49 protein-coding genes (2 of these 49 running past the window's edge) are annotated in these 57,671 nt (G+C 33.6%); 33 read left to right on the top strand and 16 right to left on the bottom strand.

Annotated elements, in window-relative coordinates:
* The 3 genes from EV196_RS14465 to EV196_RS14475 all read right to left on the bottom strand — a co-directional run.
* Positions 1-2,015 carry the 5' portion of a 3-hydroxyacyl-CoA dehydrogenase/enoyl-CoA hydratase family protein gene (locus tag EV196_RS14465; RefSeq protein WP_132218487.1) on the bottom strand. 379 nt of this gene lie to the left of the window's left edge, so only the first 2,015 of its 2,394 coding nucleotides appear in the window; it begins with the start codon at positions 2,013-2,015; its stop codon lies beyond the left edge, outside the window.
* Positions 2,016-2,021: 6 nt separating this feature from the next.
* Positions 2,022-2,468 carry a MarR family winged helix-turn-helix transcriptional regulator gene (locus EV196_RS14470; protein ID WP_132218488.1) on the bottom strand — a complete coding sequence of 149 codons (447 nt, stop codon included), beginning with the start codon at positions 2,466-2,468 and terminating at the stop codon, positions 2,022-2,024.
* A 106-nt stretch (positions 2,469-2,574) separates the two neighbouring features.
* Positions 2,575-4,344, bottom strand: a complete 1,770-nt coding sequence (locus EV196_RS14475; RefSeq protein ID WP_132218640.1) for an AMP-dependent synthetase/ligase — start codon at positions 4,342-4,344, stop codon at positions 2,575-2,577.
* Positions 4,345-4,550: 206 nt separating this feature from the next.
* Here EV196_RS14475 and ppdK point away from each other — a divergent pair, with 206 nt between their 5' ends.
* Entirely contained in the window at positions 4,551-7,280 is a 2,730-nt protein-coding gene (ppdK, locus tag EV196_RS14480; RefSeq protein WP_132218489.1) for a pyruvate, phosphate dikinase, read from the top strand.
* Between the two features lie 184 nt (positions 7,281-7,464).
* Here ppdK and EV196_RS14485 read toward each other — a convergent pair whose 3' ends face one another.
* Complete coding sequence (locus EV196_RS14485) at positions 7,465-8,844, bottom strand: tetratricopeptide repeat protein (RefSeq protein WP_132218490.1); 1,380 nt, start codon at positions 8,842-8,844, stop codon at positions 7,465-7,467.
* 303 nt (positions 8,845-9,147) lie between these two features.
* Between EV196_RS14485 and pflB the strand changes: the two genes are divergently transcribed.
* The 8 genes from pflB to EV196_RS14525 all read left to right on the top strand — a co-directional run bounded on the left by pflB (position 9,148) and on the right by EV196_RS14525 (position 21,058).
* Positions 9,148-11,373: a formate C-acetyltransferase gene (pflB, locus tag EV196_RS14490; protein WP_132218491.1), complete on the top strand. Its 2,226-nt coding sequence runs from the start codon at positions 9,148-9,150 to the stop codon at positions 11,371-11,373.
* A gap of 101 nt (positions 11,374-11,474) precedes the next feature.
* Entirely contained in the window at positions 11,475-12,197 is a 723-nt protein-coding gene (gene pflA, locus EV196_RS14495; protein WP_243652248.1) for a pyruvate formate-lyase-activating protein, read from the top strand.
* Positions 12,198-12,231: 34 nt separating this feature from the next.
* Positions 12,232-13,014 carry a formate/nitrite transporter family protein gene (locus tag EV196_RS14500; RefSeq protein ID WP_132218493.1) on the top strand — a complete coding sequence of 261 codons (783 nt, stop codon included), beginning with the start codon at positions 12,232-12,234 and terminating at the stop codon, positions 13,012-13,014.
* A 521-nt stretch (positions 13,015-13,535) separates the two neighbouring features.
* On the top strand, positions 13,536-14,870 hold the full coding sequence (locus tag EV196_RS14505; protein WP_132218494.1) for an SWIM zinc finger family protein: 1,335 nt from the start codon (positions 13,536-13,538) through the stop codon (positions 14,868-14,870).
* Positions 14,871-14,872: 2 nt separating this feature from the next.
* Positions 14,873-16,462 carry a DUF5691 domain-containing protein gene (locus tag EV196_RS14510; protein ID WP_132218495.1) on the top strand — a complete coding sequence of 530 codons (1,590 nt, stop codon included), beginning with the start codon at positions 14,873-14,875 and terminating at the stop codon, positions 16,460-16,462.
* A 12-nt stretch (positions 16,463-16,474) separates the two neighbouring features.
* Positions 16,475-17,551: an ATP-binding protein gene (locus tag EV196_RS14515; RefSeq protein ID WP_132218496.1), complete on the top strand. Its 1,077-nt coding sequence runs from the start codon at positions 16,475-16,477 to the stop codon at positions 17,549-17,551.
* A 64-nt stretch (positions 17,552-17,615) separates the two neighbouring features.
* Complete coding sequence (locus EV196_RS14520; RefSeq protein WP_132218497.1) at positions 17,616-19,868, top strand: DUF5682 family protein; 2,253 nt, start codon at positions 17,616-17,618, stop codon at positions 19,866-19,868.
* Complete coding sequence (locus tag EV196_RS14525) at positions 19,865-21,058, top strand: vWA domain-containing protein (RefSeq protein WP_132218498.1); 1,194 nt, start codon at positions 19,865-19,867, stop codon at positions 21,056-21,058. The genes EV196_RS14520 and EV196_RS14525 overlap by 4 nt, the downstream gene beginning before the upstream one ends.
* A gap of 163 nt (positions 21,059-21,221) precedes the next feature.
* Here the strand turns inward: EV196_RS14525 and purL are convergent, their stop codons facing one another.
* Together purL and EV196_RS14535 are read right to left on the bottom strand one after the other, a co-directional pair.
* Complete coding sequence (purL, locus tag EV196_RS14530; RefSeq protein WP_132218499.1) at positions 21,222-24,926, bottom strand: phosphoribosylformylglycinamidine synthase; 3,705 nt, start codon at positions 24,924-24,926, stop codon at positions 21,222-21,224.
* 158 nt (positions 24,927-25,084) lie between these two features.
* Positions 25,085-26,299: an RsmB/NOP family class I SAM-dependent RNA methyltransferase gene (locus EV196_RS14535; RefSeq protein WP_132218500.1), complete on the bottom strand. Its 1,215-nt coding sequence runs from the start codon at positions 26,297-26,299 to the stop codon at positions 25,085-25,087.
* Between the two features lie 77 nt (positions 26,300-26,376).
* Here EV196_RS14535 and EV196_RS14540 point away from each other — a divergent pair, with 77 nt between their 5' ends.
* The 15 genes from EV196_RS14540 to EV196_RS14605 all read left to right on the top strand — a co-directional run bounded on the left by EV196_RS14540 (position 26,377) and on the right by EV196_RS14605 (position 39,035).
* Positions 26,377-26,955: an RNA polymerase sigma factor gene (locus EV196_RS14540; RefSeq protein WP_132218501.1), complete on the top strand. Its 579-nt coding sequence runs from the start codon at positions 26,377-26,379 to the stop codon at positions 26,953-26,955.
* Between the two features lie 50 nt (positions 26,956-27,005).
* The gene (locus EV196_RS14545) at positions 27,006-27,323 is read left to right on the top strand and encodes a hypothetical protein (RefSeq protein WP_132218502.1); all 318 of its coding nucleotides are present in this window, start codon (positions 27,006-27,008) and stop codon (positions 27,321-27,323) included.
* Positions 27,324-27,329: 6 nt separating this feature from the next.
* Entirely contained in the window at positions 27,330-27,947 is a 618-nt protein-coding gene (locus EV196_RS14550; RefSeq protein ID WP_132218503.1) for a Spy/CpxP family protein refolding chaperone, read from the top strand.
* A 150-nt stretch (positions 27,948-28,097) separates the two neighbouring features.
* Positions 28,098-28,604, top strand: a complete 507-nt coding sequence (locus tag EV196_RS14555; RefSeq protein WP_132218504.1) for an EF-hand domain-containing protein — start codon at positions 28,098-28,100, stop codon at positions 28,602-28,604.
* Positions 28,605-28,928: 324 nt separating this feature from the next.
* Positions 28,929-29,687 carry a polyphosphate polymerase domain-containing protein gene (locus EV196_RS14560; RefSeq protein ID WP_132218505.1) on the top strand — a complete coding sequence of 253 codons (759 nt, stop codon included), beginning with the start codon at positions 28,929-28,931 and terminating at the stop codon, positions 29,685-29,687.
* A 12-nt stretch (positions 29,688-29,699) separates the two neighbouring features.
* Positions 29,700-30,317, top strand: a complete 618-nt coding sequence (locus tag EV196_RS14565) for a DUF4956 domain-containing protein (protein WP_132218506.1) — start codon at positions 29,700-29,702, stop codon at positions 30,315-30,317.
* Positions 30,318-30,326: 9 nt separating this feature from the next.
* Positions 30,327-31,040 (top strand): DUF2490 domain-containing protein, encoded by a 714-nt coding sequence (locus tag EV196_RS14570; RefSeq protein ID WP_132218507.1) that lies wholly within the window; start codon positions 30,327-30,329, stop codon positions 31,038-31,040.
* 6 nt (positions 31,041-31,046) lie between these two features.
* Positions 31,047-32,456, top strand: a complete 1,410-nt coding sequence (locus tag EV196_RS14575) for a CotH kinase family protein (RefSeq protein ID WP_132218508.1) — start codon at positions 31,047-31,049, stop codon at positions 32,454-32,456.
* 230 nt (positions 32,457-32,686) lie between these two features.
* Positions 32,687-33,895, top strand: coding sequence for an Lcl C-terminal domain-containing protein (locus tag EV196_RS14580; protein ID WP_132218509.1), 1,209 nt, complete (start codon positions 32,687-32,689; stop codon positions 33,893-33,895).
* Between the two features lie 13 nt (positions 33,896-33,908).
* The gene (locus EV196_RS14585; RefSeq protein ID WP_132218510.1) at positions 33,909-35,513 is read left to right on the top strand and encodes a carbohydrate-binding domain-containing protein; all 1,605 of its coding nucleotides are present in this window, start codon (positions 33,909-33,911) and stop codon (positions 35,511-35,513) included.
* 36 nt (positions 35,514-35,549) lie between these two features.
* Complete coding sequence (locus tag EV196_RS20245; RefSeq protein WP_262711343.1) at positions 35,550-35,675, top strand: hypothetical protein; 126 nt, start codon at positions 35,550-35,552, stop codon at positions 35,673-35,675.
* Between the two features lie 158 nt (positions 35,676-35,833).
* Positions 35,834-36,577: a YHYH protein gene (locus tag EV196_RS14590; RefSeq protein WP_132218511.1), complete on the top strand. Its 744-nt coding sequence runs from the start codon at positions 35,834-35,836 to the stop codon at positions 36,575-36,577.
* 13 nt (positions 36,578-36,590) lie between these two features.
* Positions 36,591-37,208 (top strand): toxin-antitoxin system YwqK family antitoxin, encoded by a 618-nt coding sequence (locus EV196_RS14595; RefSeq protein ID WP_165876175.1) that lies wholly within the window; start codon positions 36,591-36,593, stop codon positions 37,206-37,208.
* 7 nt (positions 37,209-37,215) lie between these two features.
* Positions 37,216-37,884 (top strand): SCO family protein, encoded by a 669-nt coding sequence (locus EV196_RS14600; RefSeq protein ID WP_132218512.1) that lies wholly within the window; start codon positions 37,216-37,218, stop codon positions 37,882-37,884.
* A 179-nt stretch (positions 37,885-38,063) separates the two neighbouring features.
* Positions 38,064-39,035, top strand: a complete 972-nt coding sequence (locus EV196_RS14605; RefSeq protein WP_317128022.1) for a WD40/YVTN/BNR-like repeat-containing protein — start codon at positions 38,064-38,066, stop codon at positions 39,033-39,035.
* A 162-nt stretch (positions 39,036-39,197) separates the two neighbouring features.
* On the opposite strand, the gene EV196_RS14610 is transcribed toward EV196_RS14605, so the two are convergent.
* The 7 genes from EV196_RS14610 to EV196_RS14640 all read right to left on the bottom strand — a co-directional run bounded on the left by EV196_RS14610 (position 39,198) and on the right by EV196_RS14640 (position 46,434).
* Complete coding sequence (locus tag EV196_RS14610; protein ID WP_132218514.1) at positions 39,198-39,623, bottom strand: hypothetical protein; 426 nt, start codon at positions 39,621-39,623, stop codon at positions 39,198-39,200.
* A 10-nt stretch (positions 39,624-39,633) separates the two neighbouring features.
* Positions 39,634-40,134: a hypothetical protein gene (locus EV196_RS14615; RefSeq protein WP_132218515.1), complete on the bottom strand. Its 501-nt coding sequence runs from the start codon at positions 40,132-40,134 to the stop codon at positions 39,634-39,636.
* A 33-nt stretch (positions 40,135-40,167) separates the two neighbouring features.
* The gene (locus EV196_RS14620; protein ID WP_132218516.1) at positions 40,168-40,710 is read right to left on the bottom strand and encodes an RNA polymerase sigma factor; all 543 of its coding nucleotides are present in this window, start codon (positions 40,708-40,710) and stop codon (positions 40,168-40,170) included.
* A gap of 282 nt (positions 40,711-40,992) precedes the next feature.
* Positions 40,993-42,819, bottom strand: a complete 1,827-nt coding sequence (locus tag EV196_RS14625) for an ABC transporter ATP-binding protein (RefSeq protein ID WP_132218517.1) — start codon at positions 42,817-42,819, stop codon at positions 40,993-40,995.
* A gap of 80 nt (positions 42,820-42,899) precedes the next feature.
* Positions 42,900-44,630: a phospho-sugar mutase gene (locus EV196_RS14630; RefSeq protein ID WP_207902866.1), complete on the bottom strand. Its 1,731-nt coding sequence runs from the start codon at positions 44,628-44,630 to the stop codon at positions 42,900-42,902.
* Positions 44,631-44,911: 281 nt separating this feature from the next.
* Entirely contained in the window at positions 44,912-45,862 is a 951-nt protein-coding gene (locus EV196_RS14635; RefSeq protein WP_132218518.1) for a glycosyltransferase family 2 protein, read from the bottom strand.
* 41 nt (positions 45,863-45,903) lie between these two features.
* The gene (locus tag EV196_RS14640; RefSeq protein ID WP_132218519.1) at positions 45,904-46,434 is read right to left on the bottom strand and encodes a DUF4199 domain-containing protein; all 531 of its coding nucleotides are present in this window, start codon (positions 46,432-46,434) and stop codon (positions 45,904-45,906) included.
* A 214-nt stretch (positions 46,435-46,648) separates the two neighbouring features.
* On the opposite strand from EV196_RS14640, the gene EV196_RS14645 reads away from it, so the two are divergent.
* A complete protein-coding gene (locus EV196_RS14645) occupies positions 46,649-46,900 on the top strand; it encodes a type B 50S ribosomal protein L31 (RefSeq protein WP_117172368.1) in 252 nt (83 codons plus the stop codon).
* 150 nt (positions 46,901-47,050) lie between these two features.
* Positions 47,051-48,226, top strand: a complete 1,176-nt coding sequence (locus EV196_RS14650) for a GlmU family protein (protein ID WP_132218520.1) — start codon at positions 47,051-47,053, stop codon at positions 48,224-48,226.
* Positions 48,227-48,297: 71 nt separating this feature from the next.
* Here EV196_RS14650 and EV196_RS14655 read toward each other — a convergent pair whose 3' ends face one another.
* Positions 48,298-49,875, bottom strand: a complete 1,578-nt coding sequence (locus tag EV196_RS14655; protein WP_132218643.1) for an ABC transporter substrate-binding protein — start codon at positions 49,873-49,875, stop codon at positions 48,298-48,300.
* A 290-nt stretch (positions 49,876-50,165) separates the two neighbouring features.
* Here EV196_RS14655 and mtaB point away from each other — a divergent pair, with 290 nt between their 5' ends.
* Both mtaB and EV196_RS14665 read left to right on the top strand, forming a co-directional pair.
* A complete protein-coding gene (gene mtaB, locus EV196_RS14660; protein WP_132218521.1) occupies positions 50,166-51,497 on the top strand; it encodes a tRNA (N(6)-L-threonylcarbamoyladenosine(37)-C(2))-methylthiotransferase MtaB in 1,332 nt (443 codons plus the stop codon).
* 111 nt (positions 51,498-51,608) lie between these two features.
* On the top strand, positions 51,609-52,097 hold the full coding sequence (locus tag EV196_RS14665; RefSeq protein WP_132218522.1) for a hypothetical protein: 489 nt from the start codon (positions 51,609-51,611) through the stop codon (positions 52,095-52,097).
* A gap of 77 nt (positions 52,098-52,174) precedes the next feature.
* Here EV196_RS14665 and EV196_RS14670 read toward each other — a convergent pair whose 3' ends face one another.
* Positions 52,175-52,471 carry an N-acetyltransferase gene (locus EV196_RS14670; protein ID WP_207902867.1) on the bottom strand — a complete coding sequence of 99 codons (297 nt, stop codon included), beginning with the start codon at positions 52,469-52,471 and terminating at the stop codon, positions 52,175-52,177.
* A 168-nt stretch (positions 52,472-52,639) separates the two neighbouring features.
* Between EV196_RS14670 and EV196_RS14675 the strand changes: the two genes are divergently transcribed.
* The 3 genes from EV196_RS14675 to EV196_RS14685 are packed head-to-tail and all read left to right on the top strand — an operon-like array spanning position 52,640 to position 55,061.
* Positions 52,640-53,305, top strand: a complete 666-nt coding sequence (locus EV196_RS14675) for an alpha/beta hydrolase family protein (protein WP_132218523.1) — start codon at positions 52,640-52,642, stop codon at positions 53,303-53,305.
* A gap of 36 nt (positions 53,306-53,341) precedes the next feature.
* Entirely contained in the window at positions 53,342-54,262 is a 921-nt protein-coding gene (locus EV196_RS14680; protein ID WP_132218524.1) for a lytic transglycosylase domain-containing protein, read from the top strand.
* Positions 54,263-54,296: 34 nt separating this feature from the next.
* Positions 54,297-55,061 (top strand): DJ-1/PfpI family protein, encoded by a 765-nt coding sequence (locus EV196_RS14685; protein WP_132218525.1) that lies wholly within the window; start codon positions 54,297-54,299, stop codon positions 55,059-55,061.
* On the opposite strand, the gene EV196_RS14690 is transcribed toward EV196_RS14685, so the two are convergent.
* Positions 55,058-55,633, bottom strand: a complete 576-nt coding sequence (locus EV196_RS14690) for a tetratricopeptide repeat protein (protein WP_132218526.1) — start codon at positions 55,631-55,633, stop codon at positions 55,058-55,060. The two genes, EV196_RS14685 and EV196_RS14690, sit on opposite strands and share 4 nt — an antisense overlap.
* Before the next feature lie 293 nt (positions 55,634-55,926).
* Here EV196_RS14690 and rpmH point away from each other — a divergent pair, with 293 nt between their 5' ends.
* Positions 55,927-56,088: a 50S ribosomal protein L34 gene (gene rpmH / locus EV196_RS14695; RefSeq protein ID WP_076700048.1), complete on the top strand. Its 162-nt coding sequence runs from the start codon at positions 55,927-55,929 to the stop codon at positions 56,086-56,088.
* A 113-nt stretch (positions 56,089-56,201) separates the two neighbouring features.
* Positions 56,202-57,671, top strand: partial view of a carbamoyl-phosphate synthase large subunit gene (gene carB, locus EV196_RS14700; protein ID WP_132218527.1) — the 5' portion only. It continues 1,383 nt past the right edge of the window; only the first 1,470 of its 2,853 coding nucleotides appear in the window; its start codon is at positions 56,202-56,204; its stop codon lies off the right edge, out of view.

A 57,671-nucleotide genomic window follows, 5' to 3' on the forward strand; every position in this document is an offset into this window, starting at 1 on the left:
TTTTGAAGTAGTCCTAAATCAAAAGCTTCATACGCTGAGGTTGCTACTTTTGCCATTCCGATAGTTAGGAAGTATTCTTGAAGCGTATTTAATTCTACATCGCCTTTTTTAAAAGAATCGGATGCTCTTAAAGCCATTTCTTTAGAACCTCCTCCGCCAGGAATCACGCCAACTCCAAATTCAACCAAACCAATATAAGTTTCGGCAGCTGCCACTACTTTATCGGCGTGCATGGATAATTCGCAACCACCACCCAGAGCCATACCATGAGGTGCGGAAATAGTTGGAATTGCAGAATAACGCATACGCATCATCGTATCTTGAAAATATTTGATGGCGGCATTCAATTCGTCATATTCTTGCTCGACAGCCATCATGAAGATCATACCAATATTAGCACCCACTGAGAAATTGGCGGCTTGATTACCAATAACCAAACCTGCAAAATCTTTTTCGGCAATATCAATAGCTTTGTTTAAACCCGCTAAAACATCACCTCCAATGGTGTTCATTTTAGATTGGAATTCGCAGTTTATAATGCCATCTCCTAAATCTTCAATAACAACACCTGAGTTTTTAAATACTTCTTTCGATTTTCGAATATTATCTAAAATAATGAAGGCATCTTGACCAGGAATTTTTTCTTGTGATTTCTTCGGAATATCATAAAAATATGTTGCTCCGTTTTTTACAGTGTAGAACGACGTGTTTCCTGAAGCGATCATTTCGTTCACCCAAGCAGCAGGCTCCAAACCTTCCGCTTTCATAATTTCGATGCCTTTTTCTACACCAACAGCATCCCAAATTTGGAAAGGACCATGTTCCCAACCAAATCCAGCTTTCATAGCATCATCTATTTTATATAAATCGTCTGTAATTTCAGGAATTCTATTAGACACATAGGCGAACATAGAAGCGAAGTTCTTCCTATAGAAATCACCTGCTTTGTCTTTTCCTGAAACTAAAATTTTAAATCTATCGATGACTTTGTCAACCGTTTTTGTTAATTCTAAAGTTGCAAAACTTGCTTTTTTTGATGGGTGGTATTCTAAAGTATTCAAGTCTAATGCTAAAATATCTTTACCTTCTTTTTTGTAAAAACCTTGCCCTGTTTTGCTTCCTAGCCATTTATTTTCCATCATTTTATTGATGAAATCTGGAAGTTTGAAAAGTTCATGAGCTTCATCTTTCGGGCAATTTTCATAGATGCCGTTAGCCACATGCACCAAAGTATCTAATCCAACCACATCAACCGTTCTAAAGGTTGCCGATTTTGGACGACCAATCACTGGACCCGTAAGTTTATCAATTTCTTCAACCGTTAACCCTAAAGTTTTTACTTGATGAAATAAACTTTGAATACCAAAAATGCCAATACGGTTTCCAATAAATGCCGGTGTATCTTTAGCTACTACAGAAGTTTTTCCTAGGAATTGTTCACCATAACCATTTAAAAAGTCTAAAACTTCTTGTGATGTTTTAGGGCCAGGAATGATTTCGAATAATTTTAAGTAACGTGCTGGATTGAAAAAGTGTGTTCCGCAGAAATGCTTTTGGAAATCTTCGCTGCGGCCTTCACTCATAAAATGAATAGGAATTCCTGATGTGTTTGAAGTTATTAAAGTGCCGGGAGTTCTATATTTTTCAAGTTTTTCAAAAACACTTTTTTTGATATCGAGTCGTTCCACAACAACCTCCATAATCCAATCTACATCCTTTACTTTGGCAATATCGTCTTCTAAATTACCCGTAGTAATGCGTTTTGCAAAGTCTATATGATAAATAGGTGAAGGTTTCGATTTTAACGAGGCTGCCAAGGCATCATTTACCAATCTATTTCTAACCACTTTATCTTCAAGTGTTAAACCTTTTGCTTTTTCGGCATCGTTTAATTCTCTAGGTACAATATCCAATAATAACACATCAACGCCAATATTTGCGAAATGACATGCAATACCACTACCCATAATTCCAGAGCCAATAATGGCTACTTTTTTTATTCTTCGTTTGCTCATTTTTTATTACTTGTCGTTTTGATTGTATATTTTTTTGTTACATATCATGTCGCCAATTACATCGGAAACTTCATAAAAATGTTTTAATTTTTCCTCAGAAACATTTTTTTTGATGGCTTCATTAAAGATGACAACACGCTCTTTTGAATACGCTCGTTTTTCATGGCCAAATTCGGTTAAATGAATAATAACACCTCTGCCATCATCTGGGTTTGGTTTGCGTTCTATTAAACCTTTTTGCTCCATGGTTTTTAATATTCTTGATAAACTGGTGGCTTCCATGCCCATTTTTGGGCCTAATGCTGTAGATGGTGTCCCTTTTTCTGGGTCTATACTTAATAATGTAAAGCCAGTTGCCATGGTGGTTTCAAATTTAGCAGCTTCTTCATTATACATTTTTTGAACAGCAAGCCATGTGGTTCTTAATATATAATCAATCGTTCTTTCCTTCATATTTTTTTGGTCGGTAATTCCAAATATATGAAAATATATTATGCATGCATAATATGCTTAAAAAATTTATGATGTTTTTTTGTTTTGCTCTTATTTAAAAACCTTATTAAGGTCTGTAAATTTTCTCTATAAGGCTTGCATATATTTCTTTAATAACCTTGCGTTTTAATTTCATGGTAGGCGTTAGGTGTCCTGCTTCTACAGTCCAAGTATCGGGCGTGATTTCAAACTTTTTTATTTGTTCCCAATTGCCGAAATTGGTGTTAGCTTTGTCTATTTCGCTTTGAATACGTTCTAACAATTGTGGGTTAGTTATAAGATCTTTACTGTTATTAAAAGGCACATGGTGTATTTTTGCCCAATTTTTAACGAATTCAAAGTTTAACTGAATTAAAGCTGCGGGCATTTTTTCACCTTCACCAATAACCATGATTTGTTCTATAAACCGTGATTGTTTAAACTGGTTTTCAATAAGGGCGGGAGCCACATATTTTCCGCCAGAGGTTTTAAAGATTTCCTTCTTACGGTCTGTAATTTTCAAAAAGCCATCCACATCAAATTCACCAATATCACCTGTATGGAAGTATTCACCTGTCATGACTTCTTTTGTTTTTTCAGCATCTTTAAAATAACCTAGCATAACGTTGGGGCCTTTTACAAGAATTTCTCCGTCTTCAGCAATTTTAACTTCCACGTTGTCAATTATTTTCCCAACGGTTCCTACTCTAAAACCACCATTTCGCATATCGTTTACCGAAATTACAGGCGATGTTTCTGTAAGTCCATAACCTTCCATAATAGGTAAGCCAGCTGCTGCAAATACGCGTGATAATCGGGCTTGTAGCGCCGCACTACCAGAAACCATAATTTCTAAATTACCGCCCAAACCATCGCGCCATTTACTAAAAATAAGTTTTCTGGCTATTTTTAGTTGAAATTCATACCACCAGCCATTTTTGCCGTAGGGTTCAAATTGAAGTCCTATATTTAATGCCCAAAAGAAAAGCATTTTTTTAACGCCTTTTAATTCGGAGCCTTTTGCAACTATTTTATCATAAACTTTTTCATATAAACGAGGTACAGCGGTCATTACGTTAGGGCCGACTTCTTTTAAGTTGTCGCTCATTTTTTCAATAGATTCTGCAAAATAAACTTCTACGCCGCAGTATATATATAGGTACAGGATCATGCGTTCAAAAACGTGGCAAACGGGAAGAAAACTTAATCCTTTTGATTTTCCATAATGAAAAGGCACGCGTTTTTCGCTGTCTAAAACGTTTGAAACTAGATTGTTGTGCGAAAGCATAACGCCTTTTGGTTTTCCTGTGGTACCAGAGGTGTATATTAATGTTGCCAGATCTGAAGGTTTAACAGCTTCTTTTCGTGTCTCAACTTCTGCTTGGTTACTTGAGTTTTCGCCTAGTTTTAATACATCGGTCCAATGGTTTTCGCCTTCAATAACATCAAAAGTATAAACGTTTATTAAGTTGGTTTTACCCTTAATGGCGTTTAATTTTTTAAGAACTTCAACATCGGAAACAAAACAATAAATAGATTCAGAATGATTTAGAATATACTCATACTCATCAGAAGCTATCGTTGGATAAATAGGCACGTTTTGTGCACCGGTTTGTAATACACCAATATCCAAAATATTCCATTCGGTTCTATTGGTTGAAGAAATAACGGCAATTTTATCGTTTGGTTTTATGCCCAATCGTAATAAACCTCTGCTTATAGCATTGGCTTGGTCTATAAATTCTTGTATAGATGTTGATTTCCAAACACCATTATATTTGGTTGAGAAAGCCTTCTTTAAATTGTAAGCTTCTAACTGGTGATAAGGAAAATCAAAAATTCTAGTAATATTTGCCATTTGTTCTTTTGAAAGTTTCTGGTTATGCAAATTATGAAAATAAATGAGATTTTCAAATATGCCTATAAAAAAGTAGTTTTTTATTATTTGTAACATTTATTTTTTACGAATATGCTAAAAATAAAATCGTTATATGATATAAATCATTGAAAAACCAGATTTAAGTATCTAAATTCATGCATTTGATGTCTATTAAATTTAATATTATGGAAGTCTTACAAGAAGTAAAAACAAGAGTTTATAAGTTCGGTAATAATTTTGCAGACGGAAACAGCAAAATGAAAAACCTTTTAGGTGGCAAAGGTGCGAATTTAGCTGAAATGAGTGCCATTGGTATTCCCGTTCCGCCGGGATTTACCATAACGACCGAAGTTTGTACCGAATATAATTTATTAGGAAAAGACAAAGTCGTCGATTTGATAAAAACCGAAATTGAAGAAGCTATTTTCAATATTGAATCGTTAATGGGAAGTAAATTTGGAGATAAAGACAACCCATTGTTAATTTCTGTGCGTTCGGGTGCCAGAGTGTCTATGCCTGGAATGATGGATACCGTTTTAAATCTTGGTTTAAATGATGATGTTATTATAGGTTTGGCAACTAAAACAGGTAATGAGCGTTTCGCATGGGATTCGTATCGGCGTTTTATTCAAATGTATGGTGATGTTGTTTTAGGAATGAAATCCGAATCGAAAGAAGATATCGATCCTTTTGAAGAAATTATGGAGCACCTTAAAGATAAACGCGGCATCAAACTAGATACTGAGTTTTCTGTTCAGGATTTAAAAGATCTGGTTTACGATTTTAAAGACGCTGTAAAAAAACGTACAGGACATGATTTTCCAACCGATCCATGGGAACAACTTTGGGGCGCTGTTATTGCTGTTTTTAATAGTTGGAATGGCGATAGAGCTGTATATTATAGAAACATGCATGGGTATCCTGCAGATTGGGGAACAGCTGTAAACGTACAGGCCATGGTTTATGGAAATATGGGGGACAACTCGGGAACAGGCGTTTGTTTTACTAGGGATGCTGGTACAGGCGAAGATGTTTTTAACGGTGAATATTTAATTAACGCACAAGGTGAAGATGTAGTTGCAGGAACACGAACACCGCAGCAAATTACAAAATTAGGGTCTTTACGTTGGGCGGAATTAGCAAAAGTTGAAGAAGCGGAAAGAGCTGAAAATTACCCTTCTTTAGAAGAATTAATGCCAGAAATTTTTAAGGAGTTAAATGGGTATCAAGAAAAATTAGAAAAGCATTATAAAGATATGCAAGATATGGAGTTTACTATGCAAGATGGTAAACTTTGGATTTTACAAACCAGAAACGGAAAACGCACAGGTGCAGCCATGGTTAAAATTGCCATGGATATGTTTAAACAAAGTTTAATTTCTGAAAAAGAAGCGCTTTTACGTATCGAACCGAGTAAATTAGATGAGTTATTACACCCTGTTTTCGACCCAAAAGCTTTAAAAAAAGCAAATGTAATTGCACAAGGGTTACCTGCATCACCAGGTGCGGCAACGGGGCAACTCGTGTTTTTTGCAGATGAAGCCAATAAATATAAATATACCATTTTAACACGTATTGAAACTTCTCCTGAAGATTTGGAAGGTATGAACATCGCTAGAGGTATTTTAACCGCTCGAGGTGGCATGACCTCACATGCGGCTGTGGTAGCTCGTGGTATGGGGAAATGTTGTATTTCTGGTGCAGGAGCATTAACAATTAACTATAAGACAAGAACTTTAAAAGTTGATGGCAAAGAATATCATGAAGGTGATTGGATTTCCTTAAACGGTTCTACAGGGAATATTATTGAAGGAAAAGTGGCGACTAGCGAGCCTGAATTGAGTGGTGAATTTGCTGAAATCATGAAATTATCAGACAAATATGCGACCATGCAAGTTCGAACAAATGCCGATACTCCTAAAGATGCTAAAATAGCACGAAGTTTTGGTGCTCAAGGTATTGGATTAACCCGTACAGAACATATGTTTTTTGAAGTGGACCGTATTAAAGCCATGCGAGAAATGATTTTGGCAGATACTGTTAAAGGAAGAAAACATGCTTTAGAAGATTTATTACCCATGCAACGTAGTGATTTTGAGGGTATTTTTGAAGCCATGCAAGGGCTTCCAGTTACGGTGCGTTTATTAGATCCGCCATTGCATGAATTTGTGCCGCATCAATTGGAAACGCAACGTAGTTTGGCAGAAGATATGCACATAACTTTAGAGGCCGTAAAAATAAAAGTCGCCGAATTGGAAGAATTCAACCCTATGTTGGGACATAGAGGGTGCAGATTAGGAATTACCTATCCTGAAATTACCGAAATGCAAACAAGAGCTGTTATTGAAGCTGCTTTAAATCTAAAAGAAAAAGGTATTGTTGCAAAACCAGAAATCATGGTGCCTTTAGTTGGTACACTTGCTGAATTTGAAAGTCAAGAAGCCGTTATTAGAGAAACCGCTAATAAAGTTTTTGAAGAACGAAATGACAGGATTGAGTTTTTGATTGGCACGATGATAGAAATTCCTAGAGCTGCTTTAATTGCCAATAAAATTGCTAAATATGCAGATTTCTTTTCCTTTGGAACAAACGATTTAACACAAATGGCATTTGGTTATTCCAGAGACGATGCTGGTAAATTCTTGCCAATTTATATAGAAAAAGGCATTTTAAAAGTCGATCCTTTTGAAGTGTTAGATCAGGAAGGGGTGGGGCAATTAGTTGAAATGGCTACCCAACTCGGAAGAAGTGAAAAACCTAATTTAAAAGTTGGAATTTGCGGCGAACATGGTGGCGATCCAAGTTCGGTTGAATTCTGTTATAGAACAGGATTGAATTATGTGAGTTGTTCACCTTATAGAGTCCCAATTGCTCGATTAGCATCGGCACAAGCTGCTATAAAAGCAACTTTGTAACTATTGAGTTTTTTTTACAGTAATATTTGGTTTGCTAAATTGATTATCCAGTTTAGCAAACCAAATTGTTTTAATAGTAATATCAGAACTAAAATCCATGATATAAAACACTAATTATATATTGATTCCTTAATTCTTTCAGGAAGTTTACTCAAGCTTTTTGTTAAGTGGATGTTATTTATTTCTATTCTTTTACTACTTTAAAAGAATGTACAACTCCATCCGATTCGATATTTAAAATATAGAGACCAGATTGGAAATTAGAAATTTTAATTGTTTTGTAATCAGCAATTCCTTCTTGAACTAATTTCGATTCAAAATTGTATATGTAATACTTAAAATTGCTGAAATCTATATTATTAACAGTTACATAATCTTTTATTGGATTTGGGTGTATAAATGGTAAATCAGATAATTTTTGAGATTGCATTTCTTTTGGTTCATTATTACAAGCTGCATGAATATAATCTTCTAAATCGTATTTGTCATATATTTTTTCATACCCTAATTCCTTGGCTTTTTGTAAATATTCGCAAGCTTTTTTATAATTGCCCAGTTCAAGATAAATGATGCCTAAATTTCTATGTGCATAAGTATTATCTTTTTTTATGTTTATAGCTTCTTCTAAATCGGCTATTCCGTCTTCAGATTTACCTAATTTATGATAAATGAAACCTCTAAGTGTTCTAACGTCGAAATCGCCATATCCACTCCCCAATTTTACTAAGTTATCTTCTTTCTTAAAAGCTACATCAATGGAATATTTTGCATTTTCATAATCTTCAAAATCAGTATATAATGCAGCTAGTAGTCTATGTGCAAAATCATGATTTGGAATTTTTTCAAGAACTTTATTTAAGTATGTTTTTGCTAACGTATATGACTTTATCGAATATAAATAACCTCCTAAATTATATTGCAGTCTTAGGTCTTCAGGCTCCGTTTTTATTGCTAAATATCTATAATGGATAGCTTCATTTTCCATTTCATAACTGCTGTAAATTCCACCCATGCAATCGTATACTTTTGATAGTGAATTTGTTAGTCTAGGGTTGTCTTTTGCGTTTCTTAATAAAATATGTTCTAATTTTTTAAAATCATCTAACGCTAATGTATAATTGCCTAAAACATATCGCAAGTTTGCGCGCCTATATAAATAGGCATTACTACTTTTAGAGCTATCTTTAATATGCTTGTTTACAACAATTAATTGATCGTGGAAATTTTTTATTTTTTCTTCTGTTTTTATATTATAATCGAGTATGTGGTCTATTCTTTCAATTAAATCACCTTCTTTAAAAATCCAAGTCGTAAGTTTTTCACCCGCTTTATTAAATCTATAACTAGCACCCTCATAATATCCATTTACATAATAAAAACATTCATTGAGTTCACCCGAATTATAATACGTTCTTAAGCTGTCTAGCTTTTTGTCTTCCCCATACCATTTTTCAATAGCAAGAACATTATCTCTATAAAAAAAACGTTCAACCTTGTTTTTGTCATTTTGTGAAAAAATGAAAATTGGAATTAAATAAAATACAGTTAAAAAATAGTTTTTCATCAAAATGAATTTTTATAAATTCTCTTACTAAAATACGTTTTTTTTTATCAATAATATATGCGTTTTTTAGTAATAATTTTCTTTAAAAGTAACATAAGAATGTCTTATTAGAATATTTTCTTCATTAAAATTTTTAATAAAAAATACACTTTAATTTTTTTTATAAAAAAGTTATTATTCAAACGTTTTCGTTAATTTAATCACATTAAAAACGGGTTTTTTATGACAATTGTCAGTTTTGAAGTTAAGTTTAGGATTTATTTTTGCACGCTTAAAATATAAAAGGATAATAAATTTAAGCATATGAAAATTAAAACTTTTAACACAGGTATTTGGGAAAAGACTATTAATTTGAGAGACTTCGTTACAAAAAATATTACTCCATATCATGGGACTTATGACTTTTTGGAAGGACCAAGTGAAAAAACCCTAAAATTATGGGACATTTGTAAACAAGGCACTAAAGAAGAAAGACAAAGAAATGGAGTACACTCTGTAGATACAGATATTGTTTCTGGTATTAATGCGTTTCAAGCTGGTTATATAGATAGAGAAAATGAAGTGATTGTTGGTTTGCAAACCGATGCATTATTGAAAAGATCTATGAAGCCTTTTGGAGGTTTTAAAGTAGTTGAAAAAGCATTATCTGAACATGGTTTAAAGCCAAACAACCAATTATCAGAATTATTTACCAAATATGTAAAATCACATAACGATGGTGTTTTTGATGCTTATACAGATGAAATTAGAAAATTCCGTTCGTTAGGGTTTTTAACAGGTTTGCCAGATAATTATGCCCGTGGAAGAATTATAGGAGATTATCGTAGAATTGCTTTATATGGTGTTACCCGTTTAATCGAAGCAAAAAAACAAGATTTAGCAAATATAGCTGGACCTATGAGCGATAACGTTATCCGTTTACGCGAAGAAGTTTCAGAACAAATTAAAGCTTTAAAAGAAATTGTAGGAATGGGTAAATCTTATGGTTTAGATTTATCTCGTCCTGCTGAAAATGCTCAAGAGGCAGTGCAATGGACTTACATGTCGTATTTAGCAGCTGTAAAAGAACAAGATGGTGCAGCCATGTCTTTAGGAAATGTATCTTCATTTTTAGATATTTTTATTCAAAGAGATTTAGAAGACGGAATAATTACCGAAGTTGAAGCACAAGAATACATCGACCAATTCGTAATGAAGTTACGTATGGTGCGCCATTTAAGAATGGAAGCTTATGATGAAATTTTTGCAGGAGATCCTACTTGGGTAACGGAAGCTATTGGTGGTATGTTGGAAGATGGAAGAACGAAGGTTACTAAAACATCGTTCCGTTTCTTAAACACACTTTATAATTTAGGGGCATCACCAGAACCAAATATTACTATTTTATGGTCTGAAAACTTACCTCAAAATTTCAAAAATTATTGTGCAAAAGTTTCTATTGATACGTCTTCGATTCAATTTGAAAATGATGATTTAATGCGTAGCAAAAGAGGATCTGATGATTACGGAATTGCTTGTTGTGTGTCATTCCAAGAATTAGGAAAATCAATTCAGTTCTTTGGTGCTCGTACTAATTTAGCTAAAACTTTATTGTTAGCATTGAATGGTGGTAGATGTGAATTTACGGGAACACAAATGATTGATGGCATTCCCGTGTACACAGATGAGTATTTAGATTTCGATAAAGTCATGGACAATTTTAGAATTGCAATGAAAGAAGTTGCTAGAGTATATAATGACTCAATGAATATCATTCACTACATGCACGATAAATATTATTATGAAAAAGCACAAATGGCTTTAATTGATACCAATCCAAGTATTAATATTGCTTACGGAATTGCAGGTTTATCTATTGTAGCCGATTCATTATCAGCTATTAAACACGCCAAAGTAAAACCAATTAGAAATGAGGAAGGTTTAACTGTAGATTTTCAAATTGAAGGCGAATTTCCAAAATATGGTAATGATGACGATCGTGTAGACTTTTTAGCAAGTAATGCGGTGGCAGAATTCAATAACGAATTAAAAAAATTACCAGTTTATAAAGATGCCGAACCAACCATGTCTGTTTTAACCATTACATCAAACGTGTCTTACGGTAAAAAAACAGGAGCAACACCAGATGGTAGAGCACAAGGAGTTCCTTTTGCACCAGGTGCAAACCCTATGCACGGTCGCGATTGTAATGGCGCTATTGCTTCGTTAAATTCAGTTTCTAAAATTAATTACGACGATTCTAAAGATGGTATTTCTAATACCTTCTCAATCGTACCTAAATCATTAGGTTCCGATGAAGAAGAGCAAATTGAAAACCTAGCAACTACGCTAGATGGTTATTTTTCAAGAAATGCGCAACATTTAAATGTGAATGTATTAAATAAGGAGATGTTGTTGGACGCTATGGAAAATCCAGATGAATATCCACAATTAACGATTCGTGTTTCAGGTTACGCTGTAAATTTTGTTCGCTTAACAAAAGAGCAACAATTAGAGGTTATTACGCGTTCGTTCCACGAATCGATGTAATATTCATATAAAAAGCATTGAAAGCGTATGAGTGCGCTTTCAATGCTCATTAAAAAACACTAAATAAGAAAATTATCAAAACAGAAGCAAACACATTAAGAGTGCATTCCATAGAATCGTTTGGTACACATGACGGTCCAGGAATTCGTTGGGTAGTTTTTTTACAAGGTTGTAAACTTAAATGCCTGTATTGCCATAATCCTGATACCATTGAAACGTCTGGAGGAACAGAATATGATATTGAAGAATTGGTTCAAATGGCATTAAAAATGAAACCTTATTTTGGTAAAAAGGGAGGGGTTACGGTATCTGGTGGCGAACCATTGTTGCAAGCAAAAGAAATCATTCCTTTTTTTAAAAGATTGAAAGAAGAAGGTATTCATACTAATATCGATACTAACGGAAGAATTTTAAATAGTTTTTCAAAAGAACTTTTAGATGATTATGCCGATTTAGTAATGCTTGATATTAAGCACATGACAGAAGAAGGCTATTTAGCTCTAACGGGTGTAAGTTGTAAAGAAACCACTTTTAATTTCGCCGCATATAGAGAAGCGTCTGGTAAAGCCATGTGGCTGCGCTATGTTCTAATTCCGGGGATAACTAATCAGCCTGAATTATTACACGCCATGGGAAAATATTTCAAGGATTATCAAACTATTGAAAAAATTGAAATTCAGCCATATCATAAATTAGGCGTTCATAAATGGGAAGCTTTAGGTTGGGATTACCAATTAAAAGAGGCTCGTGAAAACACGCCCGAAGAATTAATAGCCGCATCAGATATTTTAAAAAATTACTTTAAAAAAGTAAAAATAAATTGAATAATGATGTTGAAATCATCAAAAATAGTATGGAATGAATAACCCTAAGGAAGTTATTGAAATAGTAAGTGTGCTAGCACAAAACAAAGGGTCTTACAAAATAAGTAAAACACTAATTCTTGCCTTTTTAGCGGGTGCTTATATAGCCTTTGGTGGTTTGCTAGCTATAGTTGTTGGAGGTGGTTCGCCCGTGTTGGCTGCCAATAATCCCGGAATAACTAAGTTTCTTTTTGGCGCCATGTTTCCTGTGGGGCTTGTTTTGGTTGTTATTGTGGGAGCTGAACTTTTTACAGGGAATAATGCTTATTTTATTCCTAACGTTTTAAGTAAAAAACAAAGAATAAGTGCTGTGCTTAAAAACTGGGGATTGGTCTATATCGGCAATTTTATAGGAGCGCTTTTTATTGCTTTTTTTATTACGCATTTAACGCATATTGTTAGTGATACACCTTTTTCTGAATCGGTACGAAATATAGCGATGAGCAAAACGAGCCATACGTTTTTAGTAACGTTCCTTAAAGGTATTGGTGCTAATTGGTTGGTGTGTTTAGCTGTTTGGCAAGGAATGGCGGCAAAAGATACCGTTGGTAAAATTTTTGCCATTTGGTTACCGGTTATGGCTTTTGTTACTTTAGGTTTTGAACACAGTATTGCGAATATGTATTTTATTCCATTGGCCATTTTTGAAGGAGCTCCAATTACATGGATGCATTTTTTTGAAAGCAACCTGGTACCTGCCACATTAGGTAACATTGTTGGTGGTGTTGTATTTGTTGGGATGCCGTATGGCTATTTGTTTGGCGATAAAAAGAAATAATAAATATACTGTAATACACAGTTGAAAATGAAAAACGGGATTGTAATTTAGAGCATTTTCGAATTTTCAGAAAAGTATTTAAGTGCGTTAATAGTTTTTAAATTGATAAAACTATTTAGTGAAACGCATAAAGAAAGTGAAGTTGTTGAGAGGTAATAGCGACAGCTTCATGAGTTAGATTATATTTGTATCCTTAAAAAATCCCGAAATCATGTATTTGAGATCGGGATTTTTGCATTTTATGTTTAAAAGAGGGTGTTTGTTTAGAAAAGAGTATTTTAAAAAATCGATTCTTTGAAGGCTACTACCGAACAAAATTAAATTATCTGGGTTTCTCGTCTTATCGAGTTCCAATGGCCCAATTAGCTTCTGCGTAAGCAGTGATAAAAGCAACTTTATAATTACTTGTGTTTTTTTCTAAAAAGTTTTTCTATTTAAAAAATAACTCTACTTTTAGTAAATTAATTTGTTGTTTTCAAAGCTCCCTTTAAATAAACAAATAGTAACCAAAAATATGAATTTTGCCATTTACTGAAGAACAAATAAAAACCATAGCACCTAATGATAACGCCTTTTCAGCAGGTAAAAAATTGTCGAGAGGCCATTGGGAAAATACAGGAAAAAGCAATCGTGGTATGTGGGGCAGCATAAAAGGTAGTGGTAAAAAACCATACATGACCCAAATAGATTTAGGGTCTATCGCCTATAAATGTTCTTGCCCATCGCGACAATTTCCTTGCAAGCATGCATTGGGTTTGCTTTTAGCGGAAAGTGCTAATTTGGTAGATTTTTCAAATGCTACTGAGCCAGATTGGGTATTAGAATGGTTAGATAAACGTACGGAAAAAGTAACACCCAAAGCTCCTAAAAAAGAACTTACCGAAGACGAAAAAGAAAAAGCAGAGAAAAGTAAGAGTCGAACAGCTGCCAATCGCTTAGAAGGTGTTTTAGCTGGTGTGGCAGAATTAGAACTTTGGCTAAAGGATTTACTGCGTATGGGCTTATTAGAATTACCTAACAAACCCTTTCGCGAATTCGCTCAAGTTGCAAAACGTATGGTTGATGCCAAAGCAAACGGGCTAGCAAATTCGGTAAATGCACTAGGGAATTTAAACTACCTAAATCCAAGTTGGCAAGATGAAGCCATGGCAATTATCGCAAAATTAAATCTCTTAATTCAAGCTTTAAAAGCTATAGATAAACAGACTGAAGATTGGCAAATAACCCTAAAAAATTTAGCAGGTTACAGTCAGTCTAGTAAAGAATTACTTGCCAATGAAGATGCCATAACAGTTACTGATAATTGGCTAGTGGTTGGGCAACAAGTTAAAGAAAACGATGATATTACCATACAGCGCAATTGGTTGGTAGGTATTAAAACGAACAAAAGAGCTTTAATCTTAAACTTTGCGACAAAGTTTAGCCCTTTAGAAATTTCCGTTGTTCCAGGGTCGATTATAGCTGCAGAACTGGCGTTTTTTCCTGCTGTTTTACCTAATAGAGCTATTATTAAATCGAATAGTGAATTACAAAAAGGATTAGAATATACTCCTGAATTTGTAGAAACATTACAGCAAGCGCATCAATTAAAAGTCAGTAGTTTAAAATTAGACCCTTGGGCAAATGACCATCTTGTACTTTTAAAAAACAGCCGATTAATTTGCATGGACGAAGCTTGGTATGTTTTAGATAATACCAATGCAGTTGCACCCGTAATTTCAGAATTCTCGTTGGATAAATGTTTAAAATGGCTAGCAATAACTGGTAATGATAAGGTGGATATGGCTTGCGTTATTCGAGATAAAGAAATCCTTCCGTTAGGCGTGTTTAATAATTTAAACTACACCATTATTTAGTTATGCAAAATCAGCTTAAAGAAATAGCGCTTTTAGGTACTACAAAAAAAGGTTTAGATGTGGAGCTACTAAAGCCAAGCGTAAAAGAAATTATCAGCAAAGCAACCTTCGAAGATGTTGAACATAAACTGTTGAACACCTTATCTGCGGTACATTATTATATGGATGCAGGTACCATTTATCCCGTTTTAGATGAGGTGCCAGAAATGCCTATAATTACCGATAGTGGTACTTACGCCCCTGTAAAAGCACAAGAAATATTTAGTTTGCTCAACACAATGGCGGCTTTTATTAGGCCACTTTTGTTGGATGATTTACTGAATGTCTTATTAGAAAAAAAATGGCTTGTTGCACCAGAAAACTGCTTGGGCTTATTGCAATTTGCAAATCAATATTCGGTTAAAGTAAAAGATAAAGTTTTACAAGTAATAGGCAATAAAGGCAGGTATATTGTTCTTTTCGATTCAAGTTTAAAATATACGGTAAGCACCAACATAAATACTGATGTTTGGGAATATGGTACAACAAAAGAGCGAACAGAGTTTATTGAAAAATTAAGAAAAACAGATACCGAAAAAAGTATTGAATTCCTCCAAAATTCATGGAAATCGGAAACTGTAGTTGTTAAAAGAAATTGGCTTCAAATAATTAGTAATACCTACAATTCTAAAAGCGATTTAGAATTTATTTCCGAGGTATATACTACAGGATTTAAGTTTAAAGAAAAAGAGCTAAAAACCAATGTAGAGTGTCGTAAAATTTTGGCGCAAATGTTATTGGGAGATCGATACAGCCAGTTGTTTAAAGAAACCACAACGGTAATAGAAACTTTGTTTGTTACCGATAAAAAGAAAGGTTTTTTAGGGATGGGTTCTACCTTAAAAACAAGTTTAATGTTGCCTGCTGAAGATGCCGAAAATCCTTTTTGGAATGCAACACACTTAAGTAATGTTTATGGTTTTGATGCAGCTTATGATATCGCTATTTTTAAAAATAGTACGTTATATTATTTCAGCCTGTTTTTAACCTACATGCCAAGGACTTTTTGGACGCCCTTTTTTCAAGATTCTGTAGACGATTTTACAACTTATTTTTTAACTAATGATGCTTTTAAGGTGAAAAGAGCCAATACAAATTTGCCTATTTTCACTTTGCCTTTGGTAGAAAATACGATTCAGAATAAAGATGAAGTTTTAGCAAATAGTCTAGCAGGAAAATTAAAAGTTACAGAAGCATTGCGCATTTTGCCGCTTTTTAATCAAGCAGATTACGAAAAATTTATTCTAAAAAACAAACTTTTGGGTGATACTGAAGTTTTGGAATATCATCCTGAAAACAATACGGAATGGAATTTGAAATTTTGTGAAAGCCTAATCATTGAATTCAGTGACAATTGTGCAAAATATTATTACAATCAATTTAATACTTGCGCCATGGTGTTGGCTAAAAAAGCACCTGTAGAAATTCTTAAAATATTGGAAAGTCAGTGTGAAAAAGTGAGTCATTCCAATAATTATAATCAATGGAATACCCATTTTTACGAGCCCTTATCAACTTATTTAAAAATAAAAATCACCTTAAAAAACTTATAACTGCAAAATAACATGGAAACATTAAGACAAAGCGCCGCAGAACAATTTAGTGAAGAATTAGAAAACTTAAAAAAACAAGATTCTGGTAAGGTTCCAGCGGGTTGGCAAATGTCGCCACAGTCTGTTGTTACCTATTTAATGGGTGGAAAACTAAAAAATAATTTTGAGATTTCTCCCAAATATATTGGAGACCGCAGACTTATGGAAGTTGCTGTGGCTACATTAACTACAGACCGTGCATTGTTGTTGTACGGCATACCTGGAACCGGAAAATCGTGGGTGTCCGAACATATTACAACGGCAGTAACAGGTGATGCATCTTTGTTAATTCAGGGTACTGCAGGTTTAGGAGAAGAAGCAATTCGCTACGGATGGAATTATGCCAAATTATTAGCTGAAGGTCCCACTGAAAGTGCGTTGGTTATCACACCACTAATGCGTGCCATGAAAACAGGTGCTATTGCTCGTATTGAAGAATTAACCCGTATTTCTGCCGATGTACAAGATACTTTAATTACGGTTTTAAGTGAAAAAATAATGCCTATTCCAGAACTAAGTATGGAAGTGAGAGCTAATAAAGGTTTTAATGTCGTTGCTACAGCCAATAACAGAGATAAAGGTGTGAACGAATTGTCATCAGCTTTAAAAAGAAGATTTAATACCGTTATTTTACCAACTCCAAATACTGCGGCAGAAGAAATAAATATTGTAAAAACTAGAGTTGCCAGTAGTATAAAATCATTAGAGTTACCAGCTGAAGTACCTTCATTGAAAGAAATTGAACGTATCGTGCAAATTTTTAGAGAATTAAGACATGGTGTCACCACAGATGGTAGAACCAAATTAAAATCACCTACAAGTACTGTAAGTACCGCAGAGGCAATTTCTGTTGTAAACAATGGCTTGTCGTTAGCAGCACATTTTGGTAATGGTGAATTAACGGCATACGATGTAGCCTCTAGTTTGGTAGGTGCCATTGTAAAAGACCCTGTACAAGATGCGGTGGTTTGGAAAGAATACCTAGAAACCGTGGTTAAAACACGAGAAGATTGGAAAGATATTTATAGAGCATGTAAGGAAATAGGATAGATTTAGGAGACAGAAGAAAAACTTCTTAACTGAAACCAAAAATCAACAGAAAAAAGTAAAATTTATGAGTATACATATTTTGGGTATACGGCATCATGGTGTAGGTTCTGCAAAGCAGCTCAAAAACGAGTTAGAGCGTTTGCAACCCGATATTATTTTAGTTGAAGGTCCGCCAGAAATTACGGAAGTATTTACCTATGTTGGCGAAAAAGCATTGCAACCCCCAGTTGCCATCATGGTGTACAATAGTGTAGACCCAAAAGAATCTACATTTTATCCTTTTGCAAGCTATTCACCAGAATGGGTTGCTATTTCGCATGCCAACAAAAACAAAATACCTGTTCGCGCCCTAGATTTACCAGCGGCTATCAGTTTTGAAAAAGCACGTATTCAATCAGAAAATAAAAAAGAGGAAGCCGAAGATGCGAATAGTGAAATCGATAAACCACTTCCTATAATTCCGCAAGATCCCATAAGTATTTTAGCCGAAACCGATGGTTTTAGTAGTGGTGAAGCTTGGTGGGAACATCATTTTGAATATAATACCATAGAAAGTGAAGCGCATTTTAAAAGTGTTTATCATGTAATGAATGCTTTGCGAGAAGAAGGTTTGAAATCTTCTTTAGATGATGAAAATGTTGCTCGTGAAGCTTATATGCGCCAAATTATTACCGAGGCTCGAAATGAAATGTATGAAAATATTGTTGTGGTTTGTGGCGCATGGCACGCACCTGCTTTAACAGATGTTGATAGCTATGTTAAGGAGGATAGAAAAACACTAAAGCAACTGCCAAAAACAAAAATTAAAACGATAGCAACGTGGATACCTTGGACGAATAAACGTTTGAGTATGGCATCGGGTTATGGAGCGGGAATTTATTCACCAGGGTGGTATAATCATTTATGGGTTACCGAAGAGGATACCGAAATTAATTGGTTAACTAAAGTAGCCGAAACCTTTAGGGCTAACAAAATAGACACTTCTACGGCGCACGTAATCGAGAGTTTTAAATTAGCAAGAAGTTTGGCCGCAATTCGCAATAAACATTTTGTTTCTTTAAGTGAAATGAATGATGCCATACGTTCTGTAATGTGCATGGGTGATGAAATTTTACTAGACTATGTAAATAAAGAACTCATTATAGGTAATGCGTTAGGAACTGTTCCTAATGATATTCCTAAAATGCCTTTACAAGAAGATTTTGAAATCAACCTAAAACAATTACGTTTAAAACTCACCGCAGACCCCAAAATATATCAGTTAGATTTACGAAAGGAATTAGATCAAAACAGAAGTACTTTTTTCCACAGGTTAGAGCTTTTAAACTTGAATTGGTTGGTACGTAGAAGTTCGCGTACTAAAGGAACCTTTAAAGAAACTTGGGAAGCGCAGTGGTCGCCAGACATGATGATTGCGTTGATAGATAATGGTTTTTTGGGCAATACCGTTGAAGCCGCGGCGCAAGCTGTGGTGGTTAACGAATGTATAAATGCGAAAAAAATAGAAACCATTGCAACGCTTTTACAAAAGAGTATTCCTGCCGAACTTTTTGAAGATTTACATATTTTAATAAGTCGAATTAATGAAATTGCAAGTATTTCTGTTGATATTTTAGATTTACTAAAAGCACTGCCAAACCTTATCAATATAAGTAGGTATGGCGATGTTCGTAATTCCGATTTATCAGTATTAAATCATATTGTACAGCAACTTTTAATTAAAGTAAACACGAGTTTGGCTAATGCGTGTTATGGTTTAGACGAGGAAAATTCGAGCGCCATGTTCGAAGAAATATCAAAGTTAAATCACGCTATTGGTATTTATGACGATGCTGAAATAGAAGCCGAATGGTTTGCAACACTTCATAAAATTTTACATAAAGATGGTGTGCACCCCATTATTATTGGTTGTGTTTGTCGTTTGCTTTTAGACGGACAACAATTTACAGATGAGGTTGCAGATCAGCATATTTCGTATGCTTTATCAATCAATAATTTACCAGAAACAGTTGCTGCTTGGTTGCAAGGCTTTTTAAAAGGCAGCGGTATGATATTAATTTACGATAACCGCTTATGGAACTTAATTTATACCTGGGTAAGCACCTTAAATAAGGAAACCTTTATAGAATTATTGCCCATGCTCCGTCGGTCTTTTTCTAATTTTGAATTTAGCGAAAGACGTCAAATAGGAGAAAAAGCAAAAGAAGGTATCATCACAGAAAAAACAACTAAAACCACTTTAGATTCTAATTTTGATGAAGATTTAGCGAATTCTATTTTGCCTACAATAGCCCATTTTTTAACACCACAATCATGAGTCATTCAACAGAAGAAATACAAGAATTAGAAAAATGGCGTCTTATTTTAGGAGGTGATGAAGCCGATGGTACAGGAGTTTCATTGTCAAATGATTTAGTAAATATTGATGAAGCTTTATCGGCATTGTATGAGTTTGACCGTTCCAAAGGTTTTAGTTACGGAAAACCCGAAAAAGGAAAAGGTGGCGGAGAAAAAGGAAGTGGAAATGTGGCACGTTGGTTGGGTGATATTAGAAAATATTTTCCATCCTCAGTAGTCCAAGTCATTCAAAATGATGCTTTAAAACATCCGCAGTTAAAACAGCAATTAATATTTGAACCCGAAATTCTAGCCCAAGCTGAAGCCGATGTGCATTTGGTTGCAACATTAATGGCATTGGGTAAACTTATTCCTTCTAAAACAAAAGATACCGCTAGGCAGGTGGTAGCGAAAGTAGTGGTAGAATTAATGGCAAAGCTGGAGCAAAAAACCATATCGGCAATGTCTGGCGCTATTGATAAATCTACCCGTAGTTTTAAACCAAAGCATAACGAGATTAACTGGCCCGCCACTATTAAAAAGAATTTAAAACATTACCAGCCAGAGTACAAAACTATAATTCCCGAGACTAAAATTGGTTATGGAAGGAAATCGAAGCGTTCTTTAAAAGATATTATTCTTTGTTTAGATCAAAGTGGTTCTATGGGAACATCTGTCGTTTATTCTGGTATTTTTGGAGCTGTTATGGCTTCTATACCCAATGTAAAAACTAAAATGGTGGTTTTTGATACGCAAGTTGCCGATTTGACAGAAGATTTAAAAGACCCTGTAGATTTGTTATTTGGTGTGCAACTTGGTGGTGGTACCGATATTAATTTGGCACTTAAATATTGCCAAGGTTTGGTAAGTAAACCAGACGATACTATTTTGGTTTTAATTACCGATTTGTATGAAGGTGGTAATGAAAAGGAAATGCTGCAACGTGCTAAAGAATTGGTAGATAGCGGTGTTCAAGTAATTTGCTTATTAGCTTTAAGTGATGATGGTAGCCCATATTACGACCAAGGAAATGCTACAAAATTTTCAGCATACGGAATTCCGGTTTTTGCATGCACCCCAGACCAATTTCCAGATTTAATGGCGGCAGCAATTAAAAAACAAGATTTAAAAAATTGGGCAGGAGATCAGGATATTGTTTTGCAAGGGTAAAGTATTTATAATAGTTTTATAGAAGAGTAGACCTTGTTTTTAAGTGTCTATTCATAAGTGATAGATTTTTAGTCAACCTGTTTAAGTGAAGTTTAATAATAAGAAAAGCGACTTAAGAATTTTACCTAAGTCGCTTTTTTATAATTTGGAATTGTATAAATATCTATTTATTCTCAATCCACAGTCTAGCATTCACGAATGCCTCTAACCAAGGTGAAACTTCGTCTTTACGTCCTTGTGGATAATTGGCCCAATTCCATTGGAATGTAGAACGTTCAATATGTGGCATCGTTACTAAATGACGCCCCGTTTTATCACACATCATGGCGGTATTAAAATCGGAACCGTTTGGGTTATGTGGATATTCAGCATAACCATATTTTGCTACAATTTGATATTTATCTTCCGTATAAGGTAAATTAAATTTTCCTTCGCCATGTGAAATCCAAACGCCTAAAGTTGACCCTTCTAGTGTTGAAAGCATCACGGAATTATTCTTTTGAATTTTTACTGAAGTGAACGAGCTTTCATGCTTATGAGAATCATTATGAAGCATTTTCCCATGAACTTCATGTTCTGGGTTTATTTCTTCCAATTCCATAAATAATTGGCAACCATTGCAAATACCAACAGATAAAGTATCTTCTCTTTTAAAGAAATCCTGAATCACCTTGTTGGCTTTTTCGTTGTATTTAATAGCACCTGCCCAACCTTTTGCAGAACCCAAAACATCAGAATTGGAGAAACCTCCAACAGCACCTAAAAACTGAATGTCTTCCAAAGTTTCACGACCCGAAATTAAATCGGTCATGTGTACATCTTTCACATCAAAACCTGCTAAATACATAGCGTTTGCCATTTCGCGTTCAGAATTACTTCCTTTTTCACGAAGAATGGCTGCTTTAGGTCGCTTTCCATTAGAAGCAGATTGCTTCGTTCCACTCGTAATGACGTCCTCTAACTTTCCTGTGAAATGACTCGGGAATGTATATTGTAAAGGCTGATTTTTATAGTTGTTAAATCTAGCTTCAGCTAAATTGTTTTTTGTTTGTTTTTGATCTAATAAGAAAGACGTTTTGTACCAAACATCTCTGGTTTCAGTAACGTTAAAAGTGAAAATGTCCTCATTATTTTTTATAGTAATGGTACCAGAATTATTCACTGAACCAATATTGAAAAATTCAATGTTATTATCAGATAAAATGCTTTCTACTGAAGCATCCGCTTGAAAAACAATGCCTGAATTTTCAGCAAATAAAACTTTTATGGAATCTTCTTCATTCAATGAAGAAATATCAAAATCTGCCCCTAAATTAACATCTGCAAAGCATAGTTCTAAAAGTGTCGTGATTAATCCGCCAGAAGCCACATCGTGTCCTGCGTGTACTTTGTCTGCTTTAATAAGATCTTGAATCGTATTAAAAACAGTTTTTACATAGTCTGAATTTTTAACATCAGGCGCATCGTTTCCAATGGTATTTAATACTTGATTGAAAGAGCTTCCACCTAATTTAAAATCATCTTGAGAAATATTAATATAGTAAATAGCACCACCTTCTTTCTTCAAAAGAGGTTCTACTACTCTAGTAATATCATTACAATTAGCTCCAGCTGAGATAATAACCGTTCCTGGAGAAATGACTTCTTCATTCGGGTATTTTTGTTTCATAGAAAGGGAATCTTTCCCGGTTGGTACATTAATACCTAAATCGATGGCGAATTCTGAAACGGCTTGAACTGCTTCATATAAACGAGCGTCTTCACCTTCATTTTTACAAGGCCACATCCAGTTCGCTGATAATGAAACTGCTTGTAAACCATCTTTTAAAGGTGCCCAAATAATATTGGTTAAAGATTCGGTAATGGCATTTCTACTACCTGCAGCGGGATTAATTAATCCAGAAATAGGCGCGTGACCAATAGAGGTAGCAACACCTTCTTTACCTTTATAATCGAGTGCCATAACACCTACATTATTAAGTGGTATTTGTAATGGACCCACACATTGTTGTTTAGCGACTTTGCCACCAACACAACGGTCTACTTTATTTGTTAACCAATCTTTACAGGCTACAGCCTCAAGTTGCAATACTTGATTTAAATAGATTTGTAAATTTTTGGTTTTATATCTCGGGTTTTTATAATTTCTAGCAACTGTTTTATCTGTAAGAACTGTTTTTGGCGAACTACCAAACATGTCTTCCATAGCCAAATCCATCGGTTTATGCCCGTTAGTTTTAGACTCGAAAGTAAATCGGTTATCGCCAGTCACATCACCTACTGTATACATAGGCGAACGTTCTCTGTCTGCAATACGTTGAAGCATATCAATATGGTCTTTGTCAATAACCAATCCCATACGTTCTTGTGATTCGTTGCCGATTATTTCTTTATCAGAAAGCGTAGGGTCTCCCACAGGCAAAGCATCTAAATCGATGTTTCCACCAGTTTCTTCAACCAATTCAGATAAACAATTTAAATGACCGCCAGCACCATGATCGTGAATGGAAACAATAAAGTTTGTATCACTTTCTACCATACCACGAATGGCATTAGCAGCACGTTTTTGCATTTCTGGGTTTGATCGTTGTACCGCATTTAATTCAATACCTGAAGCAAATTCTCCAGTATCAGCAGAAGAAACCGCAGCACCTCCCATACCAATGCGGTAGTTTTCTCCACCTAGAATAACAATTTTATCACCTACTTGAGGCTTATCTTTTAGAGCTTGGTCTATTTTTCCATAGCCAATACCTCCAGCTTGCATAATCACTTTATCATAGCCTAACTTTCTAGGGTTAGAATCGCTTGAAGAGCCATTCTCGTTATGTTCAAAAGTAAGAACAGAACCGGTAATTAAAGGTTGACCAAATTTATTTCCAAAATCGGATGCGCCATTGGATGCTTTTATTAAAATATCCATAGGTGTTTGATACAACCATTTTCTGGCTTCAAACTTTTGTTCCCATGGTCTGTTTTCTTCCAAACGAGAATACGATGTCATGTAAACAGCGGTTCCTGCTAAAGGTAAAGAGCCTTTTCCACCAGCCAATCGATCTCTAATTTCTCCACCAGCTCCAGTTGCAGCTCCATTAAAAGGTTCTACTGTTGTGGGGAAGTTATGTGTTTCCGCTTTAAGCGAAATAACAGACTCGAATTCTTTTGTTTCGTAAAAGTCTGGTTTATCAGCTGTTTTAGGTGCAAATTGTTCAACCATTGGTCCTTTTACAAAAGCGACGTTATCTTTATATGCTGAAACAATATCGTTTGGATGTGTTTCAGATGTTTTTCTAATTAATTTGAAAAGTGAGGTTGGTTTTTCTTCCCCATCAATTACAAATGTTCCGTTGAAAATTTTATGGCGACAGTGTTCTGAATTTACTTGTGAAAATCCAAATACTTCAGAATCTGTTAACGGACGACCAATTTTTTTAGCAACTCCATCTAAATAAGCCACTTCTTCATCACTTAAAGACAAGCCTTCTTTTTGGTTATAAGCACCAATATCTTCAATGTTTAAAATAGGTTCAGGCTTGATGTTTATGGTAAACGATTCTTGATTTAAACCTTTGAATTTTTCTGAAATCATAGGGTCGAAATCTTTGAAATCTTCCGTAACTGCTTGGAATTCTTCTATGCGAATGATGTCTGAAATCCCCATATTTTGAGTAATTTCAACCGCATTGGTACTCCAAGGTGTTATCATGGCAGCACGTGGGCCAACAAAAAAAGCATCTAGTGATGCTTGTTTTATTTTAGGCTGGTTGCCAAATAACCACGTTAATTTAGCAGTGGTTTCCGTTGATAATTCTTTTGTTGTTTGAACAGCAAATACATTACTGGTTACGTTTCCAAAGAAATGAATCATTATATATGGGTTTGTATGTGTTTAAAGAAAGTGCAAATTTACTTTTTTTCAGCGTAAATTCATCTATATATTTTCGTGAAAATTTAGAGTTATTCACGAGGTTTTGAACATGAAAAAAGCGACTCTAAAAAGTCGCTCTTCTATTAAAATGTTGTAATTTATTGTTTTCTTTCTAAAAGTGCCATATAAAATCCGTCATAGCCAGATTTATGAGCTAATACTTTGTTGTCTTTTAACAATGTGAAATTTGCGCCAGCTTCAGATTTTAAAAAAGCAGCAACTTGTTCTTGGTTTTCCGAAGGTAAAACGGAACAGGTGGCATAAACCAATTGTCCGCCCACTTTTACCATTCTGGAGTATTGTTGTAAAATATCTTGTTGTGTTTCTTTTATTTTATCAATAAATTCTGGTTGCAATTTCCATTTAGCATCTGGGTTTCTTCGTAAAACACCTAGACCAGAGCAAGGTGCATCAATTAAAACGCGATCTGCTTTGTCATATAATTTTTTAATCACTTTGGTAGAATCGATAGCTCGCGGTTCTATGTTGTGCGCTCCATTTCGTTTAGCACGACGTTTTAATTCATGAAGTTTGTTCTCATAAATATCTAAAGCTATAATTTGCCCTTTGTTTTCCATTAAGGAAGCAATATGCAAAGTTTTTCCGCCAGCACCAGCACAGGTATCAACAACGCGCATACCAGGTTGTACATTTAAATATTCAGCAACCAATTGTGATGAAGCATCTTGTACTTCAAAAAAACCATTTTTAAACGCTTCGGTAGAAAATACATTGGCACGTTCTTTTAGCTTTAAAGCGTTGGGATAATCTGGTAGAAAATCGGTTTCTATATCTAAATCGAATAACTCGGTTTGTAGTTTTTCTTTTGTGGTTTTTAAAGTGTTTACTCTTAAAATAACATCGGCTTGTTCGTTTAAAGCTGCTATTTCTTTGCTCCAAAGGGCATCACCTAATTCTTTTCTTCCTATTTCATCCATCCAATCTGGTATGGATTCTTTAAATTTTCTAATTTTTGAAAGTTCATCAAAACGTCCTTTTATTTTTCGTAGAGGAGTACCTTCAAAATATTTCCAATCAGGTAATTTAATACCTCTTAATGTAGCCCAAACAGCAAACATGCGCCATAAATTATCGCGGTCAAAAGGTTCTTTTACTTCGGCAATTTCGGCATATAAGCGTTTCCATCTTACAATGTCGTACGTTGTTTCGGCAACAAAAGCACGATCGCGAGCGCCCCAACGTTTATCACGTTTTAATAGTTGTTGTATTACTTTATCGGCATAATTTCCTTCATTAAAAATTAAGGTTAATCCATCAATAACCGAAAAGCATAAATTTCTGTGTAATCGCATTTTATTTAAATAAGGTTGCAAAGTTACGTTTAATTCATCAATAAATTTCCTTATTTTGCGCGTATTAACTAGTGCATTTGGAACAAGAGGACTTTATAAAAGATTTAAAAAACGGTAAACAATCTGCTTACAGCAAATTGATTGACGATTTTCAGCAAAAAGTATTTGCTACATGCATCTCGTTTGTGCCAAATAGAGAAGATGCCGAAGATATTGCGCAAGATGTTTTTGTTGAAGTTTTTAATTCTATTAATAAATTTAAGGGGAATTCAAAGCTTTCTACTTGGATTTATCGAATAACGACGAACAAATGTTTAGAGTTTATTAGAAAGAAAAACACTAAAAAACGCTTTGGTTTTTTACAATCTATAATGGGAAATGAGGTGCCTTTTGATAAAACTAGTTATTTTACCGAAATGAATCATCCAGGTATTTTATTAGAAAATAAAGAAAAGAGCGAAACTTTGTTTAAAGCAATTAATGAATTGCCAGAAGCCCAAAAAGTAGTTTTTACACTTTGTAAAGTAGATGGTAAAAGTTACGAAGAGGTGAGCGAGATTACAGACAAAAGTGTTTCATCGATAGAGTCGTTAATGTTTCGCGCTAAGAAAAACTTACAGGATTTGTTAGGGGATTTTTATAAAAATGATGTGTAACGCAAGTTTTTAAAAGTTATTGCATCTAAAATAGTATAACACAAAAAAAAATGGACACAAATAACAATATTCAAAACAAAATAGATGATGCTTTCTCAGCTATTGACGCTATTGAAAACGTGAATGTATCTCCCTTTTTTAAGGATAAAACCATGCAACGTTTGTTTGCGGAAAAGGAAGAAGTTGTAACGATCTGGAATTGGTTTACACCCAAATTGCAATTGGCAACATTGGCTTGTTTTATTGTATTAAATGTTTTGGCTTTTAAGCAATACAATTCGAATAAATATATTGCGAATGTTAACGAGTTTGCAGAAACTTACGGGCTTGCTTCAAGTGCTAACGAATCGTTATTGAATTTAAAATAGATGAGCATGAAAAAAAATTTAATCCTATATATATTACTGGTGTTTTTGGTGGTGGTGAATGGTTTTTTTCTATATAATTATTTATTTCCTACCGTTTCGAAAATTAATAACATTGGAAAAGTAAATGGAAGTCCAGAGACATTTATAGTAAAAGCTTTAGGGTTTGATGATGAACAGATGAAGCAATTTGAAGAAATAAACAATGGACATCATGAAAGTATGGTTAAATCTTCGGAAGAAACAAAAGTTCTTAAAGATCAATTAGGTAGGTTGATAATTAAAGAAAATGTTTCGGATACTGAAATTGATTCTATTTTGAATTTATTAGGAAAAAAGGAAGTGGCGCACGAAAAGTTGATGTTTAACCATTTAAGAGCGATTCGCAATATATGTACAGAAAATCAAAAAGAACGTTTTGAGCAAATAATACGTGATGCATTACGCGGAGGTCCTAAAGGTATGGGACAAGGAGAGGGCGGACCGCCTCCGCCAGAGGGTATGCCAGAAGGCGGACTTCCACCAGATAACATGCGAGAAGGCGGGCCTCCACAAGGTGGTATGCGAGAAGGAAGACCGCGACCAGATGGTATGCCAGAAGGTGAACCTGCTCCAAGGCCAGAATAAATTATAAAACACATATAAATCCTATTAAGCACCTTGTTTAATAGGATTTTTTAATTTCTGAAAAAGTTGTGTAAAGTTAAAATAAAGTTAACAGCACAAGTTTTTTTAATGGTTAACATCTAAAAAATATAATAATATCAAATATAAATTATGAAACATAATAGATTAAAAGCAGGAATGTTATTCGTATTCATGGCAGGTTTATTTTCAATGGGTGCAAATGCGCAATCCGCTAATGAAAATCAAAATAAACAACAGCCTCCAAGTACCGAGGAATTAATAAAAATGATGGATTCCAATAAAGATGGAAAATTATCATCAAAAGAAGTAAAGGGTCCTTTAAAAGATGATTTCGCTAAAATTGACACCAATAAAGATGGTTTTTTAACGAAGGCAGAATTGGAAAAAGCCCCAAAACCTAATGGTAAAAGCGGAAAACAACAAGAGGAGCAACAAGTCACGTCGCAGAAAAAAGAGCCAAGTATTGATGAACTGATTAAAATGATGGATTCAAATGAAGACGGGAAATTAAGCAAAGAAGAAGTAAAAGGACCTTTGGAAAAAGACTTTGCAAAAATTGACACCAATAAAGATGGGTTTTTAACGAAAGCAGAACTAGAAAAAGCGCCAAAACAAAATAAAGGCGAGAAGAAATAAACACGTTTAGTTATAAATAATTTGATTAGTCGCTTATTTTAAAAGGTTTCACAAGAATTTTGTGAAGCTTTTTTTTTGAAATAATGTTAGATACAAACAAGCTTAAACTAATGCCTTCTAAAAATAGATTTAGTTAAATTGATGTATAATTCAAAAAAAGTTTTCTGTGCAAATACTTGAAAAATAACGATTTAAAATTAACAAATACATAATGTTAAATTAACACACAAGTTTTTAAAACTAATAGCATCTAATATATTAAACAGGAAAGCTGCGCAGTTTAAAATGTTTGATAAATAGGATTTAATTAATACGGATAAACTTATGTTGGAAATATCAAGTAATCTAAAAAGGGAAATACAACATCTGGCACCCATTTCTTTGGAAGAGATGGATGATGTGAAATTGATGAAACGTACAGACACCAAATTTGTAATACATGAAAAAGATTTGGCTCCCATTTTAAAGCGCATTCAAGATCAATATAGAGTTGTTGAAATAAAAGGTAATAGAATTACAACTTACTCCTCGTTGTATTTTGATACGCCTGAGCAAAAATTTTATAAAGATCATCACAACGGGAAAAATAATAGAACAAAAATTAGAATTCGCAAGTATGTTGAATCTGATATCTGTTTTCTTGAAATTAAACAAAAGGATGGCAAAGGGAATACAACTAAAACGAGAACCTCTATTCCTGATTTTGAATCAGATTTATTAAAAAAATCCATAGAGTTTATTCAAAAAACCACCCAAGAAACTTATGACTTAGAACCTGTAATTTGGAATCAATTTAACAGAATTACATTGGTTAATAAAGCTGCCAAAGAACGATTAACGATAGACTTAAATCTCACTTTTAAAAAAAATGGAAGCTTTAAAACTTATGAAAATTTAGTTATAATCGAATTAAAACAAGAACGCTATAATAGAAGTTCGCCCATAGTACAAGAGTTAAAATCCAAACAAATAAATCCTTATAGTATTAGTAAATATTGCATAGGCATGTTAAGTATTTATGATAACTTAAAATACAATTGCTTTAAAGAAAAAATAATAAAAATTAATAAAATAACCGCTTAAAAAACATAACCTATGGAATTTTTAGATATCCCAATCTTCAGTGACGATTTTTTTAAAATGATGTTCAGACTGTTCATCAATCTTACATTTTTAACCATAATAATCCGTTTTATTTATTATCCGTTTTCAAAACGAAAAGACTTCGTTTTCACCTATTACCTTATTAGTCTTATCGTGTTTTTTCTGTGTTTTGCGCTTAAAAAATTTGAAATGGATCTTGGAATGGCACTTGGTTTATTTGCCATTTTTGGTATTCTTCGTTATAGAACCGATGCCATTTCTCAAAAAGAAGTTACCTATTTATTTGTTGTAATTGGTATTTCTGTAATAAACTCGTTGGCCAATAAAAAAATGAGCTACGCCGAAATTTTAGGATTTAACACAATCATCGTACTTGTTCTTGTTCTTATCGAAAGATATTGGTCTTTAAAACAAGAGGAATCCAAATCTATTATTTACGAAAATATTGAAAACATTAAGCCAGAAAACTATGCCATATTAAAAAGTGATTTGGAAAGCAGAACCGGTTTAATTATAAACCGAATAACCATTGGTGAAGTTAATTTTTTAAGAGATACAGCAAAGGTTACCATTTTTTATTTTAACGGCAATCAAGAAATTTCAAATTAATAAGTGATTATGAAGAAGGGTAGAAACTATAAAAATTTGTGTTTATTCATGTTGTTGTTAAGTATTTTATTTTCAAATACCATGTATGCGCAAACAGAAGATTCTAAAAATTTAAATTTATGGAGTTCTGTTGAAATTGAATATAAACTTAACGATAAATGGAGTTTTGAATTATCACAGCAACTTAGGTTAAAAGAAGATATCTCGTTAGTTGATGAGTATTTTACAGAACTGCAAACAGAGTATTCCGTTAATAAAAATTTCAGTCTTGCGGGTGGTCTAAGGTTCATAAGGCAAAACGACACGGATGGTAATATTCAAGGTTATGAAAACCATTTAAGGTTTCAGTTTGACGCTAAATACAAGCACAAAATCAACGATTTTAAATTGGATTACCGCTTAAGATATCAAAATAAAAACGATTTATCAGTGTCAAGCGACGAAGGCGATTATGCAAATCAGCACATCCGTTTAAAAGCAGGTATAGAATACAATATTAAAAACTGGAAACTCGATCCTCAATTTTCTGCCGAAATTTATAATCATTTCGAAAAAGGAGAAGCTGGCGGTTTCGATAAATATCGATTAACATTTGGAACCGATTACGATATGAAAGAATATGGCAAAATAGGCTTATACTATCGCATTGAAAGAGATTTAAATGTTGATTTACCAGAAACTACAAACATAATCGGATTAACCTACAAATACACTTTTAAATAAATAATTATGAAAAAAACAATTTTAAAACTATCAATACTATTAAGCATCGTGTTTTTAAATGCTTATGTAATTATAGGATGCTCAACGAAAGAGTCCATAAACGAAGAAAATGTAGAGGAAGAAGTCGTAATAGAAGATACCGATTTTGTAGCAACCGATTGGACTACCGAAACGCATAGTAAAGATGCAGACCCAAATTTTGATGAGGTATTTGATGATACGGCCGTAAAACGCTTTGATTTTGTTATTTCTAGCGAAAATTGGGCAGCTATGTTGGCAAATATGACCTCTCTATATGGTACTTTTGGTAGATCAAGCGGTAACAGCTTTTCAGATGATGATCCTATTTTTGTGCCTGCCGAGGTTTATTATAACGGAATGCAATGGTACAAAGTTGGAGTTCGTTTTAAAGGAAATTCCAGTTTAGCAAGCGCTTGGGGAAGTGGCATTTTAAAATTGGCATTCAAAATAGATTTTGATGAGTATGAAGATGAATATCCGCAAATTGAAAATCAACGTTTCTATGGTTTCAAAAAATTCAGTCTTAAAAACAATTATCTTGATAGTTCGATGTTAAGAGAAAAAGTAGCCGCAGAAGTATTTAAAAATGCTGGTTTAGCCATGTCACATACTGCTTTTTATACTCTGTATGTCGATCATGGTAATGGCCCACAATATTTTGGTTTATACACATTGGTAGAAGAAGTTGATGATACGGTGATTGATACACAATTTTCGAGTGGAGACGGAAATCTGTATAAACCAGAAGACTATGGAGCAAGTTTTGCTTCAGGAACATTTAATGAAGACGGGTTTGAGAAAAAAACAAATGAAGATGAAGCCGATTGGACCGATATTCAAGCCTTATTTAGTGCTCTACATGCTTCCACAAGAACTTCAGATCCTGCTACTTGGAGAGCAGGCGTAGATGCTGTTTTAGATACCGATGTGTTTCTTAAATATTTAGCAGTTAATACGGTTATTCAAAATTGGGATACCTATGGTAGAATGGAGCATAATTATTATTTATATAATAACCCAGCTACAAATAAATTAACTTGGATTCCTTGGGATAATAATGAATCTTTACAAACAGGTAAAATGGGAGGGTCTTTACCCTTAAATTTTTCAGGCTTAAGTTCATCAAGTTGGCCATTAATAGGGTATTTGTATAGCGATTCAGTTTATAAAGCAAAATACGATGCCTATGTAAAAGAAACCATAGAAGGTCCTTTTGCAACATCATACATTCAAGGCGTTTATGATACTTATGCCACTTTAGTATCACCTTATGCAACCACAGAAGTTTCAGGATATACATTTTTAAGCAGTAGCAGCTCATTTTCATCTGCCGTTTCAACCTTAAAAACACATGCCACTAGCAGAGCAACTGCTGTAAGTAGTTATTTAAAATAAATTGATTGATTTAGTTGATAGCTATTAGTATAAAAACTAATAGTACTATTAAGACTCTAGGTTTCCTAGGGTCTTTTTTTATGTTTTATTTAACAATAAATCGCACAATAAATTAAAAATAGTCACATCTAAACATTCGTATCATAACTAATATAAAAGGTTAAAAACTAATAGAACAAAAAGCCAAAGATGGCTAAACTAAAGCCTAAATAAATTCAAAACAATTAAATATGAAACGATTTTCAAATTCAAAAAAAATAGCAATTTTAGTTTTTGGATTATTTTTAACAATTACGGCATTTGTTTCTTGTAGCAATGATGATAATACCGATATAGTAGATGATAGTGATTCAGAGACAACAAATACAGAGTTAACCATAAATAATTATGCGCAAATTGCAACGGGACAAGTAACCTTATATGATGATGAAGGTAATGTGCTTTCAGGATTAAGCGAAGGAGATGCTTTTTATGGTCAAGATGCCAATTACTTAAATGGTGCAACTATGTCTTATACAGATAATGGAGATGGTACGGTGACAGATAATAATTCTGGATTAATGTGGCAACAAATACCTTCATCAAGCGATTTTACTTGGCAGGAAGCAGTAGATTATTGTGAAAGCTTGGAACTTGATGGCTATACCGATTGGCGTATGCCTAGTTGCAAGGAATTGTATTCTATTAGTAATTTTGGATCTGGTTGGCCTTATTTAAATATTACTTATTTCAATTTGGCTAGTGGTCAAGTTTCCAAAGACGAACAATATTGGTCAAGCAATTACTATGTAGGTGTTACGGTTGAAGGAGGTTCAAATGCAGCAATGGGTGTAAATCATGTAACAGGACATATAAAAGCTTACGCTGCAGCGTCTTCTGGTCCTGTTGGAGGAAAATATGTAAGAGCCGTGCGTGGTGGTGATTATGGCATTAATGAATTTGTAAACAATGGCGATGGTACCATAACTGACAATGCTACAGGTTTAATGTGGACACAAGCCGATAATAGCGAAGGTTTGGATTGGGAACATGCACTAGCTTATGCCGAAAACAGAACCTTTGCAGGTCACTCTGATTGGCGTTTACCAAATGTGAAAGAGCTTCAAGGCATTGTTGATTATAATTATTCACCTAGCGCAACAGATGCTTCAAAAGTTGGCCCAGCGATTGATCCATTATTTTCATGTACACCAATAATTAACGAAGCAGGAAATGACGATTACGGGTATTATTGGACAAGCACATCAGCAAATTTTACAAGTGGCGAACCCTATTATTACGCTTGGTATGTAGCTTTTGGAATGGCTGTGGATGGTAATGGGGATGATTTTCATGGAGCAGGAGCTGTTCGTTTTGATACTAAAGTAGAAGGAGGCCCATTAGGTGAAGGGGGCGAACGTTATTACAATTATGTACGATTAGTAAGAGATATAAATTAAAAAAACAAAACAAATGAAGACAATTAAAAAAAGTTTAAACCTATTTTTTGTAGCATTAATATGTAGTGCTTCACTATTAACATTCAATGCGTGTAGTAAAGATGATGATAGCGACGAAATTATATCTAATTCAGAAGATATTGCAATAACAGGCACAAACATATCAGGTACAGCTGAAGGTGATACCGATAATACAGGATACGACGAAGACGATTTAGTAGAGAACGCTACTTTTGAAAACACCATACAAATTGTATTTTCCAATACGTCGGCAACAATTACAAACCCTGTTCCTAATGATGTGGTAATTACACAAAACGGAGCAGATGTAACCATTAATTCCACTATTTCTGCGGTTGCTTATGAAGTTTCGGGAACAACAGCCGATGGTATGTTGAAAATCTATAGCGATAAAAAATTCAAATTAGCGTTAAATGATTTAAGTATCACAAATGCTGATGGTCCTGCTATAAATATCCAATCCTCAAAAACAAGTTTTGTGGTATTGGAAGGTACAAACAACTTGACCGACGCATCAACCTACAGTAATATCCCTGATGATGAAGATGCCAAAGCAGCATTTTTTAGTGAAGGACAATTGGTATTCAGCGGTTCAGGTGCTCTTAACGTTGCTGGACTCTACAAACACGGCATAGCAAGTGATGATTATGTGAGGGTAATTAGTGGAACAATTACGATTACCGAAGCAGCATCCGATGGCATTCACACCAACGATTATATTATTGTAGATGGAGGTACAATCAACTTAACAGTAGATAGCGATGGTTTAGATTGTGAGGAAGGCTATATTATTATCAATGATGGAACATTTATTATAAATGCTGCTGATGATGGCATTGCTGCCTCATACGATATTGATGATGAGGAAGAACCAGATGATACCATTACGCCTTATGTAACCATAAATGGTGGCGATTTTACTATAAATACATCTGAAGGTGAAGGTATTGAAGCAAAAGGTGTTATGACCATTAATGACGGAAGAATAAATATCAATTCTTATGATGATGGCCTTAATTCTGGTGGAAATTTATATATCAATGGAGGAGATATCTATGTGTACACTACACTCAATGATGCCATTGACAGTAATACAGGCATTACAGTTACAGGCGGAACCACTATTGCCATAGCAGTTAGGGTTGATGAGCCAGATGGTAGTTTTGATTGCGATGGTAATATATTTAAAATTACAGGAGGAACAATATTGGGATTAGGATTGAATACCTCATTTCCAACAGAAAGTGTGAGTACTCAAAATTCAGTGATTTTTGATGGAATAAATGCAAATCAGATATTAAATATTCAATCAGAAGATGGTACTGAAGCCCTTACTTATGAAGTGCCAAATAGGGTAACAACCATAATTTATTCCAATGCTAAATTAGAAATAGGTCAAACATATAAAATCTATACAGGAGGAACCGTAAGCAATGGAACCGAAGTTAACGGATTATACACTTCTGGAACCTATAGCGGAGGAACTGATTCTGGTGATTCATTTACCATAAACAGCACAGTTACACAAATTGGAGGAGAAATGGGGCCAACCGGAGAGCCTGGTACTAGCGGTCCTGGAGGTCCTGGCGGAAATTAATTACTTGAAGACATTAAAAATTGAGTAAATAAATGAATGAGAAAGCTGTTTTTGAAGGCCTATAGAAGCGACACGAAAACGGGCAATGTAAGCGATTATCCGCAAGGGCGAGGACCACCAGGCGATGTTATTAGAATAAACAATTATGTTAGATTAGTTTAAAATATATTATAAAATTTATAGTAATTATTTGATTAGTAGTTAGTTATTAAAAGCTTCATAGCGATTGTTATGAAGCTTTTATTTATATTAAATAAAAATAGAGCGCAAGTTTTTATTTATAAATGCATCTAAAAAATTAAACACTAAAAAATAAATTTATGAAAACCCCATTTAAAGTATCAATGCTATTAAGTTTAATAGCCATCGTTTTTATGGCTTGCTCAAGCGATAGTTCTAGTGTCGAAGAAGACACAACGACTACAACTGGCGAACTACATGCTGCATATGCAGCCTTTAATACAGACGCCGTTACCATTTTTTTAGAAGGTGATAAAGTAGTTATAGAAACGACAGGATTACCAAACCATAAATCTGTTTATTGGGGAAGTGCTAGTAGTCTTTATTTAGCAGAACCAGATGTATCAACAACTCCAAGCATCATGTCCAGTAACAACAATGCGACTACTATGACGGTTGATGCGACTCCAAATTTATCAGGAAGTACGGTGGCTACAGCATTAAATACAATTGGTATTGCGGTAAGTGGTGCCTCTATATTTAATGATTCCGAAGGAAACGGTCCATTAAGTAGTGCGGCAGCTAGTTTAGATTGGACGGGAGCTCACATTGGACCAGGGGTTTATCATTATCATTTAGAACCTAAAGCGTTTACCGATGATGATTCAAATTTAGTTGGAATATTAAAAGACGGGGTGTTTCTTTACGGCAGAAAATGTGACTCTACAGGAACTTATCCAGCTGATTTAGATGCTTCTGGAGGGCATACATCTGCTACTCAATATACCGCTGGAGAAGCAGAATATCATTATCACATAATAAATACATTGTATTCTACAACAGGGTCTTACATTGCATTTGCGGGTCCATATAGAGGTTATTAAATTAGTAAACCGTATGATAAAACCATTTTTAATAGTACTATTCGCTTTAATTTTTTCTGGTTGCCATCAACAACCAGAAAAAATGGCTCATGCTGAAAACACAAGAATCAGTCAAGAAACTCCTAACGTTATAGATAATGTTTTGGTAGCAAAAAATGCCTTGTACCTAAATCAGAAACAAGGTACTTGGTATTATAATAAAAAGCCATTTAACGGTTTTTCGGTAAAATTTTATCCAAATGGGGTTTTAGAAGAGCAATTGGGTTTTTATAAAGGAAAAAGAGAAGGTGTTGCTAAAAGGTGGTCTGACAATGGGGTGCTTCGTGTAGAATCTTTTTATAACCAGAATAAATTGGTAGGTATTTATAAAAGTTGGTGGGAAAACGGATTGGTGGCTGAAGAATCTACTTATGTAAACGGTTTTAAACAGGGTATAGAAAGGCAATGGCACGATAATGGAACCCTTTCAAAATTGCGACATATGGTTGATGGTGAAGAAAGTGGCATGCAGCAAGCTTGGTTAAAAAACGGTACTTTATATATTAATTATGAAGCTAAAAACGGACGCATTTTTGGTCTGTTGAAGTCTAACTTATGTTATCAATTAGAGAATGAAGTCGTTATTAAATAATTTCAGAATGAAGTATGTAAGTATTATTGTATTGATCATTTTTGCAAGTTGTAAAAATGAAGTCAAAAAAGTTCCCGAAATAGTCGAAGAAACCAGTAGAGTTGAGTATTTACCGTACTACAACGATGAATCTTTTACACCACATTGGATTACTCCCAATAGCAAAGAAGAAAAAGCATTTCATAAAATCCCAGACTTTAAACTCACCAATCAGCTAGGAGAAACGGTAACACAAAAAACCTTTGACAATAAAATTTACATCACCGATTTCTTTTTTGCAAGTTGCCCAGGTATTTGTCCGCAAATGACGAGCAGTATGTTTAAATTACAAGAAGAATTTATAAACGATGCAGATATTTTGTTTTTGTCCCACTCGGTAACACCAACGCAAGACTCTGTGCTAGTTCTTAAACAGTATGCTAAAATGAATGGCGTTATTGACCATAAATGGCATTTAGTTACGGGTGATAAAAACATGATTTACAATTTAGGAAGAAATCAATATTTTGTTGAAAACGATTTAGGAGAACCTAAAGATATCAACGATTTTTTACATTCTGAAAACTTTTTGCTCATTGACAAAAACAAGCATATTAGAGGAATTTATAATGGATTAAAATTAGCATCCATGGCGCAATTAGTAGTCGATATAAAAGCACTTAAAAAGGAAGGATAGAGAGGTATTAAAATTTTAATTTGGTTAATCATATTTTAGTTTGCAAAGCTTCAGGTTAGTTCATGAAGCTTTTCTACTTTTATGGAAATTTCTACAACATGAAACAGTTTTGCCTTTTTTTAGTTAGTATAATAGTGTTGAATTCCTGTAAAAAGAACGAATCAATTAATACAAGAAATATGACTATAGTAGAAGTTGAGACACTACTACAAGATTCCATTTTAAGTATTCGCGCCATTGAAATACTTAATGATGGAAGTTTAGCTTTTGCTGCCAATAATGGTGCCTTCGGACTTTATAATCCCATAAAACAAAGTTGGATGACTTCTAAACAAGAATTAGATAGCCTAAACCTTCATTTTAGAGCCGTAGCACATACTTCATCAGATTTTTTTATGCTGAGTATAGAAAGTCCTGCGTGTTTATTTAAAACGGGAGATACTGGCAAAATGGAATTGGTTTATAGAGAAAATCATCCCAAAGCTTTTTACGATGCGATGACGTTTTGGAATGATAAAGAAGGCATAGCAATTGGAGATCCAACAGAAAATTGTATGAGCATTATTGTTACCAGAGATGGAGGAAATACCTGGAATAAAATATCTTGTAGCATTTTGCCAAAATTAAATGAAGGTGAAGCAGCATTTGCTGCCAGTAACTCAAACATAGCCGTTGTGGGCGATAAAACTTGGGTTGCAACAGGAGGGAAAGCAGGTAGAGTGTTGTATTCGCCAGATAAAGGAAAAAGCTGGGAAATATATAATACGCCTATTATTCAAGGATTGGAAACTACGGGTATCTATTCCATCGATTTTTATGATGAATTAAACGGTTTTGCTATTGGTGGCGATTATACAACACCTGATAATAATACAGCTAATAAAATAAAGACGATTGATGGTGGAAAAACTTGGAAATTAGTGGAAGAAAACCAAAGCCCTAGTTACAGAAGTTGTGTGAAATACATTCCAAATAGAGGCGGAAAGGAACTTGTTGCTATCGGTTTTAAAGGACTAGATTTCAGTAGCGATTCTGGAAATTCATGGGAACACTTAAGCGATGAAAGTTTTTATACCATTCGATTTCTAAACGATAGTACGGCTTATGCTGGGGGTTCAGGACGTATTTCTAAACTTATTTTTAGAGAATAAAAAAAGAGACTGTATAAAAAGTGTTATTTTAAGTCATTGCGAGAAACGAAGCAATCTTTAGGTTTTTGAAAATCAACAAACAGATTACTTCACTGCGTTCGTAATGACGACTTATTTTGACTTTTTAGACAGTCTCTTTTTAAATTTTTAATGCAAAATGTTTTAATTACGACCTCTTTTTTTATACTCGTCAAACATTTTTCTTTTAAAGTCATCTTCAATTTTATGCAAAAGAATAATTTTTTTTGCTGAAATCACTTTCGATAAGTTGTTGAAAAATTCGTTTTCAAGTGCTTGCCGTTGGTTGTCTTTCAAACGGCTTTCTTTTAAAATTTGTTTCGCTTGTTCTTCGCTTATAGTTTCAAAATCTATTTTTTTTCTCGCTTCGTAAGCTTCTGACTTTAATTTGGAGTTTTCTTCCTCAAAAGTATTGTAAATGGGCCAGAATTTTTGAGCTTCCTTTTCGCTTAAATTTAATTTTTCGGTTATAAACGCAATTTTTAGTGTTTTAATCTTATCTCTATTGGACTGTGCCATAGTGATAAGCGAAAAACTTAATATAAATAAAATGCTTGTAAGTTTTTTCATTTTTTTTGCTTTATTTTGAAATAATATCTTCAATTTCCAAATTGTCAAATACATAATTTTCTAAAGTTTCAGAAGAATATCCATCATGAATTAATTGAACATCCATCAAATCTTCTTTGGTAAAAAGAGATGCGAATTCGTCAGTTTCTAAATCTTCATCTATAATATAGTTTTCAATGCTTGCTATTTCAATAGTCTCTATAGTAATATGTTCAGTTTTATTGAAGAAAATATTAATAATTAAAATGAAACTGGCAGCTATGGCAGCAGCATAGGATGCTTTTTGCCATGTAATAAGTTTAATTACTTTGGTGTCTTTTTGAGGTTGTACCGCATTAATTATTTTATCTTCTAACGAATTGAAATAATGGTCTGGTACTTTATAACCAGGTTTAGAAATTGTTTCTTGAAGTTTTACTTCACTTAAAACAATATCTTCGAGAGATTCAAAGTAATCCTTCGGAACTTTAAATCCAGCCTCTTTAATATTATGTAATTTATTTGTGTTCATCTTATTGATAAGACTTTATTTTTTGTAAAAGGTTTAATCTTCAGTTAAATATGCTTCAATTTTTTTTACGGCGATGTGATAAGATGCTTTTAATGCACCTTCGCTGGTTTCTAAAATATCAGACATTTCAGAATATTTTAATTCCTGAAAATATTTCATATTAAAAACCAATTGTTGTTTTTCTGGCAATGTTGCTATGGCTTTTTGTAATTTAAGTTGAATTTCATCACCTTCAAAATAAACATCTGATGTTAAATTATTAATAGCAAATAATTGAGCTTCTTCACTGGTTATTTGTAATTTCTTTGCATTTTGGTTAATAAATGTTATTGATTCATTGGTAGCAATACGATATATCCAAGAAAATAACTTACTGTCTCCTTTAAAGTTATGAATGTTTTTGAAAACTTTAATAAATGTATTTTGAAGCACATCATCGGCATCGTCGTGCGACTTTACAATGTTTCGAATGTGCCAATATAAACGCTCTTTGTAAAGCGTTATTAAGGCTCTAAAGGCTTGTTCTTTATGGGTTTCAGATTTTAGTTGTTCTAATAATTGTGCTTCGTCTATCACAAATATACTTTACAAGTTAGACTCCTAAATTTACAAAAAGTTTAAAATGAATTTTATTTAAATGTTTAAAAACCTGATAAACAATAAATTATAAATTAAAATATCGATTAAGTGTATAATAACAACGATTAAATACGTTTTTTATTGTAGGCTATTTATTTTTGTTTTAAATTTGCTTCAGAAACCTACTTATGTCGTTAGTCTTCCCCAAGTCTAACAGGATAAAAAAAGGATAGAAGCCCAAAGCTCTATCCTTTTTTGTATTTTTAGAACTTTTGTTTCTTATTCAAAACTTTGCATTTCAACAAGCTTTTGGTAAACACCTTTTTTAGCAATAAGTTCGGCATGTTTCCCTTTTTCTACAATCTCACCTTTATTTAAAACTATAATTTCATCGGCATTTTGTATGGTAGATAATCTGTGGGCAATAACAATGGATGTTCTGTTTTTCATCATGTTTTCCAGAGCGACTTGTACCAAGCGTTCGCTTTCGGTATCGAGTGCTGAGGTTGCTTCATCTAAAACCATAATTGGCGGACTTTTTAATACCGCACGAGCAATACTTAAACGTTGTTTTTGTCCACCAGATATTTTGTTTCCAGAATCGCCAATATTGGTTTCAATACCATTTGGTAAGACTTTTACAAATTCCCAAGCATTGGCAATTTTTAAGGCTTCAATAACTTCCTCGTCCGTAGCATTGTCCTTTCCTAATTTTAAATTGTTTTTAATACTGTCGTTAAATAAAATAGCATCTTGTGTAACAATGCCTAATTGTTGGCGTAACGATTTTGTTGCTAAATCTTTAATATTGATGCCGTCAATTAATATACTGCCTTCGTTTACATCATAAAAACGCGTAATAAGGTTTGCTATGGTAGATTTTCCACTACCAGATTGCCCTACTAAAGCTACCGTTTTTCCTTTGGGAATGGTTAAAGAAAAGTTTTTTAATACATACTCTTTTTCATACTTAAAAGAAATGTTATCAAATACAATTTCAGAATCAAATCCCGTTTTAATGATAGCATTTTCTTTGTCTTTTAAAGGATTAGGTGTATCTATTATTTCTTGTATACGTTCAGCGGCAGCATCTCCTTGTTTGATGTTGTAAAGTCCTCTTGAAATGGCTTTGGCAGGCACCATAATATTATAGGCCAAACCCATGTAAGCGATAAAAGAACTACCATCAAGTGAGTTATCTACAAGCACTAATTGTCCACCATACCAAAGTAGAATGGAAATAACTAAAATGCCTAAAAATTCGCTAGTTGGTGATGCTAAATTTTGACGATTGAATAATTTATTTGAAAAATGGTAAGAGCGCGTTGAAGACTCTTCAAACTTATCATTAAATTTTTCTTGAGCATTAAAGCCTTTTATAATGCGTAATCCTGTTAAGGTTTCTTCTAAAATAGATAAAATGGTGCCTTGTTCTTTTTGTACGCGGTCTGATTTTCGTTTTAAGCTTTTACCAATTCTAGAGATGATTAATCCTGATAACGGAATAAATATAAAAACGAATATGGTTAGTTTTAAACTTATAATCATCATCATTATGAGCGTGAAAATAATGGTTAAAGGTTCTCTTGCAATAAGCTCTAAAACGGGCAACATAGAGTATTGCAGTGTTGATATATCATTTGTAACACGCGACATAATATCGCCTTTTTTTTGTTCAGAAAAGAATGAAAGAGGGAGTTCAACTGTTTTTTTGTAAACACGGTTTCTTAAATCGCGAACCACTCCGTTTCTTAAAAAAACCATGAAATAATTAGCCAAATACCCAAAAATATTTTTTAAAAGAAATAAGCTAATTATTAAACTAACTACTAAAAGTAATGCTTTTTGAGGATCGTTTTCGGCATATAAATTTACTTGGTACGCTAAATAATCTTTATAAAAATCTTTTAAGGAATTTATGCCTTCATAAACGGGTTTGGCTATAGGTTTTACTTGATTTTTTTCAAATAAAATATCCAGCATGGGTATGAGTGCCACAAAGGATAATGCGCCAAATAAGGCATAAAGAATGTTTGATAAAATATGTCCTAATGCATACTTTTTATAAGGTTTAGCATATCTTAGGATATTAAAAAACTGATTCATTAAATAGGATTTGTCTGTTTATAAAACATGCTTTTATGTTACCATAAAAGCATGCAAATTTTTAGCAAAGATACGGGTTATTATATTAACTTCATGTCTTTTAATATGGCTTCGGCTTTAGCATCGAGAGCAGCTTCGGTTTTACTAAAATCGGCTACCGAATTTAATTTAGTGTTTACACTCACATAAAACTTAATTTTTGGCTCCGTACCACTTGGTCTTAATGCCACTTGACTACCATCTTCTAAATAATAAATAATCACATTCGATTTTGGAATATCTATAGAAGACGTTTCTCCAGTTATCAAATTTTTCGATGTTGATAAATCATAATCTTCAATTTTTAAAACTTTAGAGCCATTTACTGTTTTAAGCGGATTTTCACGAGCATCAATCATCATTTGAGTAATTTCTTGTGCGCCTTCAATGCCTTTTTTGGTTAATGACACTAATTTTTCCTTGTAAAAACCATGTTCCATATAAAGGTTTAAAAGCTCGTTGTAAAAAGAACTGCCGTTTGCTTTTGTTGCGGCCGCTATTTCGCAAGCTAGTAGGGTAGAGGTAACGGCATCTTTATCGCGTACAAAATCGCCTACCATATAACCAAAACTTTCTTCGCCACCACCAATAAAATCGAGTTCTGGGAAATCTTTAATAAGTTTTGCAATCCATTTAAAACCTGTTAACACAATTTTGCTGTCCACTTTATAAGCTTCAGCTAATTTGTTCAACATAGGTGTAGATACAATAGTGGAAGCTATAAATTGGTTGCCATTAATTTTTCCGGCAGCTTTCCATTGCTTTAATAGGAAATCGGTCATCATTAACATGGTTTGATTTCCGTTAAGCAATTGTAATTTGTTTTCTGAATTACGCACAGCCACACCTAAACGGTCGCAGTCTGGGTCGGTTCCAATTACGATATCTGCATTTACTTTGTCGGCAAGTTCTAGCGCCATTTTTAAAGCGGCAGGTTCTTCAGGATTTGGTGAAGCTACTGTTGGAAAGTTTCCGTCTGGTACTTCTTGTTCCTTTACAATATGAACATTTTTAAATCCTGCACGTTTTAGAGTTTCAGGAACAGCTGTAATAGAAGTTCCGTGAAGCGATGTGAAAACAATGGTTAAATTGTCTTTTGCTTCTGCTGGTGTATTGAAGTTTGCGTTTTTAACAGATTCGTTTATAAACACATCATCAACGTCTTTACCTATATATTTTATTAATGAATCGTTGGCCTCAAATTTAATATCTGAATATTTTAAACTATCAATAACTTTAATAATTTCTCCATCTTGTGGCGGTACTAATTGCCCGCCATCTTGCCAATATACTTTATAACCGTTGTATTCTGGCGGATTGTGTGATGCTGTTAATACAATACCACAATGGCAATTTAAATGTTTTACAGCGAACGATAATTCGGGAGTTGCCCGTAAATCTTCAAATAAATAAACTTGTATGCCATTTGCTGAAAACACATCGGCAACTACTTTAGCAAGCGATTTACTATTGTTTCTACAATCGAAAGCTATAACCGCTTTTGGTGTTTCGTTAGGAAACGATTTGTTTAGGTAATCGCTTAAGCCTTGTGTACTTTTTCCAAGGGTGTACTTATTGATGCGGTTGGTGCCCACGCCCATAATACCACGCATACCTCCAGTGCCAAATTCTAGGTCTTTATAAAAACTTTCTTGAATGTCTTTTGGGTTGTTTGCAATGCTATTTTTTATAATAGATTGGGTTTCGGCATCAAAAGTTGGGGTTAGCCACGAGTTAATTCGATCTAAAATTTTTGGTTCAATGTGTATCATAATGTCTTAAAAATAATAAGTTTCAAAAGTAATTAATAGTAAGAGAATATTTTTGTAAAAGTTACTAATTTGAACTGAAATGTTAATGTTTTAGGATTATTTTTTTGTTATTTATTTAAAATTAGTGTTTTGAACTTGTTTTTTTGCGTTAGAGATTGCAATGGTAAGCCCACAGCCACTTAGGAGCGAGAACTTGTAACCCTTCGTCTGCACTTAGTGTTAACTGCTAACTCGACCTAGTTTACTGGACTTGTTTCAGGATAATGCTAACGCCCAAATATTTATTCTAAATTTAGTGCTTCTTTTATTGAATAGCGTTTTTTATCTTCTTTAGTACGTAAAATGATTTCACCCAAAAAACCAGCAACAAAAAATTGTGTGCCAATTATCATGGTTGAAAGCGACAAATAGAATTGTGGTCTATCGGTAATAAGTCTGCCCGTTGGGTTTAAAAACAGTTTGTCGATTCCTAAATAGAGGGCAAAACCAAAACCGATGGCGAACATGATAAAGCCTAAAGCGCCAAATAAATGCATGGGGCGTTTGCCAAAACTTGATAAAAACCAGATGGTGATTAGATCTAAAAAACCATTGATAAACCGGTTCATGCCAAATTTGGTTTCACCATATTTTCTCGCTTGGTGCTGAACCACTTTTTCGGTAATTTTTACGAAGCCTGCATTTTTTGCTAAAACAGGAATGTAACGGTGCATTTCGCCATTAACATCAATATTTTTAACGACATCTTTTCGGAATGCTTTTAGTCCGCAGTTAAAATCGTTTAGTTTAACTCCTGATGTTTTTCTAGCAGCCCAATTGAATAGTTTTGATGGTAAATTTTTTGAAATAACGGAATCGTAACGTTTCTTTTTCCAGCCAGAAACCAAATCAAAACCATCTTTTACTATTAAGTTGTAAAGTTCGGGGATTTCATCTGGATTATCTTGTAAGTCGGCATCCATGGTTATAATTACATCGCCCGTAGCTTTTTCAAAACCAGCATGTAAGGCTTGCGATTTTCCGAAATTTCTAAGAAATTGAATACCTTTTACATTAGGGTTTTGAGATGATAAATGGGTGATAACATTCCAAGAGCCATCAGTACTGCCATCATCAATAAAAATGATTTCGTATGAAAAATGATTGGATTGCATAACCCTAGCAATCCAATCGTGTAATTCGGTTAAAGAATCTTGTTCGTTAAGTAGTGGTATGACTACTGATATGTTCATTTAAAGGCTTTCAAAAAGTTGATGCTTCAAAAATACAGAATTTATTCGGTGTCGGGTTTACTTTTTTTCATAGCTGCAGCAACGATTAATCCTATAATGCTAAAAAACACTAAGTAACCAGCTAATCCTTTTACGATACTAAGTAGCCCGAACTGGTCTTGATTCTCAATATTCTCTACTGCTTGGGCAATGGCTTCGCTTGGTGTATTGAAACCTTCCATCATTTGAATCGTTTTTTCAATAGTCATTTCTTTTAAAAGAGCTGCAGCATCTGTATCAATTACGTTAAATAGTAGAAATGACACGAAGGTGCTTATAACCAGACCAATTAGAACAGTAATGAAATAAGCAGTGAATGCTTCTTTAAAACTAGCGTAACTGTCTTGTGCTTGTTTTATTTTTGCTACAGATACAATACCAAAAGCAACAATAACAATTAAAATAACTATGCCATACCACATTTCTGTTAGTAATTCCAAGCTTATAGCATAGGCAAGTACAGTAAAAAGTGCGAGTAAAACACCTAAATATAAACCGTAATTCGTAGCGATTGATTTTACAGATTTTTCCATAATTTTGTATTTATTGAGATTAGTTTTTAGTTAGTATCCAAAGATAGTAATTCGTTACATAAATTTTAGTAATAAAAAATGTAAAAAAGTATTGCAAGATTGTAAAAAATGCTTATTTTTGCAAACCAAAATTGAAAAGAATATTAAAGCTTTAAGCGATGAAACACTTTTTTGAGTGTTACATCTGTCAGAAGAAAAAAATAAATATCAGCAGATGAAAAAAGATATACATCCAGAAAATTATAGAATTGTAGCATTTAAAGATATGTCTAACGAAGATGTGTTTTTAACTAAATCTACTGCAAGCACAAGTGAAACTTTAGAGGTTGATGGTGTTGAGTATCCACTTATTAAAATGGAGATTTCTAGAACATCGCACCCATTTTACACTGGTAAATCTAAATTAATAGATACTGCTGGTCGTATTGATAAATTCAAAAACAAATACGCTAAGTTTAGTAAATAAGCTTAAACAACTATATACAAAGCCTTCTATATTTAATATGGAAGGCTTTTTTATTTTCTATAATTAAACTACTTTTGATTTGAAAACCAACAAAGTTATAGTTTGAGTGAGCAACTTTAAACTTTAAACTTTCCAAACTTTAAAATTCTTATGAATTATATTCTTTTTGATGGACCATCGCGTAACAACTTATTGCCATTTACATACACACGTCCTGTTGCCGATATAAGAATAGGAATTTTAACCATTCGAGAAAAATGGGAAATGTTTTTAGATTCTACAACCACAACCATTACCGAAGATTATTTATCCGATAAATATCCTATGGTAGAAATGGATGAAAATGTGATGATAAACGCCTCTTATCTTCCAAACTTAGAATTGGTAGAGATGGTGAAAGATTTACGGGAAAATCAGGCCATTTTTAAAGATGAAGATGTAATTGCTTTTTTTTCAAAAGATACACAAGAAGAGGTTGATTTTGATACGTATGAAGCCATTGAATTTGATGCTGATGTTTTAAAAGTTGAACATACTTGGGATCTGTTTTCAAAAAATGATGACGCCATACAAGAAGATTTTAATTTAATTACAGACGGAAGAGTCTCAAAACCTATTCCATCGAGTAATAATGTAATAGCCGCTGAAAATATTTTTATTGAAGAAGGAGCTACGTTAGAATTTACTACGCTAAACGCTACTAATGGCCCTATTTACATAGGTAAAAATGCTTTGATAATGGAAGGGACTTTAATTCGTGGTCCTTTTGCATTGTGTGAAGAAGCTATTGTTAAAATGGGCGCTAGAATTTATGGAGCTACTACGGTTGGGCCTTCAAGTAAAGTAGGAGGAGAGATAAATAATGCCGTATTATTTGCAAATTCAAATAAAGGACATGATGGGTATTTGGGAAACTCCGTTTTAGGTGAATGGTGCAATTTAGGCGCCGATACCAATACGTCAAATTTGAAAAATAATTATGCCGAAGTCCGTTTATGGGACTACCAAACCGAAAGTTTTGCAAGAACAGGCTTGCAATTTTGTGGACTTATGATGGGTGACCATAGTAAATGTGGTATAAACACCATGTTTAATACCGGTACGGTAGTGGGTGTTAGTGCCAATATTTACGGGAGTGGCTTTCCAAGAAATTTTATACCAAGTTTTAGTTGGGGCGGAAGTGCAGGTTTTACAACCTATTTAACTAAAAAGGCTTTTGAAGTAGCCGAAGTGGTGATGTCTAGACGACATATTGAATTTACCGATCAAGATAAAGCTATTTTAGAACACGTATTTGAAGAAACTAAAAAGTATAGAAGGGATTAGTTTTTTAGTCTAAGTTTATTATCTCAGTTCTAGTTAGGGTATTAAGAATGCTGTGCCTTTTGTATAATAATTCAGTTCAAGCCAGTTTTTTTTACCCGTTTCAATTCCAATAAATTAATAGGGTTAATCCCTAAACCAGTCACGTTTTTACGTGTAAAACGTACCACTTCATCATAAAACATCACAACTACAGGTGCTTTCTCCATCACTAAACTATCCATCTTTTTATAGAGTCGTTCTCGTTTTTTTGTATCGGTTATGGTGAAAGCTTCTTCATACCATTGGTCAAATTGTACAGAATTAAAGTGGCTGTAATTAGGGCCGTTTGGTGCAAAGTTTTTGCTGTAATATAATGAAAGGTAATTTTCAGCATCTGGGTAATCGGCAACCCAACTGGCTCTAAAAATATCTAGTTTTCCGTTGGCTTTTGCATCCTTTAAAGTGGCAGCAGGAATGACATCTACATTAACAAGTAATCCAATCTTTTGAAGTTCTCGCTGTATGTATTCACAAAAACTTAAATAATTACTAGTGGTTGTAATGGATATTTCAGGGTTTTGTACGCCCGTTTCTTTTTTGAATTGAGTAATCAATTGTTTTGCTTTTTCAGGTTGAAAATCGAACCCTAAAGTTTCGTTGTAACCCGGTAGCCCTTTTGGAATAAAACCACCATTTGCAGGGATACCAACACCGTTACGTAAATAAACCATCATTTTTTTTCTATCGAACCCGTAATTAACCGCTTTTCTTATCAGTTCCGATTGTATTTCAGGAATTTTAGAATCCATATAAAACGCTAAATATTCAGTGTTTAGATAAGGACCACGAATCATATTCACATCGTTTTTATATAAATTTCTAAGTTGTCCGTCTGCGGTTAAAATTTCATCTTTATAGGATGCATCTAAACCCGAAACAAAATCGATATTTCCTTGGGCAAACTGTAAAAATTCACTTTGTTTATCTGGTAAAAAGGTAATTGAAACGGCTTCTAAATAAGGTAATTTATTATCGTTTTCATCGGTTTCAAAGTAATCTGTATTTTTTCTAAAAACCAATTTTATGTTTTCTTCCCAACGTTTAAATTTAAAAGGACCTGTGCCAATGGGATGTGATCTAAAATCATTACCATAATATTCTACAATTTCTTTAGGAACCACCGAGCAGTATTTCATTGTAAGTAACCCTAAAAAAGCAGGAAACGGTTGTTTTAATTGAACCTGAAAAAGGGTGTCGTTAATAGCTTTAAAACCATCAACTTTGGACAAAACCCAACTTCCAGGGGAAGCAATTTGCTCGTCCAGCAACCGGTTTAAACTGTATTCAAAATCGTAAGCCTTTACTGTTCTAGTGGAATCTTTTCCGAACAAGATATCTTTATGGAAATACACATCGTTGCGCAATGAAAATGAGTAGGTAAGGGCATCATCGGAAATACTCCAATTTTTAGCAATACAGGGTTGCACATTTAATTGTGTATCCATTTGTACCAAACCGTTAAATAATTGGTTTGTGGCCCAAATATCGGCTATATCTTTAGAAAAAGCAGGGTCTAAAGATCCTATGTTTTTGTGTTCGTTGTATCTAAAAACAAGTGAATCATTATTATTTGTAGTTTTCTTATTGCACGAAATAAATAGTTGCAACATTAAACATACTGTAAAATATTTTAAAATTTCCGAATTCTTTATTTTCACAATTATATTTTTAAACCATTCAAAAATAAAGTTTTTATTATCTATTTCTAATTATTTATGTAGTTAAAAAAAATGTGACTTTTTATTAAGTGCTGTGTCTGATAAAATAGTTAGATAGCATTACTGTTAATAATAACCCAAGTCTTTCAATTGTTATAATATAATGCTATGGATTTTAATTAAGAGCGTTTCGGTTTTGAAACGCTCTTTTTTTATTTAACTTTGCACCTTTAATAATTGAAATGAATTCTCGAAAAAAAGTCGCATTTTATACGTTAGGTTGTAAACTTAATTTTTCTGAAACATCTACGATTGCCAGAAGTTTTACAGATGAAGGGTTTGATCGTGTAGATTTTTCTGAAAATGCCGATATTTATGTAATAAACACCTGTTCGGTAACCGAAAATGCCGACAAGCGTTTTAAAAGCATTGTAAAACAAGCTCAAAGAGCCAATCCGAAAGCATTTGTAGCTGCAGTAGGTTGTTATGCGCAATTAAAACCGCAAGAATTGGCCGATGTTAATGGTGTAGATTTGGTTTTGGGAGCTACCGAGAAATTTAAAATCACCGATTATTTAAACGATCTTTCTAAAAACGATTTTGGTGAAGTGCATTCTTGTGAAATTGAGGAAGCCGATTTTTATGTAGGCAGTTATTCCATAGGCGATAGAACACGAGCCTTTTTAAAAGTACAAGATGGTTGCGATTATAAATGTACATATTGCACCATTCCATTAGCACGGGGTATTTCTCGAAGTGATACCATGCAAAGTGTATTGAAAAATGCCAAGGAAATTTCAGCTCAAAACATAAAAGAAATTGTGTTAACGGGTGTGAATATTGGCGATTATGGTAAAGGTGAATTCGGAAATAAAACACATGAACATACTTTTTTAGATTTGGTAACCGAATTAGATAAAGTAAAAGGCATTGAGCGTTTACGAATCTCATCTATTGAGCCTAACCTGTTAAAAAATGAAACCATCGATTTGGTTTCAAAATCTAGAGCATTTGTACCTCATTTTCATATTCCATTGCAAAGTGGAAGTAATGAAATTCTTAAAAAAATGAAACGTCGTTATATGCGCGAATTGTATGTGGACAGAGTTTCAAAAATAAAAGAGGTGATGCCGCATGCTTGTATAGGTGTTGACGTTATTGTGGGGTTTCCGGGCGAAACAGATGCGCATTTTTTAGAGTCTTATAACTTTTTAAACGAGTTAGATATTTCATATTTACATGTGTTTACATATTCTGAGCGTGATAATACCGAAGCGGTAGAAATGGATGGTGTGGTGCCTATGAATGTGAGAAATAAGCGTAGTAAAATGTTACGAGGATTATCTGTAAAAAAGCGTCGTGCGTTTTATGAAAGTCAATTAGGAACTACCAGATCGGTGTTGTTTGAAAGTGAAAACAAAGAAGGTTACATTAATGGATTCACCGAGAATTACGTTAAAGTAAAAGCACCTTGGAATCCGGAATTAGTAAATACATTACATGAGGTTCTACTTACCAAAATTGATGATGATGGATTGGTGAGATTTGATTTTGTAGAAGTGCTTTCCAATTAAAACTATACTTACTTACAAATTATCCGAATTATATTCCGTTTGTCGTTAATTGTAAGTCAAATTAAATTCAGCTTAATACTTTTATTGACAACTTCCTTAGTTGTCCCAAATATGAAAAGAATAATTTTAGCTTTAGTATTATTCACTTTAGTGTTCGTTAGTTGCTCTTCTGATAGCGTTAACGGTGTTTGGGTATTAACCGAATGGAACGTAAACAACGGATTCGATATAAATAATGATGGTATTATCAACACAAATATATTGAATGAAATAGAGTGTGTAAATAACGAAACTTTGGTTTTTGATTCGAAAGGTGTGGTTACTTCAAATAACACGTTCAATCCAAGCATAGACATTGTGTTGGTAAACGGCACTTCAAATAACTATGTTTTTAATGTTGAATGTGATGAAGAAGGTGTTATAAGTTTTGCGACAACATATACTATAAATGGAAATGAAGTTTTAATTAGTGATAGGGTTGCAACCGTAAACGGGAATAAGTTATCTCGTGTATTTGTGGATGCTATTAAAATTTATAATGAAGATTTAACCGAAATAATCGCGAGTAAAGATTTAACGTTGGTTTATACAAAGCAGTAATTTTTATTTGTAAAACAAAAAATCCAAAGCTATGAACTTTGGATTCTGTATTTTTTTGTAAATCGTAAATTAAGAAATCATATCCTTAAACCAACCGGAAGCATGCGTTTATATTTTCGGTTACTTCTTACAAATTTAGCGATTTCTGGGCTAGTGGGTACAACACTTAGGTTACGTTCTTCAATTTGCTCAAACACAGCCGCTAAAAATTCTTTACAAAAATTGTCATCGTTAATTTCTTCGGGAATGATAAGTTTAGTTAAAAAAATTTTTCGTTCTTGCAGTGAGTATTCTATTTTAGCAAGGTGATTGTCAATTTTAAGTTCAAATTGGCGTAAAAAATCGTTGTCTATTAATTCTGCAGCATCAATCATGGTAAGTTTTTTTATTTCTTCTTAAGGAATCTAAAATAGTGAGTGCTATTTATATAACTTTGTTATGCAAAATTACGTAAAATAATCATTACTAAAAAGTAAAATAAAGGTTAATGCCTTATAAAATAAACTATTACAGTTAGTTTATTGTTTTTTATCTTAGAATTTATGAGTAAAGAAATAATACATGTTTATTTAATGCCCGGAATGGCGGCTAGTCCTAAAATTTTTGAGTATATAAAATTACCAGATAATCAATTTGAAGTTCATCTTTTAGAATGGTTTATACCTCTTAAAAATGAAACTATTAGTGCCTATGCATTAAGAATGACTTCAGAAATTAAACATGATAATATCGTTTTATTGGGCGTGTCATTTGGTGGTGTTTTAGTGCAAGAAATAAGTAAGCACATTACTGTTCGAAAACTTATTATAGTATCTAGCGTTAAATCAACAAATGAGTTGCCAAAAAAAATGTTGTTAGCAAAAACAACCATGGCATATAAGTTGTTGCCAACACAGTTAATGGGTAATATTGAACTTTTAGCTAAATACGCTTTTGGTAGTGAGGTAACCAAGCGGTTGGAGCTTTATAAAAAATATTTGTCGGTAAACGATAGTAGTTATTTAAGTTGGGCAATAAAAGAAATGGTTTGTTGGCATCAAGAAACGTATCAACCTAATTTAGTTCATATTCATGGTGACAATGATGCTGTATTTCCTATAAAATATATTTCAAATTGTATCACTATAAAAGGAGGAACCCATATCATGATTATCAATAAATATAAGTGGTTTAACGAAAATTTACCAAGTATAATTTTAGAAAATTAAACAAAACTATTACCTTTAAATAAAAACTTATTGAAAATGAAGACTATACAGAAATTATTGGCGTTTGTGGGATTATTAAGTTTATGTGCGCTATTTATTTATGCCATACAAGAAGCGCCTACAGATGAAAATTTTGAAAAAAAACTTATAAACGATTATAATGTTTATGCACTTCAAATACCGAGTAATTTAGATTTTGCAGGTGAACCTATGCCGCTTAAAGATCCAGATATTTTAGAGCGCATGGATAAAGAATTATTGGTAAATACTTATTGGCAATCTAACGGATTATTAATGTTTAAGCGTGCTAAAAAATATTTCCCGATTATAGAACCTATTTTGGCTAAAAATGGTATTCCAGACGATTTTAAATATTTAGCAGTTATTGAAAGTGGTTTAACCAACGCTGTTTCTCCTGCTGGAGCACGTGGTGTTTGGCAAATTATGCCAGCTACCGCTAGGGAAAATGGTTTGGAGGTGAATGATAACGTAGATGAACGTTACCATTTGGAAAAATCAACCGAAGTGGCTTGTAAGTATTTATTAAAATCAAAACAAGAATTAGGTTCTTGGACGCTGGCAGCTGCGGCTTACAATGCAGGTAACGGTGGTGTTTCCAGATATTTGAGAGAGCAAAATGTTAACGATTATTACGATTTATTGCTAGGTGAAGAAACTGGCCGTTATATTTTTAGAATCGTTGCTTTAAAAGAAATTTTATCGAACCCAGCTAAATATGGTTTTAATTTTAGAGAAAAAGATTTGTATACCAATATACCTACTTATGAAGTGAATGTGGATACTGAAATAACCGATTTCACAAAGTTTGCAGAAGAGCATGGTATCAATTACAAAATACTAAAAATTCATAATCCTTGGTTAAGGGAGCCTAAGCTTAATAATAAATCTAGAAAAAATTATACGATTGAAATTCCCGAAAAAGGCTATTATAACTAATTAACTTTGGGTTAAAATTACAAACCATTTTATAATGAAGATATTGAAAATACTATGCGTAGCGTTTTTGACATTTTTTTTACTGAATTGTAATTCGGATAAATCAAAAAAAGACTCTGATTCTGAATTTAAGACTCATAAAGAAATTTCAACTGATACTTTAACCAAACATTTAAAACCTTTTAAAACTGAATTGCCAACTATTGGGTTGTTAATGTATAATGGCGTATTGCAAACAGAAGTGACGGCAACCTCTGATGTATTTTCGAAACCAACCGAAGATGGAACACAACTTTTTAACGTTGTCACCATTGCCGAAACCGAAAACCTAATAACTACAGAAGAAGGTTTGAGATTTGTACCAGATTTTACCTTTGAAAATTGCCCAAAACTGGAAGCGCTTTTTGTGCCAAGTGCTTATGATATGTATGCCCAAGTACACAATAAAAATATTATAGATTTCATAAAAAAGAAAAACGAAGAAACTAAATATGTAGTAAGTAATTGTGGAGGCGCACAGTTAATAGGCACATCTGGAATTGCAGATGGCAAAAAAATAGTAACCTGGATTGGTGGTGGCGAGCAATTACAGAAAGATTATCCTAACTTAATTGTACAGAACGATTCATTAGTAACTTATGTGGAAGATGGTAAATTCAGTTCTTCTAATGGAAACTTAGCAAGTTATATTTCAGCTTTGAATTTAGTTGAAAAAATGACAAGTAAAGCCCACCGAGAATTTGTAGAATCGTATTTATATTTGGATAGACTCCAAAATTGGAAGTCGAAAGAAAATTAACCTCTCCTTTTTTGAGCTCTTATAGAACCACCTGCACCAAAATGTTGTGTTGGCCCCACAGCACGTTTCATATTCTCTTTCATCATTTTTATCTGGTCGGTCAACATGCCTTGTTTGTCTAATTTTTGAGCTTCGGCAAGTAGTTTTTCAGCTTCTATTTTTCTTCGTTTGGAAAAAGCGATGCCAGACAAATTCAACTTTGCCATGGCTAAATCATGATCCATAGATAAACCTAGCGTTACTGCTTTCTTGAAATATTTTTCAGCCTCATTAATATTGGTTTGCGAAACCATTAAACCATGTAAGTAATTATAATAGCCTTGTTGTTTTTTTACTAAGGCAGCTTCAGGGTTTTTAATTTTATCCAACCATTTTTTAGCACCTTCAAAATCTTGTTTACGTAATCTTAAAAAAGCCAATAGAATAAACTCGTTTTTAAAATATAGGAATACAAAAATTAAAGAAAGCAATATAAACATGATGCCGTTACCAATGTTTCCTTCAGTAAATTGATAAACTGCAAAAGCTATAATTCCAGCAGCTATAATAAGTTTTATGATTTTATTGTACATTTTGTATAGTTTGAAATGTTGTTACAGACATTTTTTATCGTCTGATTTAATTGTTGAATGCAAAGAAACTAAATTTTTGTCAAAATCAATCCATACATTTTTAACAAAAAAGCGTAGTTTACCCTAAATAAATGAAGCATTTAGTACTCAATTTAGTTTCGTGAAAATAAATTAAATTTTTTTTTAAAATAACATTTGCCAGAGTAAAAACTCTTTGTATATTTGCCCTCGGTTTTAAAGGAACCCAAAATAATAAATAAAAAGTACAATTCAGATTTTAAAGATATAAAGTAATGAGCAAAAGAACATTTCAGCCATCAAAAAGAAAAAGAAGAAACAAACACGGTTTTAGAGAAAGAATGGCTTCTGCTAATGGAAGAAAAGTACTTGCTCGTAGAAGAGCTAAGGGTAGAAAAAAATTGTCTGTATCATCTGAAGCGAGACATAAAAAATAAATGATTAACAATTGTTAATATAATAAAGGTATTACTTAAGTGTAATGCCTTTTTTTATATCTGTTAATGCCTATTTTTGTAACTTATTATAAAACAACAATTAAAAAGTAAAAATGCCAAAAAATTCAAAACTTAAATCTATTCTAATTATTGGATCTGGTCCTATCATTATTGGGCAAGCATGCGAGTTTGATTATTCAGGAACGCAAGCATTACGCTCTTTAAGAGAGGATGGAATTGAAACCATTTTAATTAATTCGAATCCAGCAACCATCATGACCGACCCATCAATGGCCGACCATGTGTATTTGTTGCCGCTTACAACCAAGTCTTTAATTAAAATATTAAAGGAACATCCACAAATTGATGCCGTTTTGCCAACTATGGGTGGACAAACTGCATTAAACTTATGTATTGAAGCAGACGAAAAAGGGATTTGGAAAGATTTTAATGTTGAAATTATTGGTGTAGATATCGACGCTATCAATATTACAGAAGATAGAGAGAAGTTTAGAATGCTAATGCTTAAAATAGGTATCCCTATGGCACCTCAAGCAACGGCTACTTCTTACTTGAAAGGAAAAGAAATTGCGCAGGAATTTGGTTTTCCATTAATCATTAGGGCATCATTTACATTAGGTGGTGAAGGGGCTTCATTCGTTTATAAAGAAGAAGATTATGATGAATTATTAACACGAGGATTAGAGGTGTCTCCTATCCACGAGGTAATGATTGATAAAGCATTAATTGGTTGGAAAGAGTACGAATTAGAATTGTTACGTGATGCCAATGATAATGTGGTAATTATCTGTTCTATTGAAAATATGGACCCGATTGGAATTCATACAGGTGATTCTATTACGGTAGCACCAGCAATGACTTTAAGTGATAAAACATATCAAAAAATGCGTGATATGGCTATCCATATGATGCGAAGTATTGGTGATTTTGCAGGTGGATGTAATGTGCAGTTTGCAGTGTCTCCAGATGAAAAAGAAGACATTATAGCCATTGAAATCAACCCGCGTGTATCACGTTCTTCAGCATTAGCAAGTAAAGCAACAGGATATCCTATTGCGAAAATAGCGGCTAAATTGGCTTTGGGGTATCATTTAGATGAATTACAAAATCAAATTACAAAATCTACTTCGGCGTTGTTTGAACCTACTTTAGATTATGTGATTGTTAAAATACCACGTTGGAACTTTGATAAATTTGAAGGATCTGACAGAACCTTAGGACTTCAAATGAAATCTGTTGGTGAAGTTATGGGGATTGGACGTTCTTTTCAAGAAGCCTTACATAAAGCAACGCAATCGCTTGAAATTAAGCGTAATGGATTAGGTGCTGATGGTAAAGAGAATAAAGATTATAACCAAATTATAGAGAAATTAACCTATGCTTCTTGGGATCGTGTATTCATTATTTACGATGCCATCGCTATGGGAATTCCGTTAAGTAGAATTCACGAAATCACAAAAATTGATATGTGGTTCTTGAAGCAATACGAAGAATTGTTCTTGCTTCAGAAAGAAATTTCTACATTTAAAATTGATACCATTCAAAAAGATTTATTACTTGAA

This window comes from Mariniflexile fucanivorans, assembly GCF_004341235.1.
Taxonomy (GTDB): domain Bacteria; phylum Bacteroidota; class Bacteroidia; order Flavobacteriales; family Flavobacteriaceae; genus Mariniflexile; species Mariniflexile fucanivorans.

What these genes read in the sequence shown, in the direction of transcription:
- EV196_RS14470 (WP_132218488.1), bottom strand. Translation starts at nt 2,468, where the DNA reads ATGAAGGAAAGAACGATTGATTATATATTAAGAACCACATGGCTTGCT.
- EV196_RS14475 (WP_132218640.1), bottom strand. Translation starts at nt 4,344, where the DNA reads ATGGCAAATATTACTAGAATTTTTGATTTTCCTTATCACCAGTTAGAA.
- ppdK (WP_132218489.1), top strand. Translation starts at nt 4,551, where the DNA reads ATGGAAGTCTTACAAGAAGTAAAAACAAGAGTTTATAAGTTCGGTAAT.
- EV196_RS14485 (WP_132218490.1), bottom strand. Translation starts at nt 8,844, where the DNA reads ATGAAAAACTATTTTTTAACTGTATTTTATTTAATTCCAATTTTCATT.
- pflB (WP_132218491.1), top strand. Translation starts at nt 9,148, where the DNA reads ATGAAAATTAAAACTTTTAACACAGGTATTTGGGAAAAGACTATTAAT.
- EV196_RS14500 (WP_132218493.1), top strand. Translation starts at nt 12,232, where the DNA reads ATGAATAACCCTAAGGAAGTTATTGAAATAGTAAGTGTGCTAGCACAA.
- EV196_RS14510 (WP_132218495.1), top strand. Translation starts at nt 14,873, where the DNA reads ATGCAAAATCAGCTTAAAGAAATAGCGCTTTTAGGTACTACAAAAAAA.
- EV196_RS14515 (WP_132218496.1), top strand. Translation starts at nt 16,475, where the DNA reads ATGGAAACATTAAGACAAAGCGCCGCAGAACAATTTAGTGAAGAATTA.
- EV196_RS14520 (WP_132218497.1), top strand. Translation starts at nt 17,616, where the DNA reads ATGAGTATACATATTTTGGGTATACGGCATCATGGTGTAGGTTCTGCA.
- EV196_RS14525 (WP_132218498.1), top strand. Translation starts at nt 19,865, where the DNA reads ATGAGTCATTCAACAGAAGAAATACAAGAATTAGAAAAATGGCGTCTT.
- purL (WP_132218499.1), bottom strand. Translation starts at nt 24,926, where the DNA reads ATGATTCATTTCTTTGGAAACGTAACCAGTAATGTATTTGCTGTTCAA.
- EV196_RS14535 (WP_132218500.1), bottom strand. Translation starts at nt 26,299, where the DNA reads ATGCGATTACACAGAAATTTATGCTTTTCGGTTATTGATGGATTAACC.
- EV196_RS14545 (WP_132218502.1), top strand. Translation starts at nt 27,006, where the DNA reads ATGGACACAAATAACAATATTCAAAACAAAATAGATGATGCTTTCTCA.
- EV196_RS14550 (WP_132218503.1), top strand. Translation starts at nt 27,330, where the DNA reads ATGAAAAAAAATTTAATCCTATATATATTACTGGTGTTTTTGGTGGTG.
- EV196_RS14555 (WP_132218504.1), top strand. Translation starts at nt 28,098, where the DNA reads ATGAAACATAATAGATTAAAAGCAGGAATGTTATTCGTATTCATGGCA.
- EV196_RS14560 (WP_132218505.1), top strand. Translation starts at nt 28,929, where the DNA reads ATGTTGGAAATATCAAGTAATCTAAAAAGGGAAATACAACATCTGGCA.
- EV196_RS14565 (WP_132218506.1), top strand. Translation starts at nt 29,700, where the DNA reads ATGGAATTTTTAGATATCCCAATCTTCAGTGACGATTTTTTTAAAATG.
- EV196_RS14570 (WP_132218507.1), top strand. Translation starts at nt 30,327, where the DNA reads ATGAAGAAGGGTAGAAACTATAAAAATTTGTGTTTATTCATGTTGTTG.
- EV196_RS14575 (WP_132218508.1), top strand. Translation starts at nt 31,047, where the DNA reads ATGAAAAAAACAATTTTAAAACTATCAATACTATTAAGCATCGTGTTT.
- EV196_RS14580 (WP_132218509.1), top strand. Translation starts at nt 32,687, where the DNA reads ATGAAACGATTTTCAAATTCAAAAAAAATAGCAATTTTAGTTTTTGGA.
- EV196_RS14585 (WP_132218510.1), top strand. Translation starts at nt 33,909, where the DNA reads ATGAAGACAATTAAAAAAAGTTTAAACCTATTTTTTGTAGCATTAATA.
- EV196_RS20245 (WP_262711343.1), top strand. Translation starts at nt 35,550, where the DNA reads ATGAGAAAGCTGTTTTTGAAGGCCTATAGAAGCGACACGAAAACGGGC.
- EV196_RS14590 (WP_132218511.1), top strand. Translation starts at nt 35,834, where the DNA reads ATGAAAACCCCATTTAAAGTATCAATGCTATTAAGTTTAATAGCCATC.
- EV196_RS14595 (WP_165876175.1), top strand. Translation starts at nt 36,591, where the DNA reads ATGATAAAACCATTTTTAATAGTACTATTCGCTTTAATTTTTTCTGGT.
- EV196_RS14600 (WP_132218512.1), top strand. Translation starts at nt 37,216, where the DNA reads ATGAAGTATGTAAGTATTATTGTATTGATCATTTTTGCAAGTTGTAAA.
- EV196_RS14605 (WP_317128022.1), top strand. Translation starts at nt 38,064, where the DNA reads ATGACTATAGTAGAAGTTGAGACACTACTACAAGATTCCATTTTAAGT.
- EV196_RS14610 (WP_132218514.1), bottom strand. Translation starts at nt 39,623, where the DNA reads ATGAAAAAACTTACAAGCATTTTATTTATATTAAGTTTTTCGCTTATC.
- EV196_RS14615 (WP_132218515.1), bottom strand. Translation starts at nt 40,134, where the DNA reads ATGAACACAAATAAATTACATAATATTAAAGAGGCTGGATTTAAAGTT.
- EV196_RS14625 (WP_132218517.1), bottom strand. Translation starts at nt 42,819, where the DNA reads ATGAATCAGTTTTTTAATATCCTAAGATATGCTAAACCTTATAAAAAG.
- EV196_RS14630 (WP_207902866.1), bottom strand. Translation starts at nt 44,630, where the DNA reads ATGATACACATTGAACCAAAAATTTTAGATCGAATTAACTCGTGGCTA.
- EV196_RS14635 (WP_132218518.1), bottom strand. Translation starts at nt 45,862, where the DNA reads ATGAACATATCAGTAGTCATACCACTACTTAACGAACAAGATTCTTTA.
- EV196_RS14640 (WP_132218519.1), bottom strand. Translation starts at nt 46,434, where the DNA reads ATGGAAAAATCTGTAAAATCAATCGCTACGAATTACGGTTTATATTTA.
- EV196_RS14645 (WP_117172368.1), top strand. Translation starts at nt 46,649, where the DNA reads ATGAAAAAAGATATACATCCAGAAAATTATAGAATTGTAGCATTTAAA.
- EV196_RS14650 (WP_132218520.1), top strand. Translation starts at nt 47,051, where the DNA reads ATGAATTATATTCTTTTTGATGGACCATCGCGTAACAACTTATTGCCA.
- EV196_RS14655 (WP_132218643.1), bottom strand. Translation starts at nt 49,875, where the DNA reads ATGTTGCAACTATTTATTTCGTGCAATAAGAAAACTACAAATAATAAT.
- mtaB (WP_132218521.1), top strand. Translation starts at nt 50,166, where the DNA reads ATGAATTCTCGAAAAAAAGTCGCATTTTATACGTTAGGTTGTAAACTT.
- EV196_RS14665 (WP_132218522.1), top strand. Translation starts at nt 51,609, where the DNA reads ATGAAAAGAATAATTTTAGCTTTAGTATTATTCACTTTAGTGTTCGTT.
- EV196_RS14670 (WP_207902867.1), bottom strand. Translation starts at nt 52,471, where the DNA reads ATGATTGATGCTGCAGAATTAATAGACAACGATTTTTTACGCCAATTT.
- EV196_RS14675 (WP_132218523.1), top strand. Translation starts at nt 52,640, where the DNA reads ATGAGTAAAGAAATAATACATGTTTATTTAATGCCCGGAATGGCGGCT.
- EV196_RS14680 (WP_132218524.1), top strand. Translation starts at nt 53,342, where the DNA reads ATGAAGACTATACAGAAATTATTGGCGTTTGTGGGATTATTAAGTTTA.
- EV196_RS14685 (WP_132218525.1), top strand. Translation starts at nt 54,297, where the DNA reads ATGAAGATATTGAAAATACTATGCGTAGCGTTTTTGACATTTTTTTTA.
- EV196_RS14690 (WP_132218526.1), bottom strand. Translation starts at nt 55,633, where the DNA reads ATGTACAATAAAATCATAAAACTTATTATAGCTGCTGGAATTATAGCT.
- rpmH (WP_076700048.1), top strand. Translation starts at nt 55,927, where the DNA reads ATGAGCAAAAGAACATTTCAGCCATCAAAAAGAAAAAGAAGAAACAAA.